This window comes from Halarchaeum nitratireducens, from assembly GCF_017874695.1.
Classification (GTDB): Archaea; Halobacteriota; Halobacteria; order Halobacteriales; family Halobacteriaceae; genus Halarchaeum; species Halarchaeum nitratireducens.
Genome location: NZ_JAGIKY010000001.1, coordinates 114,179 through 171,099, shown reverse-complemented (window position 1 = coordinate 171,099; position 56,921 = coordinate 114,179). Strand labels below are relative to the sequence as shown.

General features: G+C 66.2%; 53 protein-coding genes (2 of these 53 running past the window's edge). 20 read left to right on the top strand and 33 right to left on the bottom strand.

Going from position 1 to position 56,921, the window contains the following annotated elements:
- The 4 genes from lpdA to J2754_RS00790 form a co-directional block, all read right to left on the bottom strand.
- Nucleotides 1-670: the beginning of a dihydrolipoyl dehydrogenase gene (gene lpdA, locus J2754_RS00805; RefSeq protein WP_211086407.1), read on the bottom strand. The gene continues 758 nt to the left of window position 1, outside the view; 670 of the gene's 1,428 nt are visible here — the first part of the coding sequence; the start codon lies at nt 668-670; the stop codon falls past the left edge of the window.
- 100 nt (nt 671-770) lie between these two features.
- The gene (locus J2754_RS00800) at nt 771-2,318 is read right to left on the bottom strand and encodes a 2-oxo acid dehydrogenase subunit E2 (protein WP_188877165.1); all 1,548 of its coding nucleotides are present in this window, start codon (nt 2,316-2,318) and stop codon (nt 771-773) included.
- 103 nt (nt 2,319-2,421) lie between these two features.
- On the bottom strand, nt 2,422-3,387 hold the full coding sequence (locus tag J2754_RS00795; RefSeq protein ID WP_188877166.1) for an alpha-ketoacid dehydrogenase subunit beta: 966 nt from the start codon (nt 3,385-3,387) through the stop codon (nt 2,422-2,424).
- A complete protein-coding gene (locus tag J2754_RS00790) occupies nt 3,388-4,554 on the bottom strand; it encodes a thiamine pyrophosphate-dependent enzyme (RefSeq protein WP_211086406.1) in 1,167 nt (388 codons plus the stop codon).
- A 157-nt stretch (nt 4,555-4,711) separates the two neighbouring features.
- Between J2754_RS00790 and J2754_RS00785 the strand changes: the two genes are divergently transcribed.
- The 3 genes from J2754_RS00785 (at nt 4,712) to J2754_RS00775 (ending at nt 7,245) form a co-directional block, all read left to right on the top strand.
- A complete protein-coding gene (locus J2754_RS00785) occupies nt 4,712-5,800 on the top strand; it encodes an amidohydrolase family protein (RefSeq protein WP_188877168.1) in 1,089 nt (362 codons plus the stop codon).
- Nucleotides 5,797-6,168, top strand: coding sequence for a Rieske (2Fe-2S) protein (locus tag J2754_RS00780; protein ID WP_188877169.1), 372 nt, complete (start codon nt 5,797-5,799; stop codon nt 6,166-6,168). The genes J2754_RS00785 and J2754_RS00780 overlap by 4 nt, the downstream gene beginning before the upstream one ends.
- 63 nt (nt 6,169-6,231) lie before the next feature.
- Entirely contained in the window at nt 6,232-7,245 is a 1,014-nt protein-coding gene (locus J2754_RS00775; RefSeq protein WP_188877170.1) for an ABC transporter substrate-binding protein, read from the top strand.
- A gap of 93 nt (nt 7,246-7,338) precedes the next feature.
- Here J2754_RS00775 and J2754_RS00770 read toward each other — a convergent pair whose 3' ends face one another.
- The 9 genes from J2754_RS00770 to J2754_RS00730 all read right to left on the bottom strand — a co-directional run bounded on the left by J2754_RS00770 (nt 7,339) and on the right by J2754_RS00730 (nt 16,860).
- Complete coding sequence (locus J2754_RS00770; protein ID WP_211086405.1) at nt 7,339-8,115, bottom strand: ABC transporter permease; 777 nt, start codon at nt 8,113-8,115, stop codon at nt 7,339-7,341.
- Nucleotides 8,106-8,897, bottom strand: a complete 792-nt coding sequence (locus J2754_RS16005; protein ID WP_188877173.1) for an ABC transporter permease — start codon at nt 8,895-8,897, stop codon at nt 8,106-8,108. Before J2754_RS16005 ends, J2754_RS00770 begins: the two co-directional genes overlap by 10 nt.
- A 1-nt stretch (nt 8,898) precedes the next feature.
- Nucleotides 8,899-9,681 (bottom strand): ABC transporter ATP-binding protein, encoded by a 783-nt coding sequence (locus J2754_RS00760; RefSeq protein ID WP_188877174.1) that lies wholly within the window; start codon nt 9,679-9,681, stop codon nt 8,899-8,901.
- A gap of 261 nt (nt 9,682-9,942) precedes the next feature.
- Nucleotides 9,943-12,237 carry an LUD domain-containing protein gene (locus tag J2754_RS00755; protein ID WP_211086404.1) on the bottom strand — a complete coding sequence of 765 codons (2,295 nt, stop codon included), beginning with the start codon at nt 12,235-12,237 and terminating at the stop codon, nt 9,943-9,945.
- 1 nt (nt 12,238) lies between these two features.
- Entirely contained in the window at nt 12,239-12,745 is a 507-nt protein-coding gene (locus J2754_RS00750) for an LUD domain-containing protein (RefSeq protein ID WP_188877176.1), read from the bottom strand.
- Between the two features lie 42 nt (nt 12,746-12,787).
- A complete protein-coding gene (locus tag J2754_RS00745; protein ID WP_188877177.1) occupies nt 12,788-13,294 on the bottom strand; it encodes a universal stress protein in 507 nt (168 codons plus the stop codon).
- A gap of 39 nt (nt 13,295-13,333) precedes the next feature.
- Nucleotides 13,334-14,959 carry a long-chain-fatty-acid--CoA ligase gene (locus J2754_RS00740; protein WP_211086403.1) on the bottom strand — a complete coding sequence of 542 codons (1,626 nt, stop codon included), beginning with the start codon at nt 14,957-14,959 and terminating at the stop codon, nt 13,334-13,336.
- Nucleotides 14,960-15,051: 92 nt separating this feature from the next.
- Nucleotides 15,052-15,990 carry a lipoyl synthase gene (gene lipA / locus J2754_RS00735; RefSeq protein WP_188877180.1) on the bottom strand — a complete coding sequence of 313 codons (939 nt, stop codon included), beginning with the start codon at nt 15,988-15,990 and terminating at the stop codon, nt 15,052-15,054.
- Between the two features lie 45 nt (nt 15,991-16,035).
- Complete coding sequence (locus tag J2754_RS00730; protein ID WP_188877181.1) at nt 16,036-16,860, bottom strand: lipoate--protein ligase family protein; 825 nt, start codon at nt 16,858-16,860, stop codon at nt 16,036-16,038.
- 538 nt (nt 16,861-17,398) lie between these two features.
- On the opposite strand from J2754_RS00730, the gene J2754_RS00725 reads away from it, so the two are divergent.
- The 6 genes from J2754_RS00725 (at nt 17,399) to J2754_RS00700 (ending at nt 22,801) form a co-directional block, all read left to right on the top strand.
- Entirely contained in the window at nt 17,399-18,145 is a 747-nt protein-coding gene (locus J2754_RS00725; RefSeq protein WP_211086402.1) for an ABC transporter ATP-binding protein, read from the top strand.
- Nucleotides 18,146-18,850 carry an ABC transporter ATP-binding protein gene (locus J2754_RS00720; RefSeq protein ID WP_188877183.1) on the top strand — a complete coding sequence of 235 codons (705 nt, stop codon included), beginning with the start codon at nt 18,146-18,148 and terminating at the stop codon, nt 18,848-18,850. It abuts the gene before it with no gap.
- 112 nt (nt 18,851-18,962) lie between these two features.
- Nucleotides 18,963-19,844, top strand: a complete 882-nt coding sequence (locus J2754_RS00715) for a branched-chain amino acid ABC transporter permease (protein WP_188877184.1) — start codon at nt 18,963-18,965, stop codon at nt 19,842-19,844.
- On the top strand, nt 19,841-20,845 hold the full coding sequence (locus J2754_RS00710) for a branched-chain amino acid ABC transporter permease (protein ID WP_211086401.1): 1,005 nt from the start codon (nt 19,841-19,843) through the stop codon (nt 20,843-20,845). Before J2754_RS00715 ends, J2754_RS00710 begins: the two co-directional genes overlap by 4 nt.
- A gap of 331 nt (nt 20,846-21,176) precedes the next feature.
- Nucleotides 21,177-21,962 carry a 2-keto-4-pentenoate hydratase gene (locus J2754_RS00705; RefSeq protein WP_188877186.1) on the top strand — a complete coding sequence of 262 codons (786 nt, stop codon included), beginning with the start codon at nt 21,177-21,179 and terminating at the stop codon, nt 21,960-21,962.
- Between the two features lie 68 nt (nt 21,963-22,030).
- On the top strand, nt 22,031-22,801 hold the full coding sequence (locus J2754_RS00700; protein WP_211086400.1) for an IclR family transcriptional regulator: 771 nt from the start codon (nt 22,031-22,033) through the stop codon (nt 22,799-22,801).
- Between the two features lie 6 nt (nt 22,802-22,807).
- Here the strand turns inward: J2754_RS00700 and J2754_RS00695 are convergent, their stop codons facing one another.
- A complete protein-coding gene (locus J2754_RS00695) occupies nt 22,808-23,581 on the bottom strand; it encodes a 2-keto-4-pentenoate hydratase (RefSeq protein ID WP_211086399.1) in 774 nt (257 codons plus the stop codon).
- Between the two features lie 109 nt (nt 23,582-23,690).
- On the opposite strand from J2754_RS00695, the gene J2754_RS00690 reads away from it, so the two are divergent.
- The 3 genes from J2754_RS00690 (at nt 23,691) to dmpG (ending at nt 27,348) form a co-directional block, all read left to right on the top strand.
- Nucleotides 23,691-25,187: an aldehyde dehydrogenase family protein gene (locus tag J2754_RS00690; protein WP_188877190.1), complete on the top strand. Its 1,497-nt coding sequence runs from the start codon at nt 23,691-23,693 to the stop codon at nt 25,185-25,187.
- 192 nt (nt 25,188-25,379) lie between these two features.
- Nucleotides 25,380-26,321: an acetaldehyde dehydrogenase (acetylating) gene (locus tag J2754_RS00685; protein WP_188877192.1), complete on the top strand. Its 942-nt coding sequence runs from the start codon at nt 25,380-25,382 to the stop codon at nt 26,319-26,321.
- On the top strand, nt 26,314-27,348 hold the full coding sequence (gene dmpG, locus J2754_RS00680) for a 4-hydroxy-2-oxovalerate aldolase (protein WP_211086398.1): 1,035 nt from the start codon (nt 26,314-26,316) through the stop codon (nt 27,346-27,348). Before J2754_RS00685 ends, dmpG begins: the two co-directional genes overlap by 8 nt.
- Before the next feature lie 10 nt (nt 27,349-27,358).
- Here the strand turns inward: dmpG and J2754_RS00675 are convergent, their stop codons facing one another.
- Complete coding sequence (locus tag J2754_RS00675; RefSeq protein ID WP_211086397.1) at nt 27,359-27,751, bottom strand: VOC family protein; 393 nt, start codon at nt 27,749-27,751, stop codon at nt 27,359-27,361.
- A 180-nt stretch (nt 27,752-27,931) separates the two neighbouring features.
- Here J2754_RS00675 and J2754_RS00670 point away from each other — a divergent pair, with 180 nt between their 5' ends.
- Together J2754_RS00670 and J2754_RS00665 are read left to right on the top strand one after the other, a co-directional pair.
- Complete coding sequence (locus J2754_RS00670; RefSeq protein WP_188877196.1) at nt 27,932-28,891, top strand: VOC family protein; 960 nt, start codon at nt 27,932-27,934, stop codon at nt 28,889-28,891.
- Between the two features lie 119 nt (nt 28,892-29,010).
- Nucleotides 29,011-29,982, top strand: coding sequence for an amidohydrolase family protein (locus tag J2754_RS00665; RefSeq protein WP_211086396.1), 972 nt, complete (start codon nt 29,011-29,013; stop codon nt 29,980-29,982).
- An 82-nt stretch (nt 29,983-30,064) separates the two neighbouring features.
- Here the strand turns inward: J2754_RS00665 and J2754_RS00660 are convergent, their stop codons facing one another.
- The 4 genes from J2754_RS00660 to J2754_RS00645 all read right to left on the bottom strand — a co-directional run bounded on the left by J2754_RS00660 (nt 30,065) and on the right by J2754_RS00645 (nt 34,572).
- Nucleotides 30,065-30,463, bottom strand: a complete 399-nt coding sequence (locus tag J2754_RS00660) for a universal stress protein (RefSeq protein WP_188877198.1) — start codon at nt 30,461-30,463, stop codon at nt 30,065-30,067.
- Nucleotides 30,464-30,551: 88 nt separating this feature from the next.
- Entirely contained in the window at nt 30,552-31,910 is a 1,359-nt protein-coding gene (locus J2754_RS00655) for an SLC13 family permease (RefSeq protein ID WP_188877199.1), read from the bottom strand.
- 19 nt (nt 31,911-31,929) lie between these two features.
- Nucleotides 31,930-33,216, bottom strand: a complete 1,287-nt coding sequence (locus J2754_RS00650; protein WP_188877200.1) for an amino acid ABC transporter substrate-binding protein — start codon at nt 33,214-33,216, stop codon at nt 31,930-31,932.
- A 111-nt stretch (nt 33,217-33,327) separates the two neighbouring features.
- Entirely contained in the window at nt 33,328-34,572 is a 1,245-nt protein-coding gene (locus J2754_RS00645) for a tyrosine-type recombinase/integrase (protein WP_188877201.1), read from the bottom strand.
- Nucleotides 34,573-35,125: 553 nt separating this feature from the next.
- Between J2754_RS00645 and J2754_RS00640 the strand changes: the two genes are divergently transcribed.
- Entirely contained in the window at nt 35,126-35,914 is a 789-nt protein-coding gene (locus J2754_RS00640; protein ID WP_188877202.1) for a helix-turn-helix transcriptional regulator, read from the top strand.
- A gap of 38 nt (nt 35,915-35,952) precedes the next feature.
- Here the strand turns inward: J2754_RS00640 and J2754_RS00635 are convergent, their stop codons facing one another.
- From J2754_RS00635 to J2754_RS00625, 3 genes are all read right to left on the bottom strand, one after another.
- Nucleotides 35,953-36,786 carry a DUF8054 domain-containing protein gene (locus tag J2754_RS00635; protein WP_188877203.1) on the bottom strand — a complete coding sequence of 278 codons (834 nt, stop codon included), beginning with the start codon at nt 36,784-36,786 and terminating at the stop codon, nt 35,953-35,955.
- A gap of 405 nt (nt 36,787-37,191) precedes the next feature.
- Complete coding sequence (locus tag J2754_RS00630; RefSeq protein WP_211086395.1) at nt 37,192-37,998, bottom strand: DUF3592 domain-containing protein; 807 nt, start codon at nt 37,996-37,998, stop codon at nt 37,192-37,194.
- Nucleotides 37,999-38,358: 360 nt separating this feature from the next.
- A complete protein-coding gene (locus J2754_RS00625) occupies nt 38,359-39,183 on the bottom strand; it encodes a hypothetical protein (RefSeq protein WP_188877205.1) in 825 nt (274 codons plus the stop codon).
- 210 nt (nt 39,184-39,393) lie between these two features.
- On the opposite strand from J2754_RS00625, the gene J2754_RS00620 reads away from it, so the two are divergent.
- Nucleotides 39,394-40,125 carry a hypothetical protein gene (locus tag J2754_RS00620; RefSeq protein ID WP_188877206.1) on the top strand — a complete coding sequence of 244 codons (732 nt, stop codon included), beginning with the start codon at nt 39,394-39,396 and terminating at the stop codon, nt 40,123-40,125.
- Between the two features lie 786 nt (nt 40,126-40,911).
- Here the strand turns inward: J2754_RS00620 and J2754_RS00615 are convergent.
- Together J2754_RS00615 and J2754_RS00610 are read right to left on the bottom strand one after the other, a co-directional pair.
- Complete coding sequence (locus J2754_RS00615) at nt 40,912-41,748, bottom strand: hypothetical protein (protein ID WP_188877207.1); 837 nt, start codon at nt 41,746-41,748, stop codon at nt 40,912-40,914.
- 337 nt (nt 41,749-42,085) lie between these two features.
- A complete protein-coding gene (locus J2754_RS00610) occupies nt 42,086-42,271 on the bottom strand; it encodes a hypothetical protein (protein ID WP_211086394.1) in 186 nt (61 codons plus the stop codon).
- A gap of 343 nt (nt 42,272-42,614) precedes the next feature.
- On the opposite strand from J2754_RS00610, the gene J2754_RS00605 reads away from it, so the two are divergent.
- The gene (locus tag J2754_RS00605) at nt 42,615-43,445 is read left to right on the top strand and encodes a hypothetical protein (protein WP_188877209.1); all 831 of its coding nucleotides are present in this window, start codon (nt 42,615-42,617) and stop codon (nt 43,443-43,445) included.
- 322 nt (nt 43,446-43,767) lie between these two features.
- Here J2754_RS00605 and J2754_RS00600 read toward each other — a convergent pair whose 3' ends face one another.
- From J2754_RS00600 to J2754_RS00590, 3 genes are all read right to left on the bottom strand, one after another.
- Nucleotides 43,768-44,862, bottom strand: a complete 1,095-nt coding sequence (locus J2754_RS00600; protein WP_211086393.1) for a cupin domain-containing protein — start codon at nt 44,860-44,862, stop codon at nt 43,768-43,770.
- A 66-nt stretch (nt 44,863-44,928) separates the two neighbouring features.
- Nucleotides 44,929-45,105, bottom strand: a complete 177-nt coding sequence (locus tag J2754_RS00595; RefSeq protein ID WP_188877212.1) for a hypothetical protein — start codon at nt 45,103-45,105, stop codon at nt 44,929-44,931.
- A gap of 67 nt (nt 45,106-45,172) precedes the next feature.
- Nucleotides 45,173-45,940 carry an IclR family transcriptional regulator gene (locus J2754_RS00590; RefSeq protein ID WP_188877213.1) on the bottom strand — a complete coding sequence of 256 codons (768 nt, stop codon included), beginning with the start codon at nt 45,938-45,940 and terminating at the stop codon, nt 45,173-45,175.
- 320 nt (nt 45,941-46,260) lie between these two features.
- On the opposite strand from J2754_RS00590, the gene J2754_RS00585 reads away from it, so the two are divergent.
- Entirely contained in the window at nt 46,261-47,847 is a 1,587-nt protein-coding gene (locus tag J2754_RS00585) for a class I adenylate-forming enzyme family protein (RefSeq protein ID WP_188877214.1), read from the top strand.
- A gap of 69 nt (nt 47,848-47,916) precedes the next feature.
- Here J2754_RS00585 and J2754_RS00580 read toward each other — a convergent pair whose 3' ends face one another.
- Nucleotides 47,917-48,795, bottom strand: a complete 879-nt coding sequence (locus J2754_RS00580; protein WP_211086392.1) for a fumarylacetoacetate hydrolase family protein — start codon at nt 48,793-48,795, stop codon at nt 47,917-47,919.
- Between the two features lie 296 nt (nt 48,796-49,091).
- On the opposite strand from J2754_RS00580, the gene J2754_RS00575 reads away from it, so the two are divergent.
- Both J2754_RS00575 and J2754_RS00570 read left to right on the top strand, forming a co-directional pair.
- Nucleotides 49,092-49,376: a hypothetical protein gene (locus J2754_RS00575; RefSeq protein WP_211086391.1), complete on the top strand. Its 285-nt coding sequence runs from the start codon at nt 49,092-49,094 to the stop codon at nt 49,374-49,376.
- Nucleotides 49,373-50,857: a sodium:solute symporter family protein gene (locus tag J2754_RS00570; protein ID WP_211086390.1), complete on the top strand. Its 1,485-nt coding sequence runs from the start codon at nt 49,373-49,375 to the stop codon at nt 50,855-50,857. Before J2754_RS00575 ends, J2754_RS00570 begins: the two co-directional genes overlap by 4 nt.
- A 13-nt stretch (nt 50,858-50,870) precedes the next feature.
- On the opposite strand, the gene J2754_RS00565 is transcribed toward J2754_RS00570, so the two are convergent.
- The 5 genes from J2754_RS00565 to J2754_RS00545 all read right to left on the bottom strand — a co-directional run.
- Nucleotides 50,871-51,830 carry an MBL fold metallo-hydrolase gene (locus tag J2754_RS00565; RefSeq protein ID WP_188877219.1) on the bottom strand — a complete coding sequence of 320 codons (960 nt, stop codon included), beginning with the start codon at nt 51,828-51,830 and terminating at the stop codon, nt 50,871-50,873.
- Between the two features lie 44 nt (nt 51,831-51,874).
- Nucleotides 51,875-52,840, bottom strand: coding sequence for a WD40/YVTN/BNR-like repeat-containing protein (locus tag J2754_RS00560; protein WP_211086389.1), 966 nt, complete (start codon nt 52,838-52,840; stop codon nt 51,875-51,877).
- Nucleotides 52,841-53,235: 395 nt separating this feature from the next.
- Complete coding sequence (locus J2754_RS00555; protein ID WP_211086388.1) at nt 53,236-53,832, bottom strand: thioredoxin family protein; 597 nt, start codon at nt 53,830-53,832, stop codon at nt 53,236-53,238.
- A gap of 60 nt (nt 53,833-53,892) precedes the next feature.
- Entirely contained in the window at nt 53,893-54,537 is a 645-nt protein-coding gene (locus J2754_RS00550) for a class I SAM-dependent methyltransferase (RefSeq protein ID WP_188877223.1), read from the bottom strand.
- Nucleotides 54,538-54,597: 60 nt separating this feature from the next.
- Nucleotides 54,598-56,921, bottom strand: the 3' portion of a protein-coding gene (locus tag J2754_RS00545; protein WP_211086387.1) for a GAF domain-containing protein. Its footprint extends 697 nt past the window's final position; the window shows 2,324 of its 3,021 coding nt (coding positions 698-3,021); its start codon lies off the right edge, out of view; its stop codon occupies nt 54,598-54,600.

Here is a 56,921-nt window from a genome sequence, read left to right as displayed (position 1 = left end):
TCGACACGTCCTCCTCGTAGGCGGGCAGGACGTCGTCGAGCGTCTCGACGACCGTCACGTCCGCGCCGAGTTTGGCGAACGTCGTCGAGAGCTCCATCCCGATGTAGCCCGCGCCGACCACGACGAGATCGTCCGGCACCGTCTCGGCCGCGAGCGCGTCGCGCGACGACCAGACGCGCTCGTCGTCGAAGGTGAAACCGGGGATCTCGACGGGGCGCGAGCCGGTCGCGACGATCGCCTGCTCGAACGCGACGGTCTCCATGCCCTGGCCCTCGCCGCCGTGCGCGATCCGGATCGTGTGCTCATCCTCGAACGCCGCCGTCCCCTCGATGAGGTCGACGCCGTTCGCCTCGCAGAGCTGTTCGACGCCGCCCGTCAGCCGGTCGACGACGCCGTCCTTCCACGCCGCGAGTTCGCCCATGTCCACCTCGGGATCGGCGTGGACGCCCATCGCCGTCGCGTTCGCCGCCTCGTCGGCGACGTCCGCGGCCGTGATGAACGCCTTGGAGGGGATGCAACCGTGGTTCAAACACGCCCCGCCGTAGTGGTCCTTCTCCACGAGCGTCGTCGCGAGGCCGCGCTGTGCCGCGCGGATCGCGGCCACGTAACCGCCCGGACCGCCACCGATGACTACCACGTCGGTGCCGGTCGTGATGTCGCCCATTACCATACCACGGCAGTCGCGTTCCTGTGTAAAAAGTTCACCCGGTTTCGCGGGATCGATGCGGGGGACGCGAGAATCGATCGGCCGGCGGCTCGTCACGCCGGCGTCACTCCAAGACGAGGCGAGCGGGCTCCGCGAGGAGCGATTGGACGTGGTTGGTGAACTGCGCGGCCTCCGCGCCGTCGACGAGCCGGTGGTCGACCGACATCGAGATCGTCATCGTCTTCCGCGCGACGACTTCGTCCTCGACGACCCACGGGCGCTTCTTTATCGGCCCCATGGCGAGGATGCCGGCCTCGGGATAGTTGATGATCGGCGAGGAGTACTCGCCGCCGATGACCCCGATGTTCGTGATCGTGAACGTCCCGCCGCGCATCGCCTCGCGGGGGAGCGAGCGCTCGCGCGCCCGCGTGGCGAGGTCGTCGATCTCCCGCGCGAGCTCCTTCAGCCCCTTCCGGTCCGCGTGTTTGATCACGGGCACGAGCAGGCCGTCGTCGGTCGCCACCGCGATCCCGATGTTGTACTCGTCGTGCAGGACGATCTCGCCCGCCTCCTCGTCGAGGCTCGCGTTGAGATACGGCACCTCCTTGAGCGCCGACGTCACGGCCTTCACGACGAACGGGAGGTAGGTGAGGTTCACGTCGTCCTCGTCGGCGATCGCCGCGAGCTCCGCGCGGAGGTCGACGAGCTCCGAGGCGTCGAACTCGTCGTGATGGGTGACGTGCGGTGCCGTGAACTTCGACTCCGCCATCTGCTCGCCGATCGTCCGCCGGATGCCGCGATAGGGGACGCGCTCGCCGCCGGTCGACGAGTCCGACTCGGCCGTCGCGCTCGGTCCGACCGCCGACGCGCCGGCGCTCGTGCCCGACGTCGTCGCTTTATTCGCTCTCTCGGCCGCCGATCCGCCCGACTCGGCGTACGCCTCGACGTCCGCGGGCGTGACGAACGCCTCGCCCTCGCGCTCCTCGCTCGCCGGGACGTCGTTGATGTCGACGTCGCGCTCGCGGGCGAGCCGCCGGGTGGCCGGCATCGCCAGCGTCCGCTCGCGCGTCGTCCCGCCCTCGCTCGTCACGACGACCGGCTCGGACTCGTCGACCGGCGCCGCCGAGTCGGCGTCGGCGCTCGTCGTTCCGGACGCCGACGCCGCGGCTCGCCGGACGTCCGACTCCGTCACGCGTCCGCCCGCGCCGGTGCCCTCGACCGTGCCGATGTCGACATCGAGGTCTCGCGCGAGCGACCGCGTGCTCGGCGCGGCGAACACGCGACCGCCCGGCGCGCCGCCGCCCGCCTCGGCCGCTTCCGCACCCCCCTCCGTCGCCTCGACCGTTTCGAGCTCCGCCGACTCCGCCTCGGCGGATCCCGTCTCACTTGTCGCGTCGGTTTCGTCGGTCGCGGCCGCGTCGGCCTCGCTCGCGTCGATCTCGAACGTGGCGATGACGGAGTCGACGGGCACCATCTCGCCCTCCTCGGCGTGGAGTTCGATCACCGTCCCGTCGTACGGCGAGGGGACCTCAACGAGCGCCTTGTCCGTCTCGACCTCCGCGATCACCTGATCCTGCTCGACGTGATCGCCGGGCGCGACGGCCCACGCCACCAGCTCGCCCTCCGCGATACCCTCACCTAAGTCCGGTAGTTCGAACGATCGTTCGACCATGAACGCAAGGTCAACGCAAATCCCTTTTAGTGTTTCCCTGCCGATCGCCCGGGTCGGGACGGGCGGCGCGTCGAGTCGGCGAGTCGAGACGCGGTGTGGCGGCTCAGACGGAGAGCGCGCGCTCGATGCCCGCGGCGATCCGCGGGGGGTTCGGGAAGTAGAAGTCCTCCATCGAGAGCATCGGCACCTGGGTGTCGAAGCCCGTGACGCGCTCGACCGGAGCTTCGAGGTACATCAGCGCCTCGTCGTTGATGCGAGCGACGACGTCGCTCCCGACGCCGCCCGTTCGGGGTCCCTCGTGAACGACGACCGCGCGGCCGGTCTTCTTCACCGACTCGACGACCGCCTCGGTGTCCATCGGCGAGATCGTGCGGAGATCGACGAGTTCGACGTCGGCGTCGACGTTCGCCGCGGCCTCCTCGGCCATCGGCATCATCGACCCCCACGAGACGAGCGTGACGTCCTCGCCTTCCTCGCGGACCGCGGCCTCGCCGATGGGGACCTCGTAGTCGCCCTCGGGGACCTCCTCACGGAAGGAGCGGTAGATCCGTTTCGGCTCCATGAAGAGGACCGGGTCAGGGTCGCGGATCGCCGCGGTGAGGAGCCCCTTCGTGTCGCTCGGGGTGCTCGGAATGACGACCTTCAGCCCCGGGATGTGGGCGTAGCTGCCCTCCATGCTCTCCGAGTGGTGTTCGAGCGCGCGGACGCCGGCGCCGTAGGGCATTCGAGCGACCATCGAGGCCGTGAACTCCCCGCGGGTCCGCCAGCGCATCCGACTCGCGTTCGAGACGAGCTGGTCGAACGCGGGCGGCAGGAAGCCGGAGAACTGGATCTCCGCGACGGGCCGGTAGCCGTACATCGCCAACCCCGTCGCGCCGCCGATGATGGCGATCTCGGAGAGCGGCGTGTCGACGACGCGGTCGTGTCCGAACTCCTCCAAGAGACCCTCGGTTGCGCGGAAGACGCCGCCGCTCCGGGCGACGTCCTCGCCGAAGACGAGCACGCGCTCGTCGGCCGCCATCTCCGTGTGCAGTGCGTCGTTGACCGCCTCTACGATAGTCGCGTTCATTTATCCCTTGGGTCGCTGATCGATGTAGTCGTACGCCTCGGGGTGCTCCTCGAGGAACTGTTCGAACTCGGTGAGCTGACGCCGGAGCTCGGGCGGGAGCTCCTCGTAGACGTGCGCGAACATCTCGGAGACCTCGCGCTCGGAGAAGTCGTTCGCGGCGGCGAGCGCCGCGTCGAACTCCGCGTTGATCTCCTCGACGATCGCGTCGTGGTCGATGGCCGCCCAGAGCCCCTCGGATTCGAGGAACGACCGATAGCGCTCGATGGGATCGTTCTCCTCCCACGCCTGCTCTTCCTCCTCGGTCCGATACCGGTGCGGGTCGTCGGAGGTGGTGTGCGCGTCGAGACGGTAGGTGACGGACTCGACGAACACCGGTTCGCCCCGCTTCACGCGCTCGCGGGCCTCCATCACGGCGTCGTAGACCGCGAGGACGTCCTGCCCGTCGACGCGGATCGCGTCGATGCCGTACGCCAGCGCCTTCTGCGCGATCGTGTTTGCGCCGGTCTGCTCGGAGAACGGCATCGAGATCGCGTACTGATTGTTCTGGCAGAAGAACAGCGCGGGGACCTCCAGGGCGCCGGCGAGGTTGAGTCCCTCGTGGACGACTCCGGTGCTCGTCGCGCCGTCGCCGAGGTATGCCATCGTGATCTCGTCCGCGTCCCGGATGTCCATCCCCCACGCGGTGCCGGTGGCGAGCGGCAGGTGTGCCCCGACGGCGATGGCGATCTGGGAGTTGTGTTCCGCGAAGGACTGCTGGCTCTCCTCGATACCGCGCCAGAAGAGGATCATGTCGCGCATCGGGACGCCGCGCATGAACATCGCCGTCCACGCCCGCCCGAGGTACATCCAGTCGTCCGGCGCGATGGTGTACGCGCTCCCGACGATGCTGGCTTCCTGGCCGCGCGTCGTCCCGAACGTGCCGAGTTCGCCGCGGCGCTGGATCTTCACCATCCGGCGGTTGAACACCCGATCGGAGACCATCCATCGGTAGAGGTCCCGAAACGCCTCGTCGTCGAGGTCCGGGATCGACGATTCGTCGTACGCCCCGTCCGGAGTGACGAGCTGGTGGGTCGGCACCCGCAGGTCGTCCTGCGAGAGGTACTCGACCGGCCCACCGTACGACTCGGGCTCCGGTGGAGTGAGGTCGGTTCGCTGTCTATCAGTCATTCGACGGCCGGTAGGTTGTGAGTAAGTCGTATTAAAATCGTGGGGTATTCGAGGGGCCCGAGGCGTCGGCGCCGCGCGCGAATACCTTCACGAAGGTTTATGATGTACTGTCGGCTACAGACGCAGTGGTACTACGACATATGACGGTGAGACACAGATGATCGATCCGGCCGAGCACCTCGTCGTCGACTGCGACTGGCATTACGCGGACACCTTCGATCAGATCGCCCCCTACATGCCGGAGCCGTGGAAGACGAAGTTTCAGAACAGCGGCTGGGACAGCACGGGCGTGAATCAGGGGTTGAGCGCGTTCTTCCCGACGTCGACCGGGAACCGATCGAACTACGGGAAGATCGACCGGGAGTTCTCGGACTACCCGCAGGGCGGCGACGAGAAGGCGGACGTTATCGAGGGGATGGAGTTCCTCGACATCGACGCGACCCTCCAGATCTCGCACCTCATCTTGGCCATGGGCGGTGTCACGGCCGACGATCGGCGCGTCGAGTCGTTCATCAAGGGGTACATCGACTACATGCTCGCTGAGGTGCTCGACCCCGCCGAGGGCATCTACGGGCTCGCCCCGCTCCCCTACCACGACATCGACGCGTCGATGGACGTCCTCGATCGGATCGAGGACGAGCGGGCGTTCAAGGGCGTCGTCATGGTCACGGCGGGCGCCAGTCCGCCGCTCGGGAACCGCAAGTACGACCCGATCTACGAGCGCTGTGAGGCCCTCGGGCTCCCCGTCGTCTACCACACCGGCGGCTCCGGCCTCGACGACTACGTCCGGGCGGGCTACGAAGAGATGATCGAGACGCACACGCTGGGGTTCCTCGAATCGAATATGTCCCAGATCGTCAGCGTCGCCTGTCAGGGGGTCCCGGAGAAGTTCCCGGACCTCGACATCGTCTTCATGGAGTCGGGCGTCACCTATCTCCCCGGCCTCATCAGTCGCCTCGACGAGGAGTACCTCAAGCGCGCCGAGGAGGCGCCGCTCCTCGACGCGCCGCCCGGGGACTACATCAGCGACTTCTACTTCGGCACCCAGCCCCTAGAGGAGTCCGCGCGCCCCGATCTCCTCGAGATCTGTTTCGACATGCTCGGGACGGAGCACCTCCTCTACGCCTCCGACTACCCGCACTGGGACTACGACAGTCCGAACATCATCACGGACCTCCCGATGCTGGACGACGAGCAGCGAAAGGACATCCTCGGGCGGAACGCCTCGGAGGTGTTCGGCCTGTGAGCGACGGCGAGATCGAGGTCGGCGCGGCGGACGCGTTCGCGGACGGCGACGTGGAGATCATCGAGGTCGGTCGCGTCGAGGTCGGCGTCATCAAGGCCGACGGCGAGTTCTACGCCCTCCGCAATCAGTGTCCGCACGACGGCGGCCCGGCCTGCGAGGGGCCCGTGGAGAAACGCCTCGTCGGCGAGTGGGGCGGCCCCGGAGAGCGCGTCGAGCAGCGCTACGGCGACGACTCCATCGTCTCCTGCCCGTGGCACGGGTGGTCGTTCTACCTCGAAACGGGCGAACACATCGGCGACGACAGCTACGTCGTCCCGTCGTACGACGTGGTCGTCCGGGACGGCGTCGTCTACGTGCAAACCGACTGACGGGAGCGCGCCGCGACCCGGAGGCGAAAGCTTATTATAAATCGGTAAGTATCGTCGGGTACGATGCCTCGATACAACAGGCGCGACTACCTCAAGGCGGCCGGAATCGCGGGCGCCGCTGGCCTCACCGGCTTCGCCGGGTGTACGGGTGGCGGCGGTGGCGGCGGCGGAACGCCGACGATCAACTTCAACTACGTCGTTCCCATCGAGAACGCGGCGTCGCTGCTCGCCGTCCCGGAGATCCGCGAGAACCTCGAGAACGCCGGTTCGGCCTACGAGCTCAACGTCACGCGGAACTCCGGGACGCCGACCTCGCTGAACCAGATGGCGGCGGGGAGCGCGGACGTCGTGATGACGTCCACGGTGAGCTTCGCGTCCGCGGTCAACCAGAGCGCGGTCCCCGAGGGGCTCTCCGTCGTCGGCGTCGACTTCTGGGACGCGGCCCCCGAGAACTACGACGTGTCGGTCTTCGCCGCGCCGGACTCGGGGATCACGTCGATCTCGGATCTCGAAGGGAAGACGGTCGCCGTCAACGCGCTCGGGACCGGTGTCCACTCCGTCTACGTCAAGGGCCTCCGGAGCGCCGGTCTCAGCCGCGACGACGTCGAGTTCGTCGAGATGGGGTTCCCGACGTACACCTCGGCGCTCAACGAGGGGAAGATCGACGCCGGCATCTACCCCGCGCTCTTCGCCGTCGGCGCCCGATCGGAGGGGTTCAACCGCGTCTTCGGCTCCGCCGACGTCTGGTCGCAGCAGTACCCCTTCACGTACGCGACCGCCTCGAAGCGCGCCCTCAACAACAAGCCGGACGCCATGGCCGCGTGGGCGGAGGACTACGCCGGCCTCTTCGACTACGTGCGCAACAACCGGAGCGAGGCCGCGAGCGCGGCGGCGAGTCACTTCGAGCTTCCCGCGTCGACCGTCGAGTCGTACTTCTTCACGGAGAACGACTACCACCGCGATCTCACCGTCGATCAGGACGCACTCCAATTCATCATCGACGACCTCGTCGAACTCGACTTCATCGACGAGTCCTTCGACGTCACGGAGCACTCCACGAACGAGTTCCAGAACTGAGACCGCGCGGCCGCCGCTCTTTCTCCTCGGACGACGCGATCGATCGGACGACGCGCCGCTACGACCGTCGGCGAAGCGAAAAAGGCGAGTCGCTCAGGTCCAGTCGAGGAGACGGGTCCGAGCGGCGCGCAGGAGCCGATCGAGCACGAGACCGATGGCGATGATCGCGAAGATCACGGCGTACGTCTGCGCGGAGTTGAAGCCGCGGACGCCGGCGATTTCGAGCGCGCCCAGCCCGCCGCCGCCCGCGACCATCTCGAAGACGAACGTGATGATGAGCGCGATGGGCGTGGCGATCTGCAGGCCCGTGAAGATCCCGGGCGACGCCGCGGGGAGGATGACGCGCCACAGCAGGCGGCGATCGCCCGTGCCCATCATCCGCGCCGAGCGGATGAGGTTCCGATCGACCTGCCGGGTGGCGTCGCGGGCGTTGACCGCGACCGGCCAGAACGTCCCGACGACCACCATGATGATCTTCGAGACGTCGCCGATCCCGAACCAGAGCATGAACACCGGAACGAGCGAGATGACCGGCACCGGGTAGCCGATCTTGATGATCGGGTCGAAGAACCACTCGAAGAGCGCGTTGCGCGCGCAGAGGATCCCGATGACGACGCCGGCGACGGCGGCGCCCGCGAGCCCGACGAACGCCCGCATGAGCGTCAGGTACGCGGCGTGGATCATCTGCCCCGAAGATACCAGCAGCACGAACTCGTCGATCACGACGGAGAGCTGGGGGAGGAAGTACGGATAGATCAGACCCATCCGCGTCACGACCTCCCAGAGGACGAGGAGGAGGACGAGCGAGTAGATCGACTTGAGGGAGTCGACGACCGACGACGCGTCGAGCGAACGCGTGTCTACGTCCATACTAACACCCGCTCACGAATCTGTTCGAACCCGTAGACCGCGGTGTACGCCACCGCGGAGATGATGACGATCGTGGCGAACATGGCGGGATAGCGCCCGATCGAACCGGCGTCGCGGATGAGACGACCCATGCCCTGCTCGGAGGCGATCAGTTCGGCGCTGATGAGCGAAATGAAGGCGAAGGGGATCGCCTGCCGGATCCCGGTCAGGATCTCCGGGATCGTCGCCGGGATGACGACCTTCCAGAACAGCCGGCGGTCGCTCGTTCCCATCATCCGCGCCGAGCGGATGAGGTTCTGATCGACGTTCTCCGCGGCGTTGTTCGCGTTCATCACGATCGGGAGGAGACACGCGAGGAAGACGATGAGGACCGCCGTCTTCGTCCCGATCCCGAGCCAGAGGAGCGCGAGCGGGACGAGCGCGGTCTTCGGGAGCGGGTAGATGAGCGAGAGGAAGACGTCGAAGAAGTCCTCTACGGCGTCCGATTGGGACATCCCGATCCCGAGGAGCACGCCGACCGCGATGCTGAGCCCCAGGCCGACGCCGACGCGGAGCAGCGAGACGGCGAGGTGCGGGATCACCTCGCCGGTGGCGAAGAGGTCGACGGTCGCCGCGGCGACCGCGGTCGGCGGAGGGAGCACCGACTCCGAGACCGCGCGCCCGCTCGCGACCTCCCAGCCGACCACTAAGACGAGCAGCGGGATCCAATCGAAGAGGAACTTCGCGACGCCCGCGAACGGGTCGGGGAGTCGATCGGGAGTCCAGAGGTCGTGGGTCGCCACGTTACGGTTGCACCTCCGATTTCGTCTCCTCGCGGAGGGAGCGCCAGACCTCGTTTTTCTTCCGGGTGAACTCCTCGGAGGTGACGATGTCCTCGCGCGGGCGCGAACGATCGAGGTCGACCTCGGTCACGGTCTTCTTCGTCCCGGGATGGCGGGTCATGATCATCACGCGTTCGGAGAGGTAGACGGCCTCCTCAACGTCGTGCGTGATGAAGACGACCGTCTTATCGAGGTCGCCCCAGATGTCGATGAGCTGGTCTTGGAGCGTCTCGCGGAGCGGCTGATCGAGCGCCCCGAAGGGCTCGTCCATCAGCAGGATCTTCGGGTCGTAGGCGAGCGTTCGCGCCAGCGCGACGCGCTGTTTCATCCCGCCGGAGAGCTCCTTCGGGTACTTGTTCTCGAACCCGGAGAGGTCCATCATGTCGATGAAGCGCTGCGCCGTCGCGTCCGCCTCCTCGTCCGGAACGCCGGCCTCTTCGAGACCGTAGAGGACGTTCTCCTTCACCGTCCGCCACGGGAAGAGCGCGTAGTCCTGGAAGACGACACCGCGGTCGGTCCCCGGCCCGTCGATGGGCGTGCCGTCGACCGAGACGGTCCCGTTCGTGATGTCGAGGAACCCCGCGATGATGTAGAGGAGCGTGCTCTTCCCGCAACCGCTGGGGCCGACGACGCTGGTGAACTCGCCGCCGTCGATGTCGAAGGAGAGGTCGTCGATGGCCTTCGTGCGTTCGGATCCCTCGCCGTACACCTTCTCGAGGTGTGAGATGCCGATGCGCCCGTCCATCTCACCGGCCCCCGGGGGTGATCGGTTCGGTCGCGTTCGCGGGCGTGGCCGCCCGGCCTCGGCCGTCCGCGGTGCGACGGGTCGCGTCCTCGATAGCGGGCGGTCGCTGCAGGGGGACCCTACAGACGACCCTCGTACTCTCTAGCACAGTAGCGACATACATCAGCGGGGGTATAAAATTTGTTCACTATTGTCAGCCACGTTTCGGCGAGAGCGGGGCGATGACGGCGGCAGGGCGGCGGCATCGGCGACGCGCCCGCGTCAGCGCGCGTCCGGCGTGTCCGGCACGACGAGCTCGATGGGGTGTGGGACGCCGTCGAAGGCGAGCGCGAGGAGCTGTTCGTGACAGGAGGCCCCGCTGGCGGCGACGCGACGGTCGGTCCCACGCCCGTCGTCGCCCGCGAACTGCTCGCGGAGGTCCGCGCCGACGTCCATCGAGAGCTCGTAGTACTCGGACTTGTAGCCGAACGAGCCCGCCATCCCGCAGCACTCGACGTCGCTCGTGACGACGTCGTGGCCGGCCCGCCGGAGGACGGCCTCGGTGTAGCCCGCGAGGCCGAGCGTCCGCTGCTGGCAGTGGCCGTGGTAGGCGACGTCGCCGCCGCCGGTAAGCGCGTCAGCGTCCGCGCCGTTCTCGAGGAGGCCGTAGACGTACTCCATGCTCTCGTAGCTGTTCGCGGCGAGTCGTTCGTGGGTCGCGTCGTCGAGCAGTCTCGCGTACTCGTTGCGGAACATAGCGATGTCGGACGGCTCGACGACGACGACGTCTCGGCCGGCGTCGAGCGCGGGCGCGAGCGCGTCCGACACCCGCTCGGCCTGCGTTCGCGCCGTCTCGATCATCCCCTGGCTGAGCGGCGCGCGCCCGCTCTCGTGGCAGGGCGCGAGCGTCACGTCGACGCCGAGGGCTTCGAGCGTCCGCACGGCCGCCTTCCCCCGTCCCGTGAGGACGTAGTTCGTGTAGGCGTCGGGGTAGAGGACGGCGTCGCGGTCGGCGCGTCCGGCGCTCGGCAGGGGGTCGCGGGCGGCGAACCAGTCGCGGAGCGTCTCGCGCTCGAACGACGGGAGGTCGCGGCGCCGGTCGACGCCGAGCCAGCGGTCCATCGCCGCGCGAACGGGCGCGCGGTCGGCCAGCCAGTTCGAGAGGGGCGCGCTCGCGCTCCCGAGTCGCGCGAGCGTCCCGAAGTTCCCGAAGAGGCGCTTCTGGACGTCGACGCCGCCCGGGTCGTCGTCCGGCGTCAGCCCCTCGACGAGGTGGTCGAACGTCCCGGGGTCGTGTCCCCGGTTGCGGCGGTCGCGGACGACGGTGTTGATCCACGGGATGTCGATCTCGACCGGGCAGGCGTCGACGCAGCGCGAACAGCCCGTGCAGAGGTCGTTGAAGTCGTCGGTCGCCGCCTCGCCGCGGATGCCGGCCTCCCAGCCGGTGGCGATGCCGCCGGTGTAGGTCTCGCCGCCGAAGGCGTGGCCACCGACGTGCTGGAAGTTCGCACACGAGTTGCCACAGGCCCCACAGCGGATGCAGTAGAGCGTCTCGCGGAGGTCGTCGTCCTCGCGCATGTCGAGGCGGCCGTTGTCGACGAGCACGAGGTGGAACGTCCGGTCGTCGGCGTCGCCGAGCGGTTCATCCGGCGCGTCGAAGTCGATGGTCGGCGAGTCGACGGGCGGGGTAAGCAGGGAGAGGTACGTGGCGACGTCCTGTCCGCCCGCGGCCTTCGCGATGAGCTCGGCGAACGGCGGCAGATCGGCGGCGGACGGGAGCAGCTTCTCGACGCCGGCGACCGCGACATGCGTGTCCGGCGTGACGGCGCACTTGCGGGCGTTCCCCTCGTTCGTCACGAGCGCGATGCTCCCCGACTCGGCGAGCACGAAGTTCGCGCCCGTCACGCCGACGTCCGCGCGCTCGATGCGCTCGCCGACGTGATCGCGGGCGAAGCGCGTGAGGTCCTCGGCCGTCTCAAGGGGCACGTCGGGGTCGAAGACGTCGTTGAACAGCGCGGTGATCTCCGCGCGGGACTTGTGGATCGCGGGACCGACGAGGTGCGAGGGGGACTCGTCGGCGACCTGGACGACGAACTCGCCGAGGTCGGTCTCGTGGACGTCGATACCGGCCGCCTCAAGGGCGTCGTTCACGCCGATTTCCTCCGTGGTCATCGACTTCGACTTCACCACGGAGTCCGCGTCCGCGTCGGCGCAGACGCGCTCGATGTAGTCGTTCGCGTCCGCGGCGTCGTCCGCGACGTAGACCCGTCCGCCGTTCGCCGCGACGCGCTCGATGTAGTCGTTCGCGTCCGCGGCGTCGTCCGCGACGTAGACCCGTCCGCCGTTCGCCGCGACGCGCTCGCGCACCCGCTCGACGAGCTCCGGGAGGCGCTCGATGGCCTCCTCCTTGATCGCGCGCGCCTCCGATCGGAGCGCGTCGATGTCCCCGCCGGCCGCGTTCGCCTCGTAGCGCACCCGGTTCAGGTGGGTGGTGTTCTTGTGAACGGCGTCGCCCTCCGTTTCGAGGAGGTCGCGGATGTGCGCGGCCGTGGCGGCGCGTGTCGACTCGTCTCTCATCTCAGCGGTCCTCCACGATCACGGCGTGGACGGTTCGGGGTCCGTGGACGCCGTGGACGAGTTCCCCCATGTCGGCGGTCGCGCTCGCGCCCGTGGCGAGGATCGCGCTCCCGCCCTCGGCGAGCGTCCCGTCCAGTCGGTCGAACGCGGCCGTGAAGTCCGCGTGGAGGTCGCTCGCGCGGAGGACGCCGACGTGGGTCGGCGGATAGAGGCTCACGGGCTCGGTCCCGTCCGCGTCGCTCCGGAGGACGAACGTTCCGTGTTCGACGACGCCGGCCGCGACGGGCGTGACGCCGGTCCGTGCGGTCTTGAGGAGACGAGGGGTGGGCGGCAGGTCGACGACCGTCTCGTCCAGCGAGACGCCGTCGATGCCGAGCGGGACGCCGACGGCCGGCGTCTCGACGAGTCGGTCGAGCGCGTCGGCGACGTCGGCCGCGTCGACGCGGGTCGCCGCGACGCCGGCCGCATCGAGCGACGACTCGAAGCGGCGTAAGTCCCGTACTGTCATAAACGATGGCACAAGTCCGTGCGGGTTAGCTCTGTCGGTCGCTCACCCCTCCGACATGACGGTCAGGACGGGCTGATCGGCGTCGAGGAGGATCGACTGCGTCGTGCTCCCGAAGAGCGCCTTCCCGACCGGCGTCCGCTTGCGACCGCCGATGACGAGGTAGCGGGCGTCGCGGCGGTCGGCCTCGGCGAGGATCTCCGCGACGGGGTCGCCGACGCGCCCCTGTATCACGACGTTCCGGTCGGCCGCGTCGTCGAACGTCCCCTCGACGACGTCACGCGCGACCCCGCGGGCGTGGCGCTCCGCGTCCTCGACCGTGTACTCCCCGCCGCGCCCGCCGCCGACCGCACCGTCACCGTCGCCGTACGACGCCGCGGACGCGAACGGCGCGCCGCCGCTCCCGGTCGAACCGCGGAACTCCTCGAAGACGTCCTGGGGCATCACGTGCAACACGACGTGTGGCTCCTCGAAGCGATCGGCCAACGTCTGGCCCTCGCGGACCGGGTTGCTCGGAATCGACTCGCCGTCGACCGCGGTGAGAACCGCCATGCCCGTTCTGCGGCCAGCAGGACCGTGAATCTTGCCCCCCTACGCGTCGCCGGCGGTCGAGTCGTCGGCGCGGGCGTCCGCGTCCCCGAACCGCTCGCGGAGCGCCCGCTTATCGAACTTCCCGGTCGTCGTCAGCGGGATCGACTCGCGGACGACGTACCGATCGGGGAGCCACCACGAGGGGAACGACGCCCGGAGGTGCGCGTCGAGCGCGTCCGTCTCCGGGAGATCGTCCCCGCGGGGCACGACGACCGCGAGCGGGCGTTCGCCCCACGTCTCGTCCGCGACCGGAACCACGGCGGCCTCGGCGACGTCCCCGTGCGCCATCAGTTCGTCCTCCAGTTCGATGCTGGAGATCCACTCGCCGCCCGAGTTGATCAGGTCGTCCGTGCGGTCGACGACGTCGACGTAGCCGTCGGCGTCCCACGTCGCCACGTCGCCCGTGCGCAGCCAGCCGTCGTCGGTGAGCGGCGACTCGACGTCGCGCGTCCGCGAGGCGTACTCCTCGGTCACCCACAGCCCGCGGACGTGGAGCTCGCCCATCGCCTCGCCGTCACGGGCGACCCGGATCCCGTCCTCGTCGACGACGCGCACGGAGATGCCGGGAACCGGGCGGCCGTCCGTCGTCCGCGGCGCCGCGTCGTCGCCCGGGCTCGGATCGAGCGGCGTGAGGAGGCCGAGCGGCGACGTCTCGGTCATCCCCCACCCCTGCTGGACCGTGACGTCGTGTGCGTCGTCGTAGCTCCGGACGAGCGACGGGGGGACGGACGCGCCGCCGACGACGAGGCGCTCCACGGGGTCGATGTCCGCCGCGGGCGTCTCGTCGAGGTATGCGGCGAGACGCCGCCAGACGGTCGGAACGCCGGCGGCGACCGTGACGCCCTCCTCGGCGAGCAGCGCGGCGAGCGGCCCGGGGTCCGTGTGCGGACCGGGGAGGACGAGGTCCGCGCCGGCGAACGCCGCCGCGTACGGGAACCCCCACGCGTTGACGTGGAACATCGGAACGACGGGGCAGACGGTGTCGCGCGCGCCGATCGCGTACGTGTCGACGTGCCCGTTCATCATCGTGTGAAGGGCGAGCGCGCGGTGGGTGTACGTCACGCCCTTCGGTCGACCGGTCGTCCCCGTCGTGTAGCAGAGCCCGCACTCCCGATCCTCCGCGAGCGCCGGCCAGTCGTAGTCGGACGACCCCGCCGCGAGCAGGTCCTCGTACGCCACGACGGGGTCGAGCGTCGTCTCGGGCACCGTCTCGGCGAGGACGACGTACCGCTCGACGGTGTCGAGGTCGTCCGCGACCGCCTCGACGCGATCGAGGAACGCGGAGTCGACGAACAGCACCTCGTCACCGGCGTCTCGGATCGTCTCGGCGAGGTCCGTCTCGGGGAGCCGAACGTTACCCATGTGGAGGCTCCGCCCGGAGCAAGCGGGCGCGAAGTAGAGCTCGAAGTGCCGGTAGTGGTTGCGCGCGAGGGTGCCGACGCGGGCGTCCGAACCGACGCCGAGGTCGTCGAGCGCGTCCGCGAGGCGGGCGATCCGGTCCGCGGCGTCGCCGTAGGTGTAGCGGTGGCGGCTCCCGTCCGGACGAGCGGTCACGACAGCCCGATCGGCGAACAGCGTGTCCGCGCGGTCGAGGACGTCTATGAGCGTGAAGTCGCGCTGCAGCATGGCCGAGACGACCGCGCGAGCCGCCCTAAAGGTTTGGAGCGTCGGGTGGGGATCTCGGGCGGTCGGGCCGGGATCTCCGGTACGGTATCGTATCAGTCAGTACGTGCGCGCTCGGCGCGTTCGCGGGCCTCGGCGACGGACGCGCCGTCGCGGATGAGCGCCGACGCGAACAGCTCGCCCGCCTTGTACGACGAGCGGACCATCGGGCCGCTCGCGCAGTAGAGGAAGTCGAGTTCCTCCTCCGCGACGGCCTTCCACGTCTCGAACTTGTGGGGGTGGACGTAGGTCTCGACGTCGAGGTGGCTCGGAGAGGGCTGGAGGTACTGGCCGAACGTGACGACGTCGACGCCGGCGTCGCGGAGGTCGACGAGCGTCTCGTACACCTCGTGGTCGCGTTCGCCGACGCCGAGCATGAGAGACGTCTTCGTGTAGACGTCCGACTCGCGCTCGACCTGCCGGAGGACGGAGAGGGACTGCGCGTAGCCCGCGCGGGGGTCGCGGACCGGGCGCTGGAGGCGCTCGACGGTCTCGACGTTGTGCGCGATCACGTCCGGGCCGGCGTCGACGATCCGGCCGACGAGCGCTTCCTCGCCCCGGAAATCGGGAATGAGCGTCTCGACGAGGACGGAGGGGTCGCGGCGCTTGATCTCGCGGACGGTCCGCGCGAAGTGCGCCGCGCCCTGATCGTCGAGGTCGTCGCGGTCGACGGACGTGAGGACGACGTAGTCGAGACCGATCTCCGCGACGGCGGCGGCGACCTCGGCGGGTTCGTCGGGATCGAGCGGCTCCATGCCGCCCGTGGCGACGTCGCAGAAGTTACAGCCGCGCGAGCAGCGACGCCCCATCAGCATGAACGTCGCCGTCCCCGGGCCGTCGCGGCCGCTCCAGCACTCGCTGCGGTTCGGACAGCTGGCCTCCTCGCAGACCGTGGTGATGTCGTGATCGTCGAGGACGCCCTCGATCTCCGCGAACCGCTCGCCGCCGGGCGGACGGATCCGTAGCCAATCCGGCTTCCGCGCGCGAGACTCCATGCCTCCACCGAACACGGAGAGTTACTAATACCTGTCTCCGTTCGATCACCCCTCGCGGTGGCGCACCCACGATTCGGCGCCGTACTTCGCGTCGGCGAGCGCGCGCGCCCGGTCGAGTTCGGCCGCGGTCCACGACCCCTCGTCGGCGTCCGCCCACGACGCGAGCGACGACAGCAGGGCGTCCACGGCGTCCCCGCGCGTGACGTCCGCGTAGTCGTCGATCGCGCCGACGCGCTCGCGGAACGCGTCGGGGTCGAGGGCCGCGTCGAAGCAGTCGCAGTGGCGCTCCGCGCGTCGCGTGAACGAGATGGAGCCGTGCTGGACGACGGCGTCGAGCGGCCGGTACTGCGCGTTTCCGCTGAGCTTCCGCCCGTCGGGGCCGACGACATCGTGGGCGGGGTTGAGCCCGCGGAGGTAGCAGGCGGGGTCGTAGATCGCGTCCCGGGACTCCCCGACGAAGTCGGCGTCGACGCCGAGGTCCGAGAGCGCGTCGAAGATCGGCCCGCAGATGTCGCGGTAGCTCTCCAAGAGGTCGCTGGCGACGGCGTCGCTCGGCGCGACGACGCTGTACGAGATGTCGCCGACGGCGTCGTGATAGATGCCGCCGCCGCCCGTCTGGCGGCGCGTCACGTCGATCCCGGCGCGCCGACAGGACGCCCAGTCCACGCTCGCCGCGTCCTGCGCGACGCCGAGGGAGAGGGTGTCCGGCCACCGGTAGACGCGGACGGTCGCTGGACCGCCCTCGACGGCCGTCTCGGCCGCCACCTCCTCCAGCGCCATCGTGAGCGGCCCGGAGCGGCGCTCCTCGCCGATCACCCGCCACTGCGGGCCGTCACCGTCACCGTCGCCGCCGTCGCTACCGTCGCTCATACGGACCCGTACGCGGCCGGCCGCATAAACGTTGGACCACCGACGCACCGCGGGGCGGGCCGTCCGCGAGCGACGACGCGAGCGCCTGCGAGGCGCCGGTCGAATACGGTAGTACATATAGTTACTAATCTAAGAAAATTACAGATATAGTTGATGAAAATGAGATAGTCGAGGAGAGTGAGTTCGACACCACAGTCAGTCGTCGAGAGCGCGGAGCGCCGGAGAGCGGGATCGGTTCTCGAAGAACCGCGATCCGGAATGAGTCGTTTCACGGTCCGACACGAGGTGAGAGCCCCCGTCACCGCGATCGTCAATCGGGTCGGGAGGCCGAGGTTGACCCGACGCGGCCAGTCCGATCGACGTGGCACGAGCTCGTGAGATGAATCGAATACACACATCACGATACATTTCGATAAATCGACTGCTCTCTCATCGCACCGGGCCGGTCGTACGATTCCACGATTCGAGAAACGACATGATCGATCGACCACGAGTGGGATAGGTTTATACTGGGGAAACCATATTCTCACGATAGTCCATGTCATTGTTGAACTGTAGTGGAGTCACAAAGCGATTCGGCGGGATCGTCGCGCTCGACGACGTCTCGTTCGAGATCGAGCAGGGGGAGACCGTCGGACTGATCGGTCCAAACGGGGCCGGGAAGTCCACGCTCTTCAAGGTGATCACCGGATCGCACGCGCCGACGGAGGGAAGCGTCCACTACGACGGGACGGACATCACCGGGTGGGACCCGCACGACATCTGCCACGAGGGGCTCGTGAAGACCCACCAGATCGTCCGCCCGTTCGAGAACCTCTCGATCCTCCAGAACGTCGAGGTCGGTGCCGAGTTCGGCGGTCGACGCCCGGAGCACGTCGAGGAACGGGCGTACGAGGCACTGGAGTTCGTCGGCCTCGCCGAGCGCGCCCACGAAACGCCGACCGAACTCAGCGTCGGCGCGCTCAAACGCCTCGAAATCGCGCGCGTGCTCGCAACCGACCCCGGCATCCTCCTCTTCGACGAGGTGGCGGGCGGCCTCGACCCCGAGGAGACCGAGGAGATCGTTTCCCTCATCGGCGACATCAAGGAGCGCGGTAAGACGGTGTTCCTCATCGACCACGTGATGCGGGCGCTGATGAACGTCAGCGAGCGCGTGTTCGTCCTCAACAACGGCGAGTTCATCGCCAAGGGGACGCCGACGGAGATCCAGAACGACGAACAGGTGATCGAGGCCTACCTCGGGACGAGCGCGGGGCGCGAGGGCCCGGCGCGGGGCGAGGCGTAGATGGCCCTTCTCGACGTCACGGACCTCGACGTGGCGTACGGCGACATCCACGTCATCTGGGACGTGGACTTCTCCGTCGACGCCGGGGAGACGGTCGCGCTCCTCGGCGCGAACGGTGCGGGGAAGACGACGATCCTGAAGACCATCTGCGGCGTGCTCTCGCCACTCGACGGCGACATCGTCTACGGGGGCGAGTCGATCACCGAGATCGCCCCCGAGGAGGCCGTCAGACGGGGGATCGCGCACGTCCCCGAGGGCCGCGAGATCTTCGCCGACAGCACGGTCAAACGAAACCTCGAACTCGGGGCGTACACGAACCGCGGGGCGATGGGGGAGAACCTCGAACGGGTCTACGAGATCTTCCCGCGACTCGAAGAGCGCGCGGGCCAGCGCGCCGGGACGCTCAGCGGGGGCGAACAGCAGATGCTCGCCATCGGGCGCGGGCTGATGAGCGAGCCCGACCTCCTCCTCCTCGACGAGGCGAGTCTCGGGCTCGCCCCCGTGCTCGTCGACGACGTCTTCGAGGCCATCCAGCGGATCAACGAGCAGGGGACGACCGTCTTCCTCGTCGAGCAGGACATCCACAACGCGCTGCGCGTCGCCGACCGGGGGTACGTCCTCAAGAGCGGCCGGATCGAGCTCTCCGGGAGCGCCGAGGAGCTCGCGGGCGACGAGCGCGTCGAGGCCTCCTATCTTGGTGAGTAGTACGTGAACTCACCACACGCACCGCGAACATCGCCGGAACCCACGTCCGCGACCGCGGACCGCCCGCAGTACCGCCGACTCACCACGCAGACCGACACCACCCAACGAACTCATGGTATCAATCGACCTCCTCGCACAGACGGTCAGTAACGGCGTCCTCCTCGGCGGGATCTACGCGCTCGCCGCGCTGGGGCTCTCGCTCATCTTCGGAATCATGGACGTGGTCAACCTCGCGCACGGCCACCTGCTGATGCTCGGGGGCTACGTGGCCATCGTCCTGTTCACGATGGCCGGCCTCTCACCGCTCGTCGGGATGCTCGCCGCGATGCTCGTGCTGTTCGTCATCGGGATCGTTCTCCAGCGCGCCCTGCTCGAACGCGTCGTCGACGAGGGGATCGAGCAACCGATCCTCGTGCTGTTCGGGGTCGCGCTCGTCTTCCAGAACCTCGGCCAGCACTTCCTCGGCTCGGACGCGCAGTCCACCGAGTTGACGCTCGGCATCGGCGGGATCGACCTCGGTCCGGTATTGCTCTCCCCGTCGCGGACGGTGACGTTCGTCGTCGCCGTCCTGCTCGTCGTCCTGACGTGGCTGTTCCTCGAATACACCTCGACGGGGCACGCGATCCGCGCGACATCGCAGAACCGGGCGGCCGCCCGGTACGTCGGGATCGACACCGACCGGATCTACATGCTGACGATGGGGGTCGGCGCGGCGCTGGCCGGGGCGGCGGGGTCGCTGCTCTCGATGCTGTTCCCGATCGACCCCTACGTCGGCTGGTCGTACCTCCTGAAGTCCTTCGCCGTGGTCGTCCTCGGCGGCGTCGGAAGCATCATCGGGACGCTCGTCGGCGGCGTCATCCTCGGCACGGCCGAGAACGTCACCGCGCTGTTCCTCGGCGGGAGCTACCGCGACGTGATGACGTTCACCATCTTCCTGCTCGTGCTCCTGCTGAAGCCCGAGGGGCTCTTCGGAACCGGGGGTGGTGGCGAATGAGGACCGAGCGCTTCACGCTCGGCGTCCCGTCCTCGAAGCGGACCGTCGCGGCCTCGCTCGTCGTGCTCGCGGCGATGCTCGTCGTCCCGTTCGTGACGACGCCGTACTACACGGGACTGGCGATGACCGCGCTCGTCTTCTTGATGCTCGGCGTCTCGTGGAACCTGCTCGCGGGCTACGCCGGGCAGATCTCGCTCGGGCACGCCGCCTTCTTCGGCCTCGGGGCGTACGTCGCCGCGTGGCTCACGACGCCGGCGGCCGCGGGACTCCCCGCGATCCCCGTCCCGCTCTCGCATCCGATCGTCGCGCTCGTCCTCGGCGGCGTCGGCGCGGCGCTCGTCGCGCTCGTGACGGGGCCCGTGATGTTCCGCCTGCGCGGACACTACTTCGCCATCGGGACGCTCGCGCTCGCGGCGATCATCCGCCTCGTCCTGACGGACAAGCGCTCGATCAGCGGCGGGTCGACCGGCTACTACCTCAACGCAGGGATGGGCGAGGTCCCGACGTACCTCCTCACGGTCGTCGTCGCGGCGCTCGCCACGGTCGGCGTCTACCTCGTGGTGAACAGCCGCCTCGGCCTCGGGATGCGCGCGATCCACGACGACGAGACCGCGGCGAGCGGCCTCGGCGTCGATCCCCTGCGCTACAAGATGTACGCCTTCCTCATCTCGGCGTTCATCGCCGGCCTCGCGGGGGCGGCGTACGCGCTGAACTCCCTCTACATCAATCCGACCTCGACGCTCGCGGTGACGTGGACCGTCGATACGCTCGTCATCGTCATCCTCGGCGGGATGGGGACGGTCGCCGGTCCGCTGTTCGGGACGGTAGTCTTCATGGTCATCGACAACGGACTGACGAGCGTGCTCGGCGGTCTGGCGACGACCGTCGAGGGCGTCATCATCATCCTCGTGGTCATCTTCCTCCCCGACGGGATCTACGGCTCTCTCAAGTCGTACGTCGCGGGGCGGAACGAGAGCGACGACGCCGCCACCAGCGGCTGAGACCCGCCGCTCGTCGACCCGCGCTCGCGGTCGCTTTTTCGCCGCGTCCGTGTTCGTGTCCACCCCGACCGTGCGAGGAGCGACGGCGACGTGCCGATCAGGACGGCGACGAGTCGTTTTGTAGGAGAAAACGCCGGTGGTCGTCGATCCTCGGATCGACAGACGAACGCCGCGATACCGGGTTCGAGCCGTCGGATCGCGGCACCGACGGCCGTCTTTTACATAGATATACCCGTAATGAATTGGCTCCGAGAATCGTTTTGGATGAGAAAACGCACTGTCGCGGACGCGACCACAAACGTATTTGCGGACGGCGGGTCTCTGATAGATCGTGACACTCGACGATCGGACCATCGACGACATCGCGGCGTCGCTGTACGAGGCGTATCGGAGCGGCGAGCCGGTGGCGAAGCTGACGGACGAGTACGACTTCGACGTGTCGGACGCGTACGCGATCCAGTCCCGCGTCGTCGACAGCCACGTCGCGGACGGCGCGTCCGTGGTCGGCCACAAGGTCGGACTGACGAGCGAGGGGATCCAGACCCAACTCGGCGTCGACGAACCCGACTTCGGGCGGCTGCTCGACACGATGTTCGTCGAGGAGGGAGCAGTGCCCGCCGGCGACCTCATCGAGCCGCGCGTGGAACCCGAAGTCGGCTTCCTCATGGCGGAGACGTTGGAGCCGCCGGTGACGTACCTCGACGTGTTAGAGGCGACCCGCGGCGTCCTCCCCGTCCTGGAGATCATCGACAGCCGCGTGCGCGAGTGGGACATCGACATCGAGGACACGGTCGCGGACAACGCCTCCTCGGCGCTCTACCTCACGGGCGAGACCCTGACGCCCGTCGACGGCCTCGATCTCTCGCTCGAGGCCGTCAAGCTCTATCGGAACGGCACCGTCGCGGACGCGGGCGTCGGGAGCGCCGTTCTCGGTCACCCCGCGCGCGCCGTCGCGTGGCTGGCGAACACGCTCGACGAGATGGATCAGCGAATCGAGGCCGGGAACCTCGTGCTCAGCGGCTCGCTCACGCCCGCGCTCGACATCGAGGCCGGCGACGTCCTCACCGCGGAGTTCACCTCCATCGGGTCCGTGACCACGCGGGTCGGCGAGAACTGAGACGCGAACCCACCCGAGTTTTCACACGGAAAACAACCTATTTACGCGCGGGGCGTCTGGGGTCCGGTATGGCGAAGGAAGCGAACCACCCCGTCCGGACGACCGAGAAGTCGCTGGCGCTGATCGAGCGGTTGCGCGAGGCGGACGGTGCGCGGATCCGCGACCTCGTCGGCGTCGAGGGACTGAGCAAGGGAGCGGTGCACAACCACCTGAGCACCCTGCGCGAGCACGGCTACGTCACGAAGGACGGCGAGGAGTACCGGCTGAGCCTCCAGTTCCTCACGCTCGGCGGACACACCCGCGGGCGAACGCCGCTCTATCGCTACGGGCGCGCGAAGGCCGATCAGCTCGCCGCCGACACGGGGATGTTGACGAACCTCGTCACGGAGGAGAACGGGCGCGGCGTCTACCTCTACCAGGCGCGCGGCGATTACGCGGTCAACCTCGATACGCACGTCGGCTACCGCATCCGTCTGCACTACACGGGGGTCGGGAAGGCGATCCTCGCGTACCTCGATCGGGAGCGCGTCGACGAGATCGTCGACGAGTGGGGGCTCCCCATGGAGACTGAGAACACGATCACCGACCGGGCGGAACTCCACGCGGAGCTCGATCGGATCCGCGAGCGCGGCTACGCGACCGACCACGAGGAGCGCACGGAGGGGTTGGCCTGCATCGCCGCGCCGATCCGCCTCGACGACGAGATCCTCGGGGCGATCAGCATCTCCGCGCCGACGCAACGGCTCGGGAACGAGGGGTTCGACGAGGCGATCGTCGGGGAGGTCGAGAGCACCGCGAACGAGCTCGCTCTCGACCTCAAATACCGCTACGACGGCTGAGAGGGATCACTCGGCGCGGACGGAGATCGAGCCGATGGTGGCGAACTCGATCTCGTAGACGTCGCCGGGTTCGATGTCGATGGCGGCGGGGATGCCGCCGGTCATGATCAGCTCGCCGGCCTCGATCTTCTCGCCGCGATCGGCGAGGCGGTTGACGAGCCACGCGACGGCGCGCGCGGGGTTGCCCATGATGTCGCCGCCGATGCCGGAGGATTCGAGCTCTCCGTTGACGGAGACGGCGATGCTCTCCATCACGAGATCGACCTCGGAGGGGTCCCTCATCGACTCGCCGAGGACGACGCCCCCGGCGGAGGTGAGGTCGGCGATGACGTCCTGCGCGGACGGAATGGCCCACCCGGCGAAGCGGCTTTCGAGGATCTCGACGACGGGGACGACCGCGTCGGTGGCCGTGACGACGTCGAGCGGCGTGACCGGCGCTTCGAGGTCCTCGCCGAGGACGAGACCGATCTCGGCCTCGATCCGCGGCGAGATCATCTCGTCGACCTGGACCGGCCCCTCGAGGAGGGTCTCCTCGACGACGGGGGCGAAGATGGGTTCGGGGATGCCGAGTTGCTCCTGTTTCGCCTCGCTCACGAGACCGAGCTTGTGGCCGAGCGTGCCGCCGTCGCTGATTCGATCGAAGACGTGCGCTTGGATCTCGTAGGCCTCCTCGGTGGTGAACTCCGTCTCGTCGCTGAGGGGCTCGATGGGGTCTTTGGTGTCGTACGCCTCGTAGAGTGTGTCGGCGAGCTCGTCGAGCTCCGACTGGCTGAGAGCCATACGGCACAGTGGCCGGAGCCACTACTTAATCGTACCGTCCGCGTCAGTCGACCCGAACCGTTCCTTCCGGTATCCCTATATGCGTGAGATCCGACGTGTGAACACGAAGATGAGTGACGCAGCCCCGACCGTGGAGGGAAGCGAGATCGCACTGGACGCCGACTGGAACGCCGCCTACATCGACGGGGAGTGGCGCCGCCTAGAGGGGCGCGAGCGCATCGACGTGACCAACCCGTCCACCGGCGAGGTCATCACGCAGGTCCCCGCGGCTTCGCGCGACGACGTCGACGAGGCGTTCGCGGCCGCGAAGGAGGCGCAAGTCGAGTGGGAGAACACGCCCCTGGAGGAGCGCGCGTCCGTCGTCCGCACCGTCGCCAAGCTCCTCGAAGAGTACGAGGACGAGGTCCGCGAGATCCTCGCCGCCGAGGGCGGCAGCGCGAAGTCCAAGCAGGACATCGAGTGGGGCGGCTCCGTCTCCTTCGGCTACGACGCCGCGCAGTACGCGTATCGCGCCGACGGCCGCCACGCGCAGTCACAGATCCCCGGCAAGGAGAACATCGTCGAGCGAAAGCCCGTCGGCGTCGTCGGCGTCATCTCGCCGTGGAACGTCCCGCTGAAGCTCTCGTTCCGCGCGGTCGCGCCCGCGATCGCCACGGGGAACAGCGTGGTCCTCAAGCCCGCCGAAGACACGTCCATCTCCGGCGGCCTGCTCCTCGCGCGCCTCTTCGAGGAGGCCGGCCTCCCCGACGGCGTCCTGAACGTCGTTCCGGGCGAGGGCGCGACCGCCGGCGACCAGGCGGCCTCCCACCCCGACTGCGACGTCATGGCGTTCACCGGCTCGACGCGGGCCGGTCGGATCGTCGGGAAGAACGTCGTCGACCACTTCGGGTTCCCCGCGCTCGAACTCGGCGGGAACAACCCCCACGTCGTCCTGGAGGACGCCGACCTCGATGCGGCCGTGGAGGCGGGGACCTTCGGCTCCTTCTGGAACCAGGGGCAGGTCTGCATCTCGATCAACCGCCACATCGTCCACGAGTCCGTCTACGACGAGTACGCGGAGCGCCTCGCGGAGCGCGCGGCGGAGCTCAAGGTCGGGAACCCCGTCGATGACGACGACGTCGTCGTCGGTCCGATCATCAACGAGAGCCAGCGCGATCAGATGATGGAGTACGTCGAGGAGACCGTCGAGGCCGGCGGCGAGGTCCTCACCGGCGGCGAGGCCGACGGCCTGTTCGTCGAGCCGACCGTCATCACGAACGTCACGAACGACATGGCGGCGGCGTGCAACGAGCACTTCGGCCCCATCGTCCCTGTCATCCCCTTCAGCGACGACGAGGAGGCCGTCGAGATCGCCAACGACACCGAGTACGGCCTCGCCGGCTCGGTCCACTCGGGCGACCTCGGCCGCGCGCGCGACGTCTCCGACCAGATCGATGTCGGGATGATGCACGTCAACGATCAGCCGGTCAACGTCGAGCCCCACATGCCCTTCGGCGGCATGAAGGAGTCCGGCATCGGCCGCTACAACGGCGAGTACATCATCGACGAGTTCACCGAGGTCAAGTGGACGTCGGTCCAGCGCGAGGACCGCGGCTACCCGTTCTAGCGCCGACCACGGCGCGGCCTCCAGCCGCGTTCGCGTGCGGACCCGACCACGCCACCGCCGCGGGCCGCTCCCGACCGCTGTCCCCGAGTCGTCCCTCGTCGCCGTCGAGGGCGGCCGGCGCGCCCGGTCCCGCGCAAGCCGTCTCGCGTGACCGGCAGATTTATGAGAAAGCTTCATAAATATACCTTATACATGACCGTAGACGCGGCCATCGTCGGACCCGGGAACATCGGGACCGACCTGATGTACAAGATCTTGGATCGGGGGGAGCGCGTCGACCTCCAGCGGATGATCGGCATCTTCCCCGTGGAGGAGTCCGACGGGCTCCAGGCCGCCGTCGACGAGGGGATCGACGTCGGGACGGACGGCATCGACAGCGTCCGCGAGCACGCCGACGAGTTCGACGTCGTCTTCGAGGCGACAAGCGCCGGCGTCCACGAGCAGAACGCGCCGGTGTACGAGGAGCTCGGCCTGTTCGCCATCGACCTCACGCCCGCGGCCGTCGGCCCCTACACGGTGCCGGTCGTGAACGTCGAGGACGTCCTCGGCGAGACGAACAACATCAACATGGTCACCTGCGGCGGGCAGGCGACCATCCCGATGGTGCACGCCGTCGACCGCGTCGCGGACGTCGAGTACGCGGAGATGGTCTCGCACATCGCCTCGAAGTCCGCGGGGCCCGGAACGAGGCAGAACATCGATAAGTTCACGCAGACGACGGCCGCCGGACTGGAGGAAGTCGGCGGCGCGGACGACGGGAAGGCGATCATCACGCTCAACCCCGCCGAACCACCGATCATGATGCGCAACACCGTCCACACCCAGGTCTCGGACAGCATCGACGTCGACGAGGTCCGGGCCTCCGTCGACGACATCGCCGCGGAGATCCAGTCGTACGTCCCGGGCTACGAGGTCACGCTCGAACCGACGGTCAAGGATCAGGACGACGTCGGTTTCGACCTCGGCGACACCGTGATCCTCACGACGCAGCTCGAAGTGGAGGGGGAGGGCCAACACCTCCCGCCGTACGCGGGCAACCTCGACATCATGACGAGCGCGGCGCTCGGTGCGGCCGAGCGCGTCGCCGAGCAGTGGGAGGCCGAGGCGGCCGTCGGGGGTGAGCAGGATGACTGAGTCACCGCGCGTCGTCGACATGACGCTGCGCGACGGCATGCACGCCGTCGACCACCAGTTCACGCCCGAGCAGATGGCGGAAATCGCGGGCGCGCTCGACGACGCCGACATGGACGTCGTCGAGGTCTCGCACGGCGACGGAATGGGCGGTTCCTCGATCAACTACGGGATGGCCGCGGCCTCGACGGAGGAGTACCTCGAAACCGTCGCCCCCCAGCTCACCGACACCGAACTCTCCGTCCTGCTCCTCCCCGGCATCGGGACCGTCGAGAAGCTCGACATGGCGGCCGATCACGGCGCGGACATCTGCCGGATCGCCACGCACGCGACCGAGGCCGACATCTCGCAGGATCACTTCGAGTACGTCAAAGAGCGCGGGCTGGAGGCCAACGGCCTGCTGATGCTCTCGCACATGGCCGCGCCGGAGACGCTCTTGGAGCAGGCCCAGCTCATGGAGGAGTACGGCGCGGACGTCGTCTACCTCATGGACTCGGCGGGCGCGCTCCTCCCCGATGGCGTGCGCGAGCGCGTCGGCTTGCTCGTCGAGGAGCTCGACATCGACGTGGGCTTCCACGCGCACAACAACCTCGGACTCGCCGTCGGCAACACCCTCGCCGCGCTCGACGAGGGCGCGGTCACCGTCGACGGCTGTCTGCGCGGGCTCGGCGCCGGGTCGGGCAACACCCAGATGGAGGTGCTCGTCGGCGCGCTCGAACGCGCGGGCTACGACGTCACCCCCGACCTCTACGGCACGATGGACGCCGCCGAGGAGGTCCTGCTGCCGATGCTCGACGAGGACACGATGCCAGAGCTCGACAACGACTCGCTGATGCTCGGCTACGCGGGCGTCTACTCCTCGTTCCTCCGGCACGCGCGCCGCGAGGGGAAGCGCTACGGCGTCGACCCGCGCGACATCCTCGTCGAGCTCGGCGAGATGGAGGTCGTCGGCGGACAGGAGGACCTCATCACGGACGTCGCGGAGCGCCTCGCGGAAGAACGGGAAACCGCCGTCGAAGCCGACGACTGAGCCGTCCGCCTCAGTCGTCGAACGCGTCGTCGTCGATCAGTTCGATCCCGTAGCCGTTCGGGTCCTCGATGAAGGCGATACGCGCGCTCGCGCCCTCGGAGTCGAGCGGACCGCGCACGTGCGTACAGCCCGCCTCCTCGACGAGGTGCTCGACGGTCGCGTCGACGTCGTCGACGCCGAAGGCGAGGTGATCGAGCGCGGTCGGCTCGATCGGCTCGTCGTTGTCACGATCGGGGTGGTGCTTGAACTGCAGGACGACGCCGTTGTCGCCTTCGAGATAGACGTTCGTCGCGCCGTCGCCGCCCTCGAACTCGTTCAATTTCGTCAGGCCGATTTCCGTCTCGTAGAACTCAAGCGTCGATTCGAGGTCCGACACCCACAGGGCGCTGTGTAGCACGTCCATGCCCGGGCGGACACGAGCGGCGATGATAAATCGATCGGGTTCGGCCGCTTCGCGCTCACGACGCACACACAATATTTATTATAGATCGTCGGAACTACTGTGATAGATGAACACAGACGTGAGGAGCGATCCGTTCACGATCAGGGGAACGACCGCGCGGCCGCTTCGGGGGGGCATCGAATGAATCGGTGGGAGTCCCCGATCGCCAAACTCGGACACGTCGCGACGCACACGACGGACCTCGACGAGTCGGTGTGGTTCTTCCGCGACGTGCTGGGGCTCAAGCTCACGGAGCGCGAGGACGGCGTCGCGTACTTCCGCGGCCTGCGCGACTGGGAGCACCACACCCTCGCCGTCATCGACTCCGGGCAGACCGGCGTCGACCACATCGCCTTCCGCACGAAGACGCCGGAGGCCGTCGACGACCTCGCCGAGTCCTTCGAGGCGAACGGCGACGACGTGACGTACGTCGAGGCCGGCGAGGAGACCGGGCAGGGCGAGGCGATCCGCGTCGAGAAGTTCGGTCACCCCTTCGAGTTCTACTACGACGTCAAGAAGCCGCCCGCGCCCGAGGGAGAGCGCTCGCGTCTGAAGAACCGCGTCTACAGCGAGGCCTCGGGTAACCGCATCTCCCCGCGGCGTATCGACCACGCGCACGTGCAGGACAGCGTCTCGCCGGCGCACGCGGACTGGCTCCACGACGAGCTGGGCTTCCAGCTCAACGAGAAGTACCTGACCGAGGACGACGAGACGTGGGGCTGGTGGTTCTCCGTCACGCCGCTCCCGCACGACTTCGCGATCCACCGCGAACCCGCTGGGAGCGACCCCCAGTTCCACCACCTCGCCTACCACCTCGACAGCCTGAACGACCTCTGGGAGGCCGGGAAGGTGCTCGCCGAGCACGGCATCGAGCCGGACGCGTGGCCGGGTAAGCACGCGATCACGAGCGCGGACTACCTCTACGTCTCCGACCCGGCGAGCGGGCTCTGCATCGAGTTCTTCGCCGGCCCGGGCTACCTCAACTTCGAGCCGGACTGGGACCCGATCGAGTGGAACGAGTCCGAGATCGGCGGCGAGACGAACCACCAGTTCGTCGGCGAGGGCCCCGGCTGGGACGGGCTCGCGTACCCCGACGAGTAGGGCTCGACGACGCCCCGACGGCGATGGCGCCCGGCGTTGCAGGATCCGACGATACGCGTGTCGCCGCGACGCCGCGTCGGAGCCAAAGAACTATGGCCGCGTTGGGTTTAGCGTGACGTATGCCGGAGATCATCGACGGGTACACCCACGTGCTGACGGAGGAGTTCTTCGACACGATCACCGAGGAGTTCGGCTTCCAGGGTCTCGACGGCCGCCCCGATTTCCTCTGGGACATCGAGCAGCGCAAGGTCGACATGGCGGACTACGGCGTCGACAAGCAGATCATCACGCTCGCGCTCCCGACGATGTTCCAAGGGATGGAACACGACCTCGCTTTGGAGATCACGAAGCTCGCCAACGACGAGATCCGGCGGCTCGCCGACGAGCACGAGGAGTTCATCCCCGTGGGGACGATCCCGAAGGTCAGCGAGGCGTTCATGGCGGAGTTCGACCGATGCGTCGAGGACCTCGGGATGGTCGGCGTGCAAATGTTCTCGAACATCGACGGCCGACCGCTCGACGATCCCGCGTTCCGACCGCTGTTCGAGCGCGCGGCCGCGACGGACACGCCGCTGTGGATGCATCCCCAGCTCTGGAAGTGGTACGACTGGGCCTCCGAGTACATGGAGCATCGGCTCTTCGGCTGGCCGTTCGATACGACGCTCGCGCTCTCGCGGCTCGTCTTCGGCGGCGTGATGGAGGAGTTCCCGGACCTCGAACTCGTCTCGCACCACGGCGGCGGGATGGTCCCGTTCTACGGCGAGCGCATCGCCATGTTCTACCGCCAGCGCCAGAACTACCCGGAGAACTACGCGGGCTTCCACGAGAACGCCGCCGAGCTCTCGAAGCCCGCCGAGGCGTACTTCGAGCGCTTTTACGCGGACACCGCGGTGTCGGGCTCGGCGCCCGCGATCGACTGCGCGTCGTCCTTCTTCGGCTCGGGGAACGTGCTCTTCGGAACCGACTACCCGTTCAGTCCCGAGCGCGGTCGCGAGACCGTCGAGCTCACGATCGAGGCCGTCGAGAACACGCACCTCGACGAGGCGGCGCGCGAGGACGTCTACGCGGGGAACCTCCGCGACCTCATCTGAGCCGAGGGCGCGACCCCGACGCGGAGCGTCGAAAGTCGGTGCACGGCAGGTCGGCCCGCTGTCCACTTCGTCGCCCGCGCCGCTACGTCGGGCCGGGTGCGAGGACGACCGGTCGGTCTGCGTCGTGGAGGACCGATTGCGCGGTGCTCCCGAACATCACCTTGCCCGCCGCGGAGCGCCGGCGGCCGCCCAGACAGACGAGGTCGGCGCCGATCTCGACGGCCGCCTCCAACACCTCCGAGGCGGGGTCGCCGCTTCGCTCGTGGATCTCGACGTCGAAGCCGGCGGCTTCGAGGCGCTCGCTAGCGTGCCTGACCGAGGAGAGCTGAGCGGCGCTCGCGCCCTCGGGGTTCTCCGTGAAGCAGTGGACGAGTCCGACCTCGACCTCGTCGGCGTCGTAGAGCCGTTCGACGGTTTCGCTGACGCGGATCGCGTCGTTCTCGTCGCGCGAGACGGCGACGAGTACAGTGCGTGACGACATCGTTCGACGTTGGGTCGTGTAGCGACAAAAACCCCCGTCCCGGCCACGCCCCGATCACATACTCGCCGTCCCCGAGGGGCCGAACGTCTCAGAGCGTGAGGTACCCGATCTCAGCGGGGAGGAGCACGAGAACGGTGGCGATCGAGAGCAGCGAGGCGGTGCGGATGACGTCTCGGGTCTCGACGAGGTCGGCGCGGAGGATGACGACGAGGACCGCGGACTGATACGGGAAGAAGAAGGTCGCGAGCGCACTCGCCTCGACGTACGCGACGTGGTCGACGGGGATCCCGGCGCTCGCGGCGAACGTCACGAGGATCGGGGTGAGGACGCTCGAAACGGCGACGCCCTCGATGACGAAGGTGAGCGCGAGCGTCACGAAGAAGACGCAGCCGAGGACGACGGCGCTCGGCGCGTCCGCGGGGATGAAGCGGAGGAGGGCGTTCGCGGCGGTCTCGGTGAACCCCGTCTCGGCGAGGGCGGCGGAGATGGCGAAGACGGCACCGACGAAGAAGACGACGGAGAAGTCGACGTCCTCGACGGCCCCGTAGTCCATGACGCCGACGCGGGGGAGAAGCGCGAGAACGGCGACGAGGAGCGCGCCGAACATCGGATGGAGGCCGTGGACGGCGTCGCTCGCCCAGAAGGCGACGCCGACGAAGAGCAGACAGAGCATCCGCCGGGCGTCGCCCGTCTCGCCGTCCGCGGCCGACGGCGGGGAGAGCGCGGCGTCCGGTGACGGTCGATAGAGGACGCCGACGACCGCGAAGATGAGGAGGACGCGCGCGAGGCTCATGACGGGAAAGAGCGAGACGAACCACTCGCTCCACGTGATCGAGACGCCGGCGACCGATTCGACGATCCCCGTGATGATGACGTTCGGGAGGTTCGCGGTGAGGATCCCCGACGCGCCGTAGTAGGTGGCGAACAGCGGCGCGAAGAAGACGCCGAGTCGCGGCCGTCGGTCCTCGAAGACCGTCCCGATCGCGACGAGGACGGGAATGGCGATGAGGACCCGGACGAGCGCGGCCGGCAGGAGGAGCGCGAACGCGAGGGCGACGGCGCACAGCAGGGCGAGCAGCCGGTAGTAGAGCCCGCGGGGGTCCGCGCCGGCGACGTCGAGGTGCCGGAAGACGAACGTCTGCGTCGCGGTGGCGAGGCCGCTACGGCGCGTCGCCTCGCCGACGACGAGACCGAAGACGATGAGCCACGTGGCCGGCGAACCGAAACCGGAGAGGGCGAGCGCCGGCGTTTGTGCCACCCCGATGAGACCGATGGCGGCGAGGCCCGTCACCCACGGCGGGACGGGCGCGGCGATCCAAGCGACGATGGCGAAGAGGGTGATGGCGAGGACGCGCGCCTGGGCGGTCGGCATCGGAGCCGCGAGCGCGACGCCGGCCGCGAGGGCGGCGCCGAGAAGAGCGGCGACCCACGACTGCGTCCGGCTCATCGCCGCGAGGATGCCGGCGTCAGCGCTCGCTCCACGGCGTCAGCGGGTACTCGAAGTCGACGGCCGCGTCGCCCTCGGTGTCCGGGTAGGCGAGGTGTTGGCCGCCCTCGCGCCACTGACCGATCGGCGCGGTGAGCTGGCCCTCCTCGGGGAGCCCGTTGTCCTCGAAACCGAAGGTCCCCAGGACGGTCTCGAACGTCGTGGTTCGCAGTGCTTCTCGAAGCGCGCCGGGGTCGGTGGAGCCGGCGGCGCGGAAGGCCTGATCGGCGACCTGCGCGACGTTGAACGAGGAGCCGACCATCACCGGCAACAGCTTGTCGTCGGGGTAGTCGTAGGCCCGGGCGTGGAGCTCTTGGAGGGTATCGTTGCCGTTGCCCGTGAGACCCGGAACCCAGCCGGGACACATCGTGACGCCCTCGCCGGTGGCGCCCAGTGCCGACCAGAAAGCGTTGGGGTCGGCGCCGCGGACGAACTGGACGGCTTTCGGAGAGAAGTCGTTCGACTTCATCTGCTTCATCGCGGTGATCGCGCCGGGCGGCGTCGGCACGGAGAGCAGTACCTCGACGTTCGCGCTCTTCGATTGGGAGATGAGCGTGGAGAAGTCCTGCGTTCCGAGGCTGTACTTCTTGCGCAGGACGATATCGTAGCCGGCCGACGAGAGCGCGTCGTCCCAGTAGTTGGACTGCTCTTCGCCCCAGCCGGTGTTGGGTTCCCAGATCCCGATGTTCGTCGGCTGCTGGTCGTCCGGGAGCATTCCGAGCATGCCGGCGGTCGCGGTGGCGACGTCGCGCGACTTCGCCATCGGCGCGAAGGTCCACCGGTAGTTCTTCTCGATGTGGGGCGCCATGTAGGCGAACGCCGTGCCGACGAAGGGTATCTCCTGTTGTTCGGCGAAGGCGCTCCCGGCCGTGACGAGGAGGCTGGAGAAGCTCCCCCAGAGCATGTCGACGTCGTTGTCGCTGGTGATAGACTGGAGGTTCGAGCGGACTTTCTTCGGGTCGCTCTCGTCGTCTTCGAGGATGAGCTCGACCGTCTGCCCGTCGATCCCTCCGTTCTGGTTCATCAAGTCGACGCCGATCCGGTACCCCTGTTCGAGGTCCTCGCCCAGCGAGGAGAACTGGCCGGTCCGGGGGACGGTCCCACCGATGGTGATCGTGTCGCTCCCCCCGCCACCGCTCCCGCCGCTCTCGCCGTTGCCACCGCCGCCGAGGGTACAGCCGGCCAGTCCAGTCAGTCCCGCGACGCCAGCGACACCGCTCGTCTTCAGGTACGCGCGTCGTCCCAGCACGCCGTCTCTCGAAGTCATACTGAACGAAAGATTGTGGTAGAAGAAGATAAAGTCTATGATTATCCGTGTGGGATACCGGCGTCGAAAGTGTGCAAGAACCGTCGCGGGGGCGATCGGATCGAACGCAGGTCAGTCGAAGAGGTCGGCGAGCGACTTCGCCATGACCCGCCGGAGGTGCATCCGTCGGTCGGCCTCGCTCAGGTAGTTCTCGATCACGACGGAGGCGTCAGCGGATCCCTGTGCCTCCGCGACCGGCGTGAAGCGCTCGGCGACCTCGACGACGGCCTCGCCGTAGCGCGCGTACCAGAACCGTCGCCCGTACTTCGGCGTCGGGGGTTCGTCGCGGACCGTCACACCCGCCCGCTCGACGAGGTCGGCGAACCACCGGCGCAGGGTGTCGACGTGGACGTGCCTGGTCGTCGCGGCGTCGGAGGGGAAGACGTACCCCGTCCACCCCTCGCGGTCGGCGACCCCGTCGAGACGGCGGTCGAGTACCGCGTCGCCGGCGAGCATCGCCACCGTTCCCGGACCGTTCTTCCGGTCGCCGTCGCGGAAGTCGAGGTACGGGTAGTCGTCGTCCGCGGGATCGAGGACGACCTGTCGGACGTGGAGCGCGGCCAGTTCGGAGGGGCGCAACCCCCACCCGCAGAGGCCGACGACGAGGACGCGCTCGCGGGCCGAGTCGGCCGCGTCCCAGAGCGCCTCGACGTCCGCGGCGGCGAGCGCGGGATTGTCCCACTCGGGAACGTCGAGGCCGAGGCGGGTCTCCATCCGCCGCATGGGGTTGTAGCTGACGTAGCCCGCGTCGTGGAGTTCGCGGTAGAAGCGTCTGACGTCCTCGACGTACTTGCGCCGCGCGGCGGGCGTCTCAAGCGTCCGGTCGAGCACCTTGCAGACGGCGAACGCGCGGTCGATCTCCGCGGCGCGCCGCGACTCGTCACGCAGTCCGTCGAGGACGTCGGGCCCGTGGAGGTCGCAGTAGAGACGGACGTACTTCTTCAGGCGGGAGCGATAGGGGCGGATCGTCGTCTCGGGATGGCCCCGATAGCGGAGTTCCTCCAAGTGCGCGTCGAGTCGCTCGCGCGTGCGCGCGGCGGCGTCGTCGTCGGGCAGTCCCCAGTCGTAGCCGTCGTCCGCGTCGTCCGCGTCGTCCGCGAGCACTCGCTCGCGGTAGAACGAAGCGGGCGAGGCGTCGAAGGCGCGCTGGAGGTGCTTGACGAGGCCGGGGTAACGCCCGTTGAGCCAGCGGTACGTCGGCGGTTCGTCGTCCGGGCGGCGATCGCAGTCCGGATCGGCGCGCATCTCGGGGACGACGGTCTCGCGGAGGAAGGCGGCGCAGTCGGCGCGATCCATCGTCGAGTAGCGATCGGTCATGGCGGAAGCGGTGGGGTGGCCGGCGTTCAAGCCGGCCGATCCCGGTAGGTAGCGAGAGACAGTCAAGTGACTTAGTAGTTGTCTTGTACCGTTGTCCGCAGTCAGACAACCGTGCAAGACGATGTGGGTCGCATATCGGCCGAATCTCTATAAAGTATATGTAGCTATATCAAATCCGTCGGGTGGGCCATGCCAACCTGGCTGTTTGGATTTCTACAAACCACCTCTCCTCTAACAGTTTCTCTCTCTCGGTTGGCATCTGGACATCCTAGGGGATTAGTCTCGTTTCACGGACAATAGCGCGAGGCGTAGCAAACCGTCCCCCGAGACGGAGCATATCAGTCGGACGTGGACGGCCTTCTACGAAGCTTACGAGAACGCCCGTGAAGTCGGTGCCCTCGAAATACCCCAATCGGCGACGTCCAAGACGACTGCGGCTTCTAGCCCAATTCCGTCGCGTGCTTCTCGATATTGTGGCCCGGGAAGGTGGGGCTTATACGCACTCGATATCGTAGATATGATTAATTGATTGGACTTCCAACTAGTAGGCGAAATGGCTCACCCCCGTGACGTAATCAAGCTCCTCCACGACCGCTACAACGTCCTTCAAGCCCTCGAAGCGCATCCAAGTACGAAGCAGGAGCTCCTCCCAGCGGTTGAGATCTCTCGGTCGACACTCGATAGCGTCACGCGGAACTTGGAGAACGCCGGATTAGTCGTCTATCGAGATGGAGAATGGCATCTGACTGTCTACGGTCACTGCGCCTTCGCGCTCCATCAACGATATCGTGAACAGTTACGAGACCTGCGAAAAGCCGCTTCATTCGTCGATATGCCGACTGATGAAACCGCGTTCGACTGTTCGATCCTCATCGATGCAGACGTCCACTCCACGGATGGGATAATTCAAGAGGACGTCATGCAAGTCCTATTAGACGCCGCGAGGGACGCGACGCGCTTTCGGATGTTCACTCCGCGTGTCCTCGCAGCACATGTCGAATCGTTCTATGAGAACGCTCTCATCAGCGACGATCCACGCATCGAACTCGTCGTCCCCATGTCTCTCTTCGAGCAGCTGCGTGCGCACTTCTCAGACCTCATTCACGAGGCTGTCACGGATTCGCCAATCTCCTTCTACACTGCCGATGTTCCCGACACGTTCGGGCTCTGGATTGCTGACCACGATCACGTCGGCGTACTCGTGTTCGGGGAGAGTGGTGTTCGTGGGATCCTGGTCAACGATACTGATGCAGCCCTGCGCTGGGCGGAGGAGCAATACGAGCACATCAGACAGTCTGCGGACCCGGTGTCCTTCCGTAGACAACCACAGAAGCGAGTGTAATATCGCTGCTTACAGGCTCATTATCTTCCGAGTTGTGATTATGCTGTGGCGGCGTCGTCGAGTGCGGATTCATTCACTTCTAGGAAAGTGCTGTCACAGGCGTCGCAGGAGAGGACGCCTGCCGTGTATGTTTGGCAGCACGTTTCCCGTTCTTCCTGGGAAAAGCTCAGTGAGCCATTGCAGGCCGGGCAGGTCTCTAATAGCGTGCGCGTGCTCTGGACGAGTTGGAGTTGGTTCATCTCGTCTCGCTCGGTGAATTGGGTATCAGTCTCGGCGAGTGCCTGTGCTATTTTTGCGTCACCAAGCATTGCTGCATGTGACGGCCACGTTAGAATGACTCTACCGCCCGAACGTGTAAGGTGGTGGATGGATGCGTCAGTGTCCTCGATTGTGACACTATCAAAGAGCTCTGTGAAGATCTCTTCCGCGTCTTCGGTGGGTGCAGCGAACTCTTGTTGATTGAGTCGATTCTGGAAGGAGGATGTAAGTGTGACGTCCGTTCCATCCGCAGTCTCAGTAGCTACACCAGCCTCTGCTAAGACTACAATTGGGTCCAGCTGGTCCGCGTCGATAGCTGGTTCCTCATGTTGGGTATGTGTCAGGAGTCGTTCTTCGACAGGGGTTTTTCCGAAGAGTTTGAGCATCCACGCGGGCATGTATCGCTTCGTGAGTTCGGGAGTGCCAGGGATCAAGTACCCGCGATAATAGATTAAGAGTCCCTCAAACGTCAATACGACGATGGCGAGAATCGGATCAATAGCTGCCAATCCCGCCACGATTACAAGGCCGATTACCGAATTAACCGTCGTACAGGGAAGGCATCTGTTCTCTCCAGTGTATTTTGGTTGTCTAAATCGAAACTGTTGGGCCATAGGTAAAGTGATGGACTAGTCAATAATCAGTTTACGCAGTGGTATTAGCCATAGCATGAGACATCTCATTTGGTGAAGTAACCAACCAATAAGATATAGTTTCCAGGGGAACTGTCTAGTTAAGTCAGTTTGAGAAGTAAGCCGTTCGTTAGGATAATCAACTAGGATGCTCGCAGACCTGCTCAGCGAGTGCTATGACAGGGGGTTAGAAAAGCTTGGAAGAACGAGCGGACGGCGACGCTCGTCAGGGCGTTCACCATCTGGCTCCACGCGACCATTTTCGCTTCGGGAGATAAGAGAGGTTCTTCGGCTATTCAACGTGGAGCGGACACGTCAATTAATCTTTCAGTTGGTGCATGGGATATCTGATAGTTTTATCGACCTACAGACAGAAAGAGAATCGTGCTAGGTCAGTTGGTACTTCACTGCTGCCCGGGCAAGTGGCAGGATAATGGCGACTACCGCTCCAAGGTAAGCGGTCTGATTGTACTGGGCGGTCGAGAGCAGCAAGTAGAGACCCACGACAGAGAGTGCGATGGCGGTTGCGCCACCCCACACAACCCATTCCAGCCACCCGGTCACCTCAAATGCAATAACATCGCTGGCAGACCCCTGTGGCGAGGTAGCCTCGTTGAGAGACGTGGGATTGTCCCACGATTCACTATCCTCGTTGCTCTGCGATCCCCACGATGAGTTATCCGGTGAATATACCGACTCCGTGCTAGACTCTGAAAGAGCTTCCTTAATGATACTGAACCATTCGAAGCCTGGTGTGAGTACGCTCGCCGCAATATACGGCGCAACCATCATTCCAACAAATCCGGGTATGAACGCGTATCGAAGAATCAGATACGAACTCTCTGGGTTCGACGGCCGGTAGTAGACGGTGACAGATTGTCCAGAGTGGTATTGATTTGCGACATTTGCAATTGGCTTAGCGACTGCAAACGCCGCATAGTGCCCCGGGAAAACCGTGTGGCCCGTGTATTGGTGGCCACGTACGAGATACGAGTAGGTGACGTTCGCGCGGTAATTCTGATACGGGCGATAGCCAATCGTCCGTGTTTGTGCGACTGACGCTGAATGAATTGTTCCGGGTGTCGTAGCTGCGGTGTCTGCCTGATGCACTTGGAACGCCACGTATCCCGCTCCGCCAATGAAGAGAAGGCTGGCAACGATTAGACTGATGTAAAAGGCTGATCTTGATGTCATATTCAGATAGTTTCCAGCAGGGGTATAGACATATTACTATAGATGTCTGCCTTCAAGGGTTGAACACGTGGACCGTGGGACAACGACGCTGTCGAATTTGCCGAGTGCCCAGTACTGGAGGTGTTCGCCTGTGTCGACGTGGGTATTGTGGACCCTCTGAGGCGCATCCCGCACTCACGAGGAGGACTGCCACAGCGAGGACTCCTATGGGCTGCGTCGTGGAGGACCGATTTGACATTACAGTTTCTGGCTCCTATTGAATGATAATGAATTCTGAGTTCCTAGTTCTTAATTTTCCTCTCACGGCTGAAACTGTGGGAATTCTTCCGCGGATAATCCTGAGGACAGGATTATGGATTGTCATTTGTCAGGAGTAGGTTGTTCGAGTTCGCCATTTTCGAAACGGTCTTTGAGCCATACCGATCCAATTTCGATGTCACTCAAATTAGTTATGCGATCTCGGAGAGTTGATATCCGCCCTTGGCCCGTAACGTAGAGTACGTTCTTGTACTCGTTTTCTACCATTGAAGTCTTCGTCTTCGAAATCATTTCATCAGTACGTTCCGCACCCGTTAGCTTAGCAGCAATGACAAGGGTAGCAATCCCGGTGAAAAACACGACGAATACGAGTAAGATCGAAGTAATCTGGAATAGTGCAATATACACGATGATGCAGGCGGGAACCGCAATAATCACTGCTATCCGCTCCGAGACTTGGCCAATCCCTCGAAGGAACCAAAACCCAATGTTTGCGAGAATGCAAATTACTGCCACCTGAATCGGCGAGAAGACAATGGCTATGCCGATCAGAATCACCCAGTTAACAATGATGAACCAGAGACCTCCCGCTGAGAAGTAGCGTTGAAAATGCGGGTCAACCTTGTGGAGCGGAATTCCTTGATCAGTATGGACTTCTTGAGCAGCGCGGACTTCCCCCGGAAATACGCTCCGAGCGAAAAGGGCAAACAGTGCAAGTTGACCGAAGCCAATCATTGCGAATCCCGTAATGACTAATGGAAGTCGGAGGAGCGTGAGTAGCCAGTATTTGATCTGAATCCGTTCTTCTGGGGCTTCGATGCAGATTGCCTCTGCATCAGTTTCAGTAACCCGGCATTCTATCTCTTCTTGGATGCTTGAATACCGATCTAAGTGAGATGCGCCAAATAGGTGAAGGGCACATGCCATACTTATCTTTCAATAGGAGGACAATAAAAAATTCACGGGTGATTGTAATCACTACATGGTTGCTACCAGACTCTGGGTTCTATCAAGCCTTGAGATTCTATTGAGTGTAGAAGTACTACGGCATGGTTCTTGGGAGAGTATGAATTATCCCTCGATACGAGATATATTGGTGGGTAAGTACATTATCCGACAGAAGTTTAATCCGCATGTATGGGAGATAAAAACAAACCATATACGAACCGGCGCAAGGTCCTCAAACTACTCGGTTCCGGAGCTACCGCTGGAATCGTTCTCAGCTCCGTTGGCGGAGCAGCAGCTGCAAGTAACAAACACTCCTCGACAACGCTTTCGCCCACCCAGCAGAAGGCTGTAACCGCTACCCTTCAGGAGAAGGCGAATAACTACATTCAGAAGAATCAGCCAAACAGCACGGTTACAACCGAAGGATTCCCATCCTGGCTCCCCACGATCCCCAGCGCACTTCCATTCAACTGGTGTGTGAAAGGCATCCCGGACGTCCCAAACTTCTGTGCTTCTACAACTGCACAAGGGTGGGGAGAAGTGTCCTGTAATGGATACACATTCTACGGTCCTCATGTCTCACAGGACTTCGGAAAAGGTCCTGAGGTTAAGATCTCCAGTGGGAATGTCGAAGTTTCTAAGGGCTTCGAAGCTAGCATGGAGTTAGCACTCGATCCCGTGACTGAATGCCCCTACATGAGATTTTCAACCAACGGGGCTGAAGCCTGTGTGGGCGGTGGCTATTGTCTGACGTACGAACCATCTACGGTATCTGCTACCAAACTCGCCAACGATCTCTGGAACAAGAACAAGCAACTCATCAAAGAGGCCCTCGGTCTTGTTGGAGTCGGCGCTTCGGCTTGGCTGGTTACGACTCTAGACGTCACGGTGACCGCAGCCGAGATACTCGCATTTGGGTGACATCCCCTCCGCGCTGAGGCGCGAGGATTCCAACGTGGGACAACAGCCCGGTCCCACATCCCCGCTGGTAACTTCTGGCCTGCCGAACTGGTCCAGCGAGTCGATTCCGGGTTCATGCACGATACGTCGGTCCCATAAGGGGGGGCGGCGTATTCGGCGTCCGAATAGACGCAGTATCCGCTTGCACCGTACATCCTGTTCATCTCGGAGAGACGGCGGAGAGGCCCCCGTCGCGGGTTTTCCTGCGTTCGAGCATGGGCCATGCCATCGGCCTGCCTGTCCATCAAGCCACGGTGGGACGACATAATCAGGAGAGGGTCACTTTTTGCCTGCCATTTCACGACGGTTTCGGAGACGCTCATTCGGGAACGGTATGGTGACCTTCGCCGTCCCGGCGGAACCCAATATAACAGCCAGTTTTTCACTATCAAAGTAGCAGATGTCTTCTTCATCCTTGAACTTGCACTTACTCCAGAATGTACATTTGTCAACCTCGATGATTTGGGCGCAATTGTATAGCAGCGAGATGGAAAGGGCACGTCTTCAACTTACTATAGTAGAATCTGGAAGTTTTTGCGGAGTTCCCAGCCGAACGCTTATTTGCAGAACTGAACACCTCGATACGAGGTGGGTTTCTTCACCGGGTCAAGTGCCTATCTCCGAGAGGTGTGAGCACCCGTCAATCTAAGCACCGGCTTCTACAGATGAACGCCAACCGAAAACAGTTGTATCCCGCCGGCACGCAGAGATATTGAGACAAGTGTGGGTAGATGCTTCTGGATATTACTATAGAGTGGAGCCAATGTGTTCAAACCACTCTCTAACTATGTCTACTGTGAGGGATAGTTCAACCACAACTTGAGTCATCAGATCATCCTCATTCAACCCCTCAATAACCACATTCTGCGCGGTAGTGAATCCATTATACCTAAATTGGTCTTCCGTAATAGTCGTCAAGTCACTCCTTTCGACCCGAATATTGTCGAAAGTATTTATCCGTGAAAGCTCATTCACAACATTTCGAGAGACGATAAGTGATGAAATTGAATCACTTTCGAGTGCTCTCTCAAGAGCGTCACTGTAGAATGGGTTTGCAACTCCAAGAAACAGACATTCCACGTCGGTCGAACGGAGTTCCTCAGCGAATTGCCTCATTGGCTCGTATGGCGAATCGGCCGTTGAGACATACGTACTAATTTCGTCATATCCAATGTCCCCCTGTAAGAGTGAACGGAATTCTGGGCAGTCGGTGAGTTTCAAGGGGAGCACTTGCTCAAGCTTGGTGAGACCAGCGATCGAGTGAAGCTGCCTGTAAAATTCCTCAAACATATCGACGATCCCGCTCCCTGCCAGCGTGATCTCATACAGGCCGTTCTGTCGTTCTATCACCCATCCATACTCTCTCATCTCCCTGAGGGTCCGAAGCAACGTTGACCGTGGAATATTGAGGGTATCAGAGAGCTCGCCTTTCCGGTGCGTATTCTCATCAAGTACATGCAGAACACGGATTCGCTTCGGTGACCGTGCCAAGTATTCGAGCCACTCCCACGACCAGTTTTCAAACGACGGGGCAGGACGACCACTGTCACTCTCTCCAGAGATAGGCGAGTGAGATTCAGCCATCGTGTTCCTCCATCCGCCGGAGTGTCCCCTCCCGCCACTGAAGGACTGGCAGTTCAGACCGGCCTACGCTCCAAGGAAATCCCCCTCCGTATCCAGCCAGATCAGACACAGTGTCACCAGCATTTGGTTGATACATCATTACGCTATGGAATCGAAAAATGCCAGCTTACTGGGACCCCCACCAAAAAATCACCACCCCCACCAAATGTTAGGCGATCACCCAACTCGCCGAAAAAGCACTCCCTACATAACGATTACCAGTCCGCGGTAATCTGGGGTGAGAGCCAGCGACACAAGTGATGATGCGTCTGAACGGGACACAAACTACTGAGAACTGTTACGCCGATCCATCGTCGTCATCTGGGCCGCCACCGGATTGACTCATGAATTCGTCATCGTACTCGGCCTCCTCATCGACTGGAATCGTGACTGATTCGCCGAACGCGTCCACATACGCGGGCTGATCGTCGAGGCGGGCGAGTTCCGCTTGGCGCGTCGTCACCCACTCAGACAACCCATCCATTTCCTCCCCGATCCGGTGCGTATAATCGAGTAATTGTCTGGCACGCGTGCGTAATCCCCTGCCGATCCATCCGCCGCACCACGCGCTCACCACGCGTCGTGATTCGGTACTCGTTCCGGACTGACGTCTCACCCGGGTTCATCCCGAGTGTAACGAGCCCGTGGCTCCGCGCCTCTGCCAGTCGCTGACTCAAGCGCGGACGCCCCGGGCGAGATTCGCGCCCAGACGACGGACCTCTACAGGATTCACGACCACATCACCCGCATCATCGCCAACCTCGACATCAATCCCGACTGGTTCGACGGCTACGACGAACCTGCACGCGCGACATTCGACCTCACCCATGGTCCGGACTTTCCCCTACATGGACGCCCTCGACCTCGGGCAGTCCGAAGTCGAACGCCGCCTCCAGGGAGCCACCTACATCTACCTCCGCTTCGGACTCCCCAAACCGATCAGCCAGCCAGTCATTAGCCACAACAAACGCACTCGCTTCACCCTCGCCGACCGAGGCCTCCTCCACGACCTCGCCGACGAGATTAGCGACGTCTGCGTCGAACACGACATCATCCAGGACGAAGCCCCCTCGCTCGACCCGGAGGATATCCAGGGGACGAGAGTGAGTGAGGACCTCATCACGGATGCCGTCCGCGAGGCAACCCAACTCGGTTTCCAAGAGTTCACGGCGGACCGCGCGAGTAACGCGAAGTACGCCCCCGACGCCTACTTCGAACGCCAAGGCTACCTGAACATGGCGAACGCGAGTGCGACCTCCGAGCGCCGACGCTTCGCCCGACTCAGCGAGCGCGAGGAAGTCCCGCACAGCTCCTCGCACAATCGGACGATGCAGAAAGTCACCACGCTCGAGAGTCAACTCACGTTCGACGAATTCACGGCCGGAGCGCCGATACCGGAATGGCAGCGGATTCGAGACCACGTCTTAGAGCCCTTCCACGCGGGCGTCGAGGAAATTCTGGCGGAGCTCACGGACGATACGCGAGCGAGCGCGGGATTCCACGAGCGCGTTCACGCTGCCATCGATATCACGCACTGGCCGTTCTGGGTCTCCCCGTTCAAATCCGAGGCCGACGCCGAACCCGACGAAGACCCAGTGACGTACACGGACAGTACGGGCCGAGAGCGCACCGTGTATCTCGCATACGAACGATACTAATCGAGATTTGATCAGGTTCTCCTCAACGGGAGACTCATTCCTCGACAGACTCCGACTCGTCCTCAAAATCACTCGATCTCGTTTGTAGAACTCTCAAACAGCCAGGTTGAGGCCACGCATTCGAGGAGAGCGACGGCCGGCCGGAGGGGCGCGGCGTGATCGCTCGGGCCCGACAGGCGGCGTTGCGGCGGTAGGACGGGCGCTCGCTCTCGGGGTGGTGATAGGGGTTCCCGTTTCGAGACGCCGGAGCACGGATTCGACGCGCCGAGGCCGGAGATCGAGGACGGTGTACGAGAGAGCAGGAACCGCGAGCGGCCGGTCGTCAGCGCGGTTCGGCTTCCGCGTAGAGGTTGAACGACTCGAAGACCGGCCGGTCGGTCATGCCGAGGAGAATGGCCTCGTCGTCCGGCTCGTGGTGGTGGATGGCGTCGCGGGGGACGACGAAGATGTCGCGTTCGCTCCACTCGAAGGCCTCGTCGTCGATGTGGGTGACGCCCTCGCCCTCGATGACGAAGTAGACGTCGACGGTGTTGTGGAAGTGGGGGTCGGTCTCCGCCTGAAGGAGCTGCGCGCGGAAGGACATCGTCGGGAAGAGCGGCGGGCTCCCGGTCGCGGGATTGACGTAGGAGACGCTGTAGCCGTCGTGAGGGTCGGGATCGTCGTTCTCGGCGCGCTGGCGAAGCGTCTGGACGGTGTCCTGCCAACTGAAGCGATACGGCGGCGTCGCCTCGCGGTTCCCCCGGAAGGGGCCGGGGATGTCGCTCTCCTCGGTGGACTCCGTTGGGCGCGCGCGGCCGTACTGGGACTCCCAGTAACCCTGCGACTTCGTCACCGGCTGGCGTTCGAGTTCGTGGTTCTCGAAGGCCTGTCGGGTGTTCAACGAGTCGAGGACGAGCGGGAGGTCGAGGACGTCGAGCCACGTCGCGGTCTCGTCGGAGTCGTTGACGTGATCGTGCCACTCCCACTGCGGGGTCGTGATGAGGTCGCCGTCGCGCATCGGGAACTCCTCGCCGGCGACGACGGTCTTCATATCCTCGTTCCCGTCGATGGTGAAGCGGAGGGCGTTCGCGGAGTGCCGGTGCGACGGCGCGGTCTCGCCGGGCGAGACGGTCTGGACGCCGACGTAGATCGTGTTCGAGATGGCGTTGTTGTAGCCGCCGGTGTTGAGGGGGACGGCGACGCGGCGCTGGAACCCCGGCGGGAGGTCGGCGATCGGCACGTCGCGCTCGATACCGTCGATCGCGGCCTGGATGTCCTCCCACTTCCAGATGTCGGCCTCGAGGTCCGCCGTCTCGTTCCCGAGGTCGTCCTCGACCTCCCACAGCGGTCGGAGGTCGTTCGCTTCGAGGAGGCTCCGCGTGTCGTCGCTCAACTCGAGGAGATCCTCCGGATCTTCCCGTGACTCCGGCTGGGCCATACCGTATCTATTGCATCATCGATAATAAAGATCGGGGCGCGGTGACGGATCGGGGTGCGAGTCGACTTACGCCTCCACCTGCGCGTCGAAGACGTCGTCGGAGTCGAAGAGCGCGCCGCAGTCCTCACAGACCATGCGCCGTTGGATGGCGTACTCCCAGAGCTTCCCGCCGCAGTCGAGGCAGTCGAAGTGCGCGCGGACGAACGGGTCGGACTCGCTGTAGATGTTGTCGAACTCCGCCATGGGTGGTGGTGACAGACCGAGGACCAAAAGCGTGCCGCCGGGACGGACCGCCGTGCGCGGCGTGGGGTTACCGGTAGGCGAGGTTGACTTCGACGTCGTCGGTCGCGGTGAGCAGACGCTCCGCGAGGTCGGCCTCGCGGTCGTCGCGGGCGAGGCGGCGGGCAGCCCCGGCGACCGCGAGCGCGCCGCGCACGGCCCCGTCGTGGCGAACGGGAGCCCCGATCGCGTGGATCCCGTGGAGGTCCTCGCTGCGGTTGACGGCGTAGCCGCGCTCGCGGATCCGATCGAGCTCCGCGTGGAGTTCCGCCCGGTCGGTGACGGTGTTCTCCGTGTGCGCCGGAAGCCCGTGCGCATCGATGATCCGATCGACCTCGTCGTCGGGGAGGTGCGCGAGGATCGCCTTCCCGCCGGAGTTGACGTGGAGCAGGCGCCACGTCCCCACGATGGTCTCGACGCTGACCTCGGAGTCGCCCCGCGACCCGTAGAGGTACATGGCGCGGCCGTTCTCCTCGACGATGAGCCACGCCATCTCGCCGGTTTCGGCGGCGAGGTCGTCGATGGGGGTCTTGGCCGCGCGGTAGATGTCGTATCGATCACGGGCGTACTCGCCGGCGCGGAAGAACTCCAAGCCGACGTGATAGGTCCCGTCGCGCTTGACCGCGTACCCGTGATCGACCATCGTCCGCAGGTGCTTGTGGACGCTGCTCTTCGCCAGACCGAGATTCTCGGCGAGTTCGGTGACGCCGGCGCCGTCGCGCTCACGTAGTTGTTCGACGATGGCGAACAACGTCTCGTCCGACCCGACTGTCTCGACCCCCGATTCGTTCGATTCCATGCCAAACACAGGTCGGGGGAGGCATTTAGGACCTTCGCCGCCCGACCGAAATTGTGTTCCCTATGAGCGAATACCGAAGCGAAATTCCGACTTCTCGCGCGTGAGGTCGAGGAACCCCGTCCGGTCTTACGAGCATATCCGTGTAAATCCCGTACGCGACGCGCGGCGGGGCGGACCCACGATCGGGCGAAACGGTTTCCTCACAGCGAACGTAGGTCGACGGTGTCGATCAATCGCGGTACGGCGATCGGATTCGACCTCTGTGCGTGTACCCGAACAATTATGTACAATCGTCGTGGATAGGACCATAGCTAAAGAAAATGAACTACATCGATGGGTTCGAACGAACGGTGCGGTGTTACGGCGGGGAAACGGCGCTCGTCACGGCGAGCGGCGCGGAGCGGACGTACGCGGAACTCGACCGCGAGAGCACGGGCCTCGCCAACGCGGTCCACGAGCGGATCCCCGAGCGGCGGTGCGCGACCCTCGCGCTCAACGGTATCGAGACGGTCGTGTCGATGCTCGCGGGGCAAAAGCGCGGGCGCGGCAACGTCCAGCTCCCGTACCGCGCCGGAGTGGACGAGCTCGTCCGGATGGTCGACGACGCCGACGTCGGCGCGCTCCTCTTCGACGACGCGAACGCAGATCTGGCGCTCGACGTCGCGGAGCGGGCGGACCTCGACCTGGCGATTCACGCCGGCGACGCCTCGCTCGCCGGCGGCCGCGTCGTGTCCTACGACGAGTTCGTCGGGGCGGCGGCGACCGAGCGCGTCGTCGAGCGCGCGGACACGAACGAGTACGGCGTCTTCTACACGAGCGGGACGACGAGCCGGCCGAAGGCCGTGTCGTTCGATCAGGAGTCGATGTGGCTCGGCGCGACGCAGGTTGTCATGGAGATGAGCCTCGAACCGACGGACGTCGCGCTCGTGACGACGCCGTGGTACCACATGGTGACGGCCGACGCGTGGATCCTCCCCCACCTCCTCACCGGCGCGACGCTCGTCATCCAGCCCACCTTCGAACCGGAGGAGGCGCTCGAGCTCGTCGCCGCACACGACGTCACGGGGATGCTCGCGGTCCCGACCCAGCTCAACGTCCTCGCGGACCGCCAGGCCGACCTCGGCCTCGACATCGACACGCTCGACTACATCCGGACCGGCGGCGCCGTCGTCAGTGCGCGTCTCGTCGAGCGCGCCGCCGAACACCTCACCGAGAACGTCTACAACAGCTACGGGATGACCGAGGGCGGTCCGAACCTCGCGTACGCCCACCCCGAGGTACAGGACGAGCACACCGGAACGGTCGGGAAGGAGTCCTACGCGTGGGAGCTCCGCGTGGTCGACTCCGTCCCGCCGGACGAGGACCCGGACCCCGAGGCCGTCGTCGAGCCCGGCGGCACGGGCGAGATCCTCGCGCGGTGTGACGGGATGTGTGACGGGTACCTCAACAACCCCGAGGCCGAGGAGGACCTGTTCGTCGACGGCTGGCTCCGCACGCACGACGTCGCGGACGTCGACGAGGACGGCTACCTCTACATCGTCGATCGCGTCGACAACATGATCCTCAGCGGCGGGGAGAACGTCTATCCTCAAGAGGTCGAGCAGACCCTGCTCGAACACGACGAGGTCGAGGACGTCGGCGTCGTCGGGCTCGACGACGAGCACTGGGGCGAGGTCGTCGCGGCCGTCGTCTCCACGAGCGGCGACATCGGAGCCGACGAACTCGATCAGTTCTGCGTCGATCACGGATCGCTCGCGAACTTCAAGCGCCCGCGTCGCTACGTCGTCACGACGGACGAACTCCCGCGAACGGACACGGGGACGCTGGAGCGCTCGACGGTCGAGGAGAAGTACTTCTCGGCAGTCCGCGACGGCGGCACACAGGCCGAGGGCGAGAACACGACCTGACGCGGTCGAGTCGCAGTTTTTCGTCGCGGTCCGCGTCCTCGTTCCGGTACGCGCGCGGCGCTCGACGCGCTATTCGGTGCCGTGTTTCTCGACATCGACGTCGGCGAAGGAGACGTCGCGCTCCTCGACGCCGACGGTCATGGAGCCGACGTTCTCGATCTCGGCGTCGACGGTGTCGCCGTCGCGCAGCGGCCCGACGCCTTCGGGCGTCCCGGTCGTGATGACGTCCCCGACGTCGAGCGTCGCGCCGATGGAGGCGTACTGCACGACGTCCGCGCAGGTGTAGACCATGTCGCTCGTGTTCGCGGACTGCCTGACCTCGCCGTTGACCGCGAGTTCGAGGTCGAGGTTCTGCGGGTCGCCGACCTCGTCCGGCGTGACGACGTACGGACCGACGACGGTGAACGTATCGTAGGACTTGCGGTTCGAGCGGTCCTGATCGCCGCGCACGGAAATGTCGAGGAGGATCGTGTAGCCGAAGATGCGATCCCACGCCTCGTCGCTGTCGACGTCCTTCGTCGCCTCGCCGATGACGAAGCCGAGTTCGACCTCGTGGTCGATCCGGCGGTCGTTGAACGGGATGACGATGTTCTCCTCGGCACCGATGACGCTGGAGGGGGCCTTCAGGAAGTACCCCTTGTCCTCGATGGAGAACCACTCGTCGGTCGTGATGTCCCGATCGGCGATGGCCTCCTCGATGTGCTTCTCGTAGTTGAGCGGGGCCGCGATGACCTTCCCCGGCCGGTCGATCGGGGCCTCGATGGTGACCTCGTCGAGCGCGTAGTCGGCGTCTGCGTCGGCGTACTCGCTCGCGTCGTAATCGCCCTCCATGTACTCGACGAGCGGTTCCCCGCTCTCCAGGCCGAGGCGATCCGTGAGGTCGACGACGCCGTCGCCGCTCTCGCTCACCACACCGAGTCTGTCGCCGTCGAACGTGACGAACTTCATGCGTTCGAACGTTCGCCCGCGTCCTCTTAAATCACGTCGGTCCGTGTCGATCGTTCGTGTCCTTTCGGGCCGGAGCGAACCGTCCTCGTAGGTCAGCCCGCCTACGGCGTCCCGACGGAGACTCGGCGGCTCACCGACGGCCATCACGATCGGATCGAGGTGGGCTGGCGTCACGACGTCGGTCGCGACGGACGGTCCGTCTCGGACGGCTCTCACCGCCGCCCGCGACGAACTAATCGGTTAGTGTAACATCAATCAATAACAATTATGTATATACGTGTGGGATAGCGTACCGTATGCTCTTTCGAACCAGCGTGTGGTACCCCGATTCGCGGCGGAGTATCGCGGTCCTCGTCATGCTCGCCGGGATGGTCGTGTTGCATTTCACGGAGCTGTTCGGGTTGCTGGACGCCGGGTTGCTCTTCGGGTGGCTTCCGATGCAGTTCGCCTACGACCTCGCGTACACCGTCCTCGCGGTCGTCCTCCTCTACGGTGTGTATCGAATGGCACCCGACGGGACGGCGAAATCGGAATCGGAAACGAGCGACGTCGTCGACGGAGCCCGGGGTGAGACGGAATGACCGCGATCGCGGGCGACACGACGCTCATCGTCGGAATCGTCGTCGCCTACTTACTGATCGTCCTCGCCGTCGGGCAGTACGCCTCGCGGAAGACCGGCGACTCGCGAGAGGAGTACTTCATGGCGAGTCGGTCCTTCGGGACGCTCGTCCTCCTCGCGGCGCTGTTCGCCACGAACATGTCCGCGGTGGTGATGATCGGTGCGCCGAGCCTCGCCTACGACATCGGACCGAACGCGTACGGCTACTTTGTCGGTCTCTTCGTGTTCACGTTCCCGCTCTTCGTGATGACCATCGGCCACCGCGTGTGGCTCGTCGGGAAACGATTCGAACACATCACGCCGGGACAGGTACTCAACCACCGATTCCAGTCCTCGACCCTCGGCGTGTTGGCGATGCTCGTCTTCACGTTCTGGACGGTGCCGTACCTCCTCGTCGGTATCCAGGGAGGCGGTATCGCCTTCGAGCAACTCACGAGCGGCGCCGTTCCCTACTGGCTCGGCGGACTGGCGGTGACGCTCGTCGTCCTCGTGTACGTCTCGACCGGTGGGATGCGGGGAACGGGGTGGACGAACGCGTTTCAGGGGACGGTCTTCGTCGTCGCGCTCGTCGGGTTCGCGATCGTCATTCCCGAGCAGCTCGGGGGGTTCGAGGCGGCGACGCGCGCGACTCTCGACGTCAACCCCGCACTCGTGAACCGCGCCGGACTCCCACCGCTCGGGTGGAAGACCTACCTCTCGGTCGCGGTGATGGTCTCCATCGAGACGTTCATCCTCCCGCACTTGTTCGTCCGGTACATGACGAGCCGGTCGAGCGAGCAACTACGTCGGACGGCGGTCGTCTATCCGATCGCCATTCTCCTCTCGTGGGGACCGGCCGTGATGCTCGGGTTCTGGGGGCTCGGGCAGTTCCCCGACATCGCCAATCCGGACTTCATCCTGCCGACGCTCATCCAGGCGAACTTCCCGACGTGGCTCGTCGGTCTGGCGCTCGCCGGCATCCTCGCCGCGCTGATGTCGACGCTCGACGGTCAAGTGCTCACGCTCGCGACGATGCTCACGGAGGACGTCCTCCGTCCGTTCACGGACATCGACGAACGGACAGAGGTGTTCGCAACGCGCGGGTTCATCGTCGCCATCCTCGCCGTCGCGTACGTCGCCGCCCTCCTCACCAAGGAGTCCATCATCGACACGACGATCTTCGCGTTCAGCGGCTACGCGCTCACCTTCCTCCCGATCGTGAGCGGGTTCTACTCCGAGCGGGTGACCGAAGCCGCGAGCGGTACGGGGCTCGTCCTCGGCTTCGTCGGTCTCTGGGCGTTCCACCTCGGGGTCCTCCCGGGTAGCCTCACGGTCGGGTTCCTCCCCGTCATCCCCGTGCTCGTCGCACAGGCCGTCGTCATGGTCGCGGTCGCCCTCGTCACCGCTCCACCGGACGACGAGCGCGTGGATCAGTACCGAACGCTCTTCGAGGGGGAGTGGTGAGACCGGACGGGCGTCAGACGAGGCGGTAGCGCTCCCCGTTCGGTCCGTCCTCGCGGACGGCGACCCCGCGGTTGACGAGATCGCAGAGCGCGGCGAGGACCTCGGGGAAGAGATAGACGAGGTCGTGGTCGCCGACGACGGCGTCCGCGACGTCGACGGCGGTCGCCGGACCGTCGGCGAGGACGTCTCGAACGCCCGCGAGACGGCGTTCGAGGCTTCCACGGTCGCGTTCGAGGGTCGCCTCGAACGCCTCGTGGATCGGACCGTGACCGGGATAAACGCGATCGATCGTCAGGCCGTCGAGTCGGTCGAGCGAGCGGCGGTAGTCCGCGACCGCGCGATGGCGTTCGAGGTCGAGACGGTCGTTGAGGAGCGCGGGGCGGAACGGCTCGATGGCGATGTCGCCCGAGAAGGCCACGCGTTCGCCGCCCACGTCCGTGACGTAGCAGAGGTGATCGGCCTGGTGGCCCGGCGTCCAGACGGCGTCGACGGCCCGATCGCCGACGGTGAGACGCTGATCGTCCACGACCCAGTCGTCGACCGCGTCGAGGGGGAAATCGCGCCGGATGCGGTCGCGGATCGAACGCTCCTCGTCGCGCATCGTCGCCTGCGTGTCCGCGTCGGCCCCGCTCGCGGCGATGGTCTGACTCGTCCGCTCGGCGACGACCTCGGGCGGGCGTCTGAGGCGGTCGCTCGCGGTGAGCGGCGCGTGGACGACGGGATCGCCGGCCGCCACGACCGCACGCAGGTGGCCGATGTGATCGGGGTGGGGGTGCGTGAGGAAGACGTGGTCGATCTCGTCGAGCCCGTAGCCGCTGCGCTCCGCGAACGACGCCCCGTCGACGCGCTCGGGCGGCACGCCGCCGTCGAACAGGATCGTCTCCGCGCCGTCGAGGACGTACATCGCGACGTGGCCCGGCGGCCACTCCATGTCGAACTCGACGCGCGTGACGGTCGCCGGCTCCTGTGTCATCGCGAGCACCTACACCCGGTCGACGTATATGTCCTTCCGTGCCGTTACGTCCGGCGCTCGACGACGAGACCCCCGGCGCCGACGGCGATGTCGATCGGTCCCCTCGTCACGGCTTTCAGGTTCGCGCCCGTCGGCGTGGACTGCTGGCGCCACGTCCCGTCGGTAAGGTCGTACAGCGCCCCGCCACCGCCGACGGTGAGCCCGGCGCCGCCCGCGCTCACCTCGACGTCGCGCAGGTCGGCGTCGCCCGTGTCGCTCGGCGTCCACTCGGCGCCGTCCCAGTGGAACACCATCCCGCCGCCGCCGGAGACGTGGACGTCGTCGGGGCCGTCGCTGTCGACGCCGTAGAAGTTGACGTTCGCGTCGGCGAGACCGATCTTCGTCCACGTCTCCCCATCGCGGGTGTGGAGCACCGTCTTGTTGCCGTCGACGATGTGTCCGCGCCGATCGCCGTGGAAGTCCACGGCGTTGATGTTCGACCCGCTCGCCGGGGTGACGTACTCCCACGTCTCGGATTCGCCGTTCTCGAAGCTGTAGTAGAGCTTCCCCGAGTCGCCGGCCACGTAGACGTTCGCGGCGCCGGCGTCGCCGGTGACGGCGACGTCGTTGAAGTTGTTCGTCACGTCCATCGGGGCCGAATGGTCACGGAGGGAACCCGTCGTGACGTCGTACTCCCCGATCGCGCCGGACGCGCCGACGAACCAGAGTCGCTTCCCGTCGTCGGTCACGTCGGCACCGTAGAGCGCGTTCCCGTTGCCAGTCGGTCCCCCGTCGAGGACCCGCTGCCACCCCGTCGCCGTCCGCGACAGGAGGGTCCCGGCGCCGCCGACGGCGTGAGCCCCGGCGTCGGTGTACGCGACGTCGTAGAGCGTTCGATCGGTCGGCGTCTCCGCCACGGTCCACGGCGTGTCGCGGGCGCTCGCGGCACCCGCCGCCGAGAGCCCGGCGAGCGCGGCGCCGGTCGCTTGGAGGATGGTTCGCCGCGTGATGTGCGATGTCTCAGACGACATGTCCCGTCCGGACGGTGACGTCACGAGCCCGATAAAGCTTCGATTCGTTTCGTACCGAGCGTAATTAAGTACGGCGTGCCGAGACCAGAGCAGGTCGGCTCGCGTCGCCGGCGCCCACACCCGCGGCCGGGCGCCGCACGTCGCTGGCGCCGCCGATCGATGTCGGCCGCCCGACTGAACGAGAAGGCAGATAGATGCTCGACAAATATCGACGGCCGCGGCGTCGACGTCGTATCGAGGGGGAAATCGTAGTGCCGGCCACCGCCGTCGAGGTTCCGGTACGCCAGAGGTGATAGCCGATACGACGGACGCGCGCTTCGAGGTCGATTTCTCCACCCCAATCATCACCTTCTCGTCAATAGTCGGTGTCGACAGGTCCGGGGTCGGGGCGTCGCTCAGAGCGCCTCCCAGTAGTCGGGTTCGTTCCCCTCGCGCCACTTGATCGTGCAACCGCGCGACGGCCGGAAGTCGGCGTCGACGGCCTCGCCAGCGAGGACGTCGTCGATGATCTGTCGCATCTCGAAGCCGGGTTCGCCGGACGGGTCCGCGTCGGGGGTGAGCGCGTCGTCGAGCCGACCGTGGTAGACGAGTTCGAAGGCGTCGCCGCGGCGCGCGAAGAGGAAGGGGTCCGGCGTGCAGACCGCGCCGTAGGCCGCCGCGACGTCCTGCGACTCGTCGCGGAGGTAGGCGTCGTAGGCGATCCGGCCCGACTCGACCTCCTCGCGCATGCCGTCGACGGAGTCGGCGGGGTAGGCGTCGGCGTCGTTCGGGTTGATCCCGACGACCGCGACGTCGTCGTAGTCGGCCGCGATGGCGTTCAGCGCGGGGTGTTTCGCCCGCGCGTACGGGCAGTGGTTGCAGGTGAAGACGACGAGGAGCGCCTCGGCGTCCGCGAAGTCGTCGAGGTCGTACGTCTCGCCGTCGACGCCCGGGAGGGAGAACGCCGGGGCGTCGTCGCCGCGTTCGAGCACGCGCGTGGATTCGCCGGCCATACCGACCCGTCGGCGCGCGCGGCGAAAAAACGCACGCCCGCCTCGATCGCCGCCGATCCGTCAGGGCGCGCGGAAGACGCGGATCGTGTCGCGCTTCGTTGGTTCGCACAGCAGTTGTGCGAGTCCGAGATCGCCGAAGATCGCCTTCCAATCCCGGTGGTAGAGCGGGAAGTCGTCGTTGACGTAACTCACCTCGCGGCCGTCGCGGCCCCGCTGGGGGCCGTTGCCCTCGTTCTCGGCGGTGACGAGCAGATCGGACGTGACGCGAGCGAGGTCCTCGAAGACCCACGCGTCGTCCGGGTGGACGTGTTGGAGCGTCTCGACGGAGTAGACGACGTCGAAGGCGTCGTCGTCGAACTCGGGAACGACGTCCTCGATGGCGCCGGTGCGGAACGATCCGGTCTCGGCGAGGGCGGGGAACTCCTCGGCCATCACGTCGAAGGCCTCGTCGTTGAGGTCGATGCCGGTGAGGTTCTCGTAGCCGCCGCGGCGGAGGTGTTCGAGGTGGCGACCGGAGCTACAGCCGACTTCGAGGATCGCCGCGTCCGTCGAGACGTAGTGATCGAGGGCGTCGCGGATCGTCTCGCTCACCTCGTTCGGCCCGAGATGCGCGTAGTAGGTCGGCGAGAACTCGCCCTCGCGCTCCGCCCAGTCCGCGCGGACGTCCGCCGGGTCCTCGGGGGTCTCGGGGTCCTCGGGGTTCATACACCGGGAAGACGCCGGGCCGTGAAAGGCCCCGCGATCGGGACGCGCGCGACGCGCGCCTCAGCGCGGTGGCGTTCCGAGGGCGTCGTCGAGGAGACGCCCGAGCGCCTTGCGCAGGTGCTGGTGGAAAGTCGGCCCGGCGACGCCGAGGTCATCCGCGACGACCTCGCCCGTCGTCTCGCGCGGCCACTCGAAGTAGCCGCGGGCGTACGCCGTCCGGAGCGCTTGGAACTGCTTGTCGGTCAGGATCTCCGAGAGGTCGTGGCGGAGGGCGTTCGCCGCGGTGTCACCCGCGGGCGCGCGGCGGCTGAGGTCCGCGCTCGGGAGGCGCTCGCGGATCGCGTCCGCGAACGCCCGGACGTCCGTCGCGGGGCTGACCGCGACCGTGATCGTCCCCCCGGTGGGCGTCGCGCGGAGGTGACGGATCGTCGCGTCGCGGTCCGCGAAGGCGCTGAGGACCGGTGAGTCGGAGACGACGACGGCGAGCATCGACCCGTCCTCGTCCGCGCGAACGACCTCGGCGTCGGTGACGGCGACGCGTCCCGACGCGGCCTCGACGAGCTGCGTCGGTTCGCCCGCGACCGCCGCGTGGAGGAGCCACCCGCCGTCGTGCGGGGCGATGGACGTCACGTCGATCGCGCGCCCCGCCCGCTCCGCGAGCGCGAAGAGCGGGTCGTCGGTCGCGGCCAGCGAGAAGCGAAGTTCGAGCGATCGCCCGGAGAGGAGGGTCTCGGTGCGCTCGACGGCGCCGAGCGCGTCCGCGATGTGCGCGGCGAGTTCGGCGAGGACGTCGCGCTCCTCGCTCCCGAACGCACCGGGGACGCGCGCGTAGAGTTCGAGGAAGCCGTGGCACCGATCGCGGTGGCGAAGCGGGAGGCGGATCGCGCTCCGGAAGCCGCGGCGCATCGCCTCGTCGCGCAGACCCGCGAACGCGGGATCGCGCAGCACGTCGTCGACGACGGTTACGCGGTCGCCGCGCTGCGATCCCGTTCCACCCACCGATCCCGACTCCGTGCCCGCTGCACTCCCCCGTCCCTCGACACCGGCGCTCGCTCTCGCCTCCGTGTCGTCTCGCGCGCGCGTCGCCGCGAGCGGATGTTCGGTGCCGAGTTCGACGACGTGGTCGAGGAACGACTCGCCGGCGCCCGCCCACGCCTCGACGTGGGTCTCGCCGCCCTCGCGGCGGCCGATCCACGCGAGCGCGTAGCGGTCGTCGGCGGCGAGGTTCTCGCAGACGGCGTGCGTGACGCCGCCGCGCGACTCGGCGTCGACGAGCGCGCCCGTGATATCGCGTATCACCCGGTTGAGACGGTTGAGGCGCTGGAGTTCGGCGTTGCGCTCGCGGAGTTCGTCTTCGGTCTCCCGGAGGCGGGCCTCGCGGGCGGCGCGTTCGAGCGAGCTCGTCGCGTACGTCACGATGAGGTCGACGAACTCGACGTCGCGGTCGTCGAAGGCGTCCGGGGTCGGCGAGGCGGCGACGAAGACGCCGTGCTCGCCGAGCGGGGCCGCGACGGCACTCCGCGCGCCCGGCCACGGTGCCCGCGAGGGGTCGTCCGCGAGGTCGGCGGCGACCGTCGTCTCACCCTCGACGAACGCCTCCCAGACGAGCCAGCCGTCCGCGGTCGCGTCCACGACGCGGGGGTCGACGTCGCCCGTGACGGCCGAGGGGACGAGTCGACCCGCCGCGTCCTCCCAGCGGTAGACCGCGAACCCGGGGGCGTTGACGGCGCCCCCGGCGGCGTCGACGATGGTCTCCGCGACGGCGTCGGGATCTGTCGCGCGCGCCAGCTCGGCCGAGCGGGCGTGGAGCGTGGCGAGCACGTGTTCGCGGTCGCGGAGGGCCGCGGTCCGATCGAGGCGGTCGAGGGCGGCGGTCGCGTTCGCGGCGAGGATGCCGGCGAGCGTCCACGCGCGCGCCGCGTCGTCGTCGTCGGTCTCGTCGAAGCCGAAGACGAGGACGCCGTGGTCACCGATCGGGAAAGCCGCGACGCTGTCGACGGGCCCCCGATCCCGGTCGTCGTCGATGCTCGCGGTCGGAACGCGTTCCGGGTCGCCCGAGCGGTACGCGCGCGGCACCGGAGCGTCTTCCGCGACGTCGTAGGTGAAGTCCTCGTCCTCGACGCCGTGGGTGGCGGCCGCCGGCACGAGCGTCGCGTTCGCGGGATCGTATCGGTAGACGACGCCGTAAGCGTCCGGAGCGACGTACTCGGCGGCCTCGGTCACGGCGGCGGCGACGGCGTCCGGGTCGTCCGCGTCGAGGAGGCGACTCGTCGTCCGCTGGAGGCCTTCGAGGCCGCGCTCGTAGCGCTCGCGCTCCGTGAGGTCGCGGCCGATCCCGGCGATCCCGACGACGTCCCCGTCGTCGCCGTAGAGGGGGGCGGCGC

Bases quoted from the DNA above. Each gene is read 5' to 3' on its own strand.
- J2754_RS00720 (WP_188877183.1), top strand. From the start codon at position 18,146: ATGGCCCTTCTCGACGTCACGGACCTCGACGTGGCGTACGGCGACATC.
- J2754_RS00595 (WP_188877212.1), bottom strand. From the start codon at position 45,105: ATGGCGGAGTTCGACAACATCTACAGCGAGTCCGACCCGTTCGTCCGC.
- J2754_RS00650 (WP_188877200.1), bottom strand. From the start codon at position 33,216: ATGACTTCGAGAGACGGCGTGCTGGGACGACGCGCGTACCTGAAGACG.
- J2754_RS00655 (WP_188877199.1), bottom strand. From the start codon at position 31,910: ATGAGCCGGACGCAGTCGTGGGTCGCCGCTCTTCTCGGCGCCGCCCTC.
- J2754_RS00630 (WP_211086395.1), bottom strand. From the start codon at position 37,998: ATGACATCAAGATCAGCCTTTTACATCAGTCTAATCGTTGCCAGCCTT.
- J2754_RS00555 (WP_211086388.1), bottom strand. From the start codon at position 53,832: ATGGCCGGCGAATCCACGCGCGTGCTCGAACGCGGCGACGACGCCCCG.
- J2754_RS00625 (WP_188877205.1), bottom strand. From the start codon at position 39,183: ATGGCATGTGCCCTTCACCTATTTGGCGCATCTCACTTAGATCGGTAT.
- J2754_RS00700 (WP_211086400.1), top strand. From the start codon at position 22,031: ATGGCGAAGGAAGCGAACCACCCCGTCCGGACGACCGAGAAGTCGCTG.
- J2754_RS00775 (WP_188877170.1), top strand. From the start codon at position 6,232: ATGCCTCGATACAACAGGCGCGACTACCTCAAGGCGGCCGGAATCGCG.
- J2754_RS00620 (WP_188877206.1), top strand. From the start codon at position 39,394: ATGGGAGATAAAAACAAACCATATACGAACCGGCGCAAGGTCCTCAAA.
- J2754_RS00750 (WP_188877176.1), bottom strand. From the start codon at position 12,745: ATGACAGTACGGGACTTACGCCGCTTCGAGTCGTCGCTCGATGCGGCC.
- J2754_RS00565 (WP_188877219.1), bottom strand. From the start codon at position 51,830: ATGACACAGGAGCCGGCGACCGTCACGCGCGTCGAGTTCGACATGGAG.
- J2754_RS00715 (WP_188877184.1), top strand. From the start codon at position 18,963: ATGGTATCAATCGACCTCCTCGCACAGACGGTCAGTAACGGCGTCCTC.
- J2754_RS00670 (WP_188877196.1), top strand. From the start codon at position 27,932: ATGAATCGGTGGGAGTCCCCGATCGCCAAACTCGGACACGTCGCGACG.
- J2754_RS00665 (WP_211086396.1), top strand. From the start codon at position 29,011: ATGCCGGAGATCATCGACGGGTACACCCACGTGCTGACGGAGGAGTTC.
- J2754_RS00660 (WP_188877198.1), bottom strand. From the start codon at position 30,463: ATGTCGTCACGCACTGTACTCGTCGCCGTCTCGCGCGACGAGAACGAC.
- J2754_RS00770 (WP_211086405.1), bottom strand. From the start codon at position 8,115: ATGGACGTAGACACGCGTTCGCTCGACGCGTCGTCGGTCGTCGACTCC.
- J2754_RS00560 (WP_211086389.1), bottom strand. From the start codon at position 52,840: ATGTCGTCTGAGACATCGCACATCACGCGGCGAACCATCCTCCAAGCG.
- J2754_RS00675 (WP_211086397.1), bottom strand. From the start codon at position 27,751: ATGGACGTGCTACACAGCGCCCTGTGGGTGTCGGACCTCGAATCGACG.
- J2754_RS00585 (WP_188877214.1), top strand. From the start codon at position 46,261: ATGAACTACATCGATGGGTTCGAACGAACGGTGCGGTGTTACGGCGGG.
- J2754_RS00695 (WP_211086399.1), bottom strand. From the start codon at position 23,581: ATGGCTCTCAGCCAGTCGGAGCTCGACGAGCTCGCCGACACACTCTAC.
- J2754_RS00645 (WP_188877201.1), bottom strand. From the start codon at position 34,572: ATGACCGATCGCTACTCGACGATGGATCGCGCCGACTGCGCCGCCTTC.
- J2754_RS00740 (WP_211086403.1), bottom strand. From the start codon at position 14,959: ATGCTGCAGCGCGACTTCACGCTCATAGACGTCCTCGACCGCGCGGAC.
- J2754_RS00790 (WP_211086406.1), bottom strand. From the start codon at position 4,554: ATGACTGATAGACAGCGAACCGACCTCACTCCACCGGAGCCCGAGTCG.
- J2754_RS00575 (WP_211086391.1), top strand. From the start codon at position 49,092: ATGCTCTTTCGAACCAGCGTGTGGTACCCCGATTCGCGGCGGAGTATC.
- lipA (WP_188877180.1), bottom strand. From the start codon at position 15,990: ATGGAGTCTCGCGCGCGGAAGCCGGATTGGCTACGGATCCGTCCGCCC.
- J2754_RS00800 (WP_188877165.1), bottom strand. From the start codon at position 2,318: ATGGTCGAACGATCGTTCGAACTACCGGACTTAGGTGAGGGTATCGCG.
- J2754_RS00610 (WP_211086394.1), bottom strand. From the start codon at position 42,271: ATGGATGGGTTGTCTGAGTGGGTGACGACGCGCCAAGCGGAACTCGCC.
- J2754_RS00710 (WP_211086401.1), top strand. From the start codon at position 19,841: ATGAGGACCGAGCGCTTCACGCTCGGCGTCCCGTCCTCGAAGCGGACC.
- J2754_RS00755 (WP_211086404.1), bottom strand. From the start codon at position 12,237: ATGAGAGACGAGTCGACACGCGCCGCCACGGCCGCGCACATCCGCGAC.
- J2754_RS00580 (WP_211086392.1), bottom strand. From the start codon at position 48,795: ATGAAGTTCGTCACGTTCGACGGCGACAGACTCGGTGTGGTGAGCGAG.
- J2754_RS00760 (WP_188877174.1), bottom strand. From the start codon at position 9,681: ATGGACGGGCGCATCGGCATCTCACACCTCGAGAAGGTGTACGGCGAG.
- J2754_RS00725 (WP_211086402.1), top strand. From the start codon at position 17,399: ATGTCATTGTTGAACTGTAGTGGAGTCACAAAGCGATTCGGCGGGATC.
- J2754_RS00600 (WP_211086393.1), bottom strand. From the start codon at position 44,862: ATGGCCCAGCCGGAGTCACGGGAAGATCCGGAGGATCTCCTCGAGTTG.
- J2754_RS00640 (WP_188877202.1), top strand. From the start codon at position 35,126: ATGGCTCACCCCCGTGACGTAATCAAGCTCCTCCACGACCGCTACAAC.
- J2754_RS00615 (WP_188877207.1), bottom strand. From the start codon at position 41,748: ATGGCTGAATCTCACTCGCCTATCTCTGGAGAGAGTGACAGTGGTCGT.
- J2754_RS00785 (WP_188877168.1), top strand. From the start codon at position 4,712: ATGATCGATCCGGCCGAGCACCTCGTCGTCGACTGCGACTGGCATTAC.
- J2754_RS00590 (WP_188877213.1), bottom strand. From the start codon at position 45,940: ATGGAATCGAACGAATCGGGGGTCGAGACAGTCGGGTCGGACGAGACG.
- J2754_RS00690 (WP_188877190.1), top strand. From the start codon at position 23,691: ATGAGTGACGCAGCCCCGACCGTGGAGGGAAGCGAGATCGCACTGGAC.
- J2754_RS00730 (WP_188877181.1), bottom strand. From the start codon at position 16,860: ATGAGCGACGGTAGCGACGGCGGCGACGGTGACGGTGACGGCCCGCAG.
- dmpG (WP_211086398.1), top strand. From the start codon at position 26,314: ATGACTGAGTCACCGCGCGTCGTCGACATGACGCTGCGCGACGGCATG.
- J2754_RS00685 (WP_188877192.1), top strand. From the start codon at position 25,380: ATGACCGTAGACGCGGCCATCGTCGGACCCGGGAACATCGGGACCGAC.
- J2754_RS00635 (WP_188877203.1), bottom strand. From the start codon at position 36,786: ATGGCCCAACAGTTTCGATTTAGACAACCAAAATACACTGGAGAGAAC.
- J2754_RS00605 (WP_188877209.1), top strand. From the start codon at position 42,615: ATGGTCCGGACTTTCCCCTACATGGACGCCCTCGACCTCGGGCAGTCC.
- J2754_RS00550 (WP_188877223.1), bottom strand. From the start codon at position 54,537: ATGAACCCCGAGGACCCCGAGACCCCCGAGGACCCGGCGGACGTCCGC.
- J2754_RS00795 (WP_188877166.1), bottom strand. From the start codon at position 3,387: ATGAACGCGACTATCGTAGAGGCGGTCAACGACGCACTGCACACGGAG.
- J2754_RS00570 (WP_211086390.1), top strand. From the start codon at position 49,373: ATGACCGCGATCGCGGGCGACACGACGCTCATCGTCGGAATCGTCGTC.
- J2754_RS00745 (WP_188877177.1), bottom strand. From the start codon at position 13,294: ATGGCGGTTCTCACCGCGGTCGACGGCGAGTCGATTCCGAGCAACCCG.